Origin of the sequence: Chitinophaga sp. Cy-1792, assembly GCF_011752935.1 — a bacterium.
In the GTDB taxonomy this organism is placed as follows: domain Bacteria; phylum Bacteroidota; class Bacteroidia; order Chitinophagales; family Chitinophagaceae; genus Chitinophaga.
This window is the reverse complement of sequence record NZ_VWWO01000001.1, coordinates 2479872-2537542: the sequence shown is the minus strand read 5'-3', so window position 1 is coordinate 2537542 and position 57671 is coordinate 2479872. Positions and strand designations below refer to the sequence as shown.

General features: G+C 44.7%; 40 protein-coding genes (2 of these 40 cut by a window edge). 20 read left to right on the top strand and 20 right to left on the bottom strand.

Annotated elements, in window-relative coordinates; all coding sequences use genetic code 11:
• On the top strand, positions 1 to 634 hold the 3' portion of the coding sequence (locus F3J22_RS10350; protein ID WP_167016797.1) for a DUF4435 domain-containing protein. Its footprint begins 275 nt before the window's first position; the window shows 634 of its 909 coding nt (coding positions 276-909); the start codon falls outside the window, past its left edge; its stop codon occupies positions 632 to 634.
• 291 nt (positions 635 to 925) lie between these two features.
• Here F3J22_RS10350 and F3J22_RS10345 read toward each other — a convergent pair whose 3' ends face one another.
• A complete protein-coding gene (locus F3J22_RS10345) occupies positions 926 to 1474 on the bottom strand; it encodes a restriction endonuclease subunit S (protein ID WP_167016795.1) in 549 nt (182 codons plus the stop codon).
• A 2-nt stretch (positions 1475 to 1476) separates the two neighbouring features.
• Entirely contained in the window at positions 1477 to 3387 is a 1911-nt protein-coding gene (locus F3J22_RS10340) for a class I SAM-dependent DNA methyltransferase (protein WP_167016793.1), read from the bottom strand.
• A 1054-nt stretch (positions 3388 to 4441) separates the two neighbouring features.
• Between F3J22_RS10340 and F3J22_RS10335 the strand changes: the two genes are divergently transcribed.
• Complete coding sequence (locus tag F3J22_RS10335; RefSeq protein WP_167016791.1) at positions 4442 to 4945, top strand: hypothetical protein; 504 nt, start codon at positions 4442 to 4444, stop codon at positions 4943 to 4945.
• A gap of 508 nt (positions 4946 to 5453) precedes the next feature.
• Entirely contained in the window at positions 5454 to 6977 is a 1524-nt protein-coding gene (locus F3J22_RS10330; protein ID WP_167016789.1) for a TROVE domain-containing protein, read from the top strand.
• A 1109-nt stretch (positions 6978 to 8086) separates the two neighbouring features.
• Here the strand turns inward: F3J22_RS10330 and F3J22_RS10325 are convergent.
• Positions 8087 to 9505 carry a hypothetical protein gene (locus F3J22_RS10325; protein ID WP_205195173.1) on the bottom strand — a complete coding sequence of 473 codons (1419 nt, stop codon included), beginning with the start codon at positions 9503 to 9505 and terminating at the stop codon, positions 8087 to 8089.
• Positions 9506 to 9899: 394 nt separating this feature from the next.
• Between F3J22_RS10325 and F3J22_RS10320 the strand changes: the two genes are divergently transcribed.
• Together F3J22_RS10320 and F3J22_RS10315 are read left to right on the top strand one after the other, a co-directional pair.
• Positions 9900 to 10142 carry a hypothetical protein gene (locus F3J22_RS10320; protein ID WP_167016787.1) on the top strand — a complete coding sequence of 81 codons (243 nt, stop codon included), beginning with the start codon at positions 9900 to 9902 and terminating at the stop codon, positions 10140 to 10142.
• A 541-nt stretch (positions 10143 to 10683) separates the two neighbouring features.
• On the top strand, positions 10684 to 11145 hold the full coding sequence (locus tag F3J22_RS10315) for a carboxypeptidase-like regulatory domain-containing protein (protein WP_167016785.1): 462 nt from the start codon (positions 10684 to 10686) through the stop codon (positions 11143 to 11145).
• Positions 11146 to 11269: 124 nt separating this feature from the next.
• Here F3J22_RS10315 and F3J22_RS10310 read toward each other — a convergent pair whose 3' ends face one another.
• A complete protein-coding gene (locus F3J22_RS10310) occupies positions 11270 to 12532 on the bottom strand; it encodes a M12 family metallopeptidase (protein WP_167016783.1) in 1263 nt (420 codons plus the stop codon).
• A gap of 506 nt (positions 12533 to 13038) precedes the next feature.
• Between F3J22_RS10310 and F3J22_RS10305 the strand changes: the two genes are divergently transcribed.
• Together F3J22_RS10305 and F3J22_RS10300 are read left to right on the top strand one after the other, a co-directional pair.
• Positions 13039 to 13842 (top strand): helix-turn-helix domain-containing protein, encoded by an 804-nt coding sequence (locus F3J22_RS10305; RefSeq protein ID WP_167016781.1) that lies wholly within the window; start codon positions 13039 to 13041, stop codon positions 13840 to 13842.
• Between the two features lie 73 nt (positions 13843 to 13915).
• Positions 13916 to 14782 carry an NmrA family NAD(P)-binding protein gene (locus F3J22_RS10300; RefSeq protein WP_167016779.1) on the top strand — a complete coding sequence of 289 codons (867 nt, stop codon included), beginning with the start codon at positions 13916 to 13918 and terminating at the stop codon, positions 14780 to 14782.
• 58 nt (positions 14783 to 14840) lie between these two features.
• On the opposite strand, the gene F3J22_RS10295 is transcribed toward F3J22_RS10300, so the two are convergent.
• From F3J22_RS10295 to F3J22_RS10285, 3 genes are read right to left on the bottom strand one after another with little or no spacing between them, the layout of a single operon-like run.
• Complete coding sequence (locus F3J22_RS10295) at positions 14841 to 15866, bottom strand: hypothetical protein (RefSeq protein ID WP_167016777.1); 1026 nt, start codon at positions 15864 to 15866, stop codon at positions 14841 to 14843.
• Between the two features lie 31 nt (positions 15867 to 15897).
• Positions 15898 to 17007 carry a hypothetical protein gene (locus F3J22_RS10290; protein WP_167016775.1) on the bottom strand — a complete coding sequence of 370 codons (1110 nt, stop codon included), beginning with the start codon at positions 17005 to 17007 and terminating at the stop codon, positions 15898 to 15900.
• Between the two features lie 8 nt (positions 17008 to 17015).
• Positions 17016 to 17729 carry a hypothetical protein gene (locus F3J22_RS10285; protein WP_167016773.1) on the bottom strand — a complete coding sequence of 238 codons (714 nt, stop codon included), beginning with the start codon at positions 17727 to 17729 and terminating at the stop codon, positions 17016 to 17018.
• Between the two features lie 509 nt (positions 17730 to 18238).
• Here F3J22_RS10285 and F3J22_RS10280 point away from each other — a divergent pair.
• Positions 18239 to 18637: a hypothetical protein gene (locus F3J22_RS10280; protein ID WP_167016771.1), complete on the top strand. Its 399-nt coding sequence runs from the start codon at positions 18239 to 18241 to the stop codon at positions 18635 to 18637.
• Between the two features lie 66 nt (positions 18638 to 18703).
• On the opposite strand, the gene F3J22_RS10275 is transcribed toward F3J22_RS10280, so the two are convergent.
• A complete protein-coding gene (locus F3J22_RS10275) occupies positions 18704 to 19156 on the bottom strand; it encodes a hypothetical protein (protein ID WP_167016769.1) in 453 nt (150 codons plus the stop codon).
• Between the two features lie 34 nt (positions 19157 to 19190).
• Entirely contained in the window at positions 19191 to 23261 is a 4071-nt protein-coding gene (locus tag F3J22_RS10270) for a hybrid sensor histidine kinase/response regulator transcription factor (RefSeq protein ID WP_167016767.1), read from the bottom strand.
• A gap of 195 nt (positions 23262 to 23456) precedes the next feature.
• Here F3J22_RS10270 and F3J22_RS10265 point away from each other — a divergent pair, with 195 nt between their 5' ends.
• The 5 genes from F3J22_RS10265 (at position 23457) to F3J22_RS10245 (ending at position 33639) form a co-directional block, all read left to right on the top strand.
• On the top strand, positions 23457 to 26465 hold the full coding sequence (locus F3J22_RS10265) for a TonB-dependent receptor (protein ID WP_167016765.1): 3009 nt from the start codon (positions 23457 to 23459) through the stop codon (positions 26463 to 26465).
• 20 nt (positions 26466 to 26485) lie between these two features.
• On the top strand, positions 26486 to 27946 hold the full coding sequence (locus F3J22_RS10260) for a RagB/SusD family nutrient uptake outer membrane protein (protein ID WP_167016763.1): 1461 nt from the start codon (positions 26486 to 26488) through the stop codon (positions 27944 to 27946).
• A 48-nt stretch (positions 27947 to 27994) separates the two neighbouring features.
• Complete coding sequence (locus tag F3J22_RS10255) at positions 27995 to 30070, top strand: DNRLRE domain-containing protein (protein ID WP_167016761.1); 2076 nt, start codon at positions 27995 to 27997, stop codon at positions 30068 to 30070.
• Between the two features lie 101 nt (positions 30071 to 30171).
• A complete protein-coding gene (locus F3J22_RS10250; protein WP_167016759.1) occupies positions 30172 to 32244 on the top strand; it encodes a glycoside hydrolase family 2 protein in 2073 nt (690 codons plus the stop codon).
• Positions 32245 to 32283: 39 nt separating this feature from the next.
• Positions 32284 to 33639 (top strand): DNRLRE domain-containing protein, encoded by a 1356-nt coding sequence (locus F3J22_RS10245; protein WP_240155095.1) that lies wholly within the window; start codon positions 32284 to 32286, stop codon positions 33637 to 33639.
• 63 nt (positions 33640 to 33702) lie between these two features.
• On the opposite strand, the gene F3J22_RS10240 is transcribed toward F3J22_RS10245, so the two are convergent.
• From F3J22_RS10240 to F3J22_RS10225, 4 genes are all read right to left on the bottom strand, one after another.
• Positions 33703 to 37158 (bottom strand): hypothetical protein, encoded by a 3456-nt coding sequence (locus F3J22_RS10240; protein ID WP_167016755.1) that lies wholly within the window; start codon positions 37156 to 37158, stop codon positions 33703 to 33705.
• A gap of 309 nt (positions 37159 to 37467) precedes the next feature.
• Positions 37468 to 38325 carry a helix-turn-helix transcriptional regulator gene (locus F3J22_RS10235; RefSeq protein ID WP_167016753.1) on the bottom strand — a complete coding sequence of 286 codons (858 nt, stop codon included), beginning with the start codon at positions 38323 to 38325 and terminating at the stop codon, positions 37468 to 37470.
• A gap of 118 nt (positions 38326 to 38443) precedes the next feature.
• The gene (locus F3J22_RS10230; RefSeq protein WP_167016751.1) at positions 38444 to 38917 is read right to left on the bottom strand and encodes a DUF4822 domain-containing protein; all 474 of its coding nucleotides are present in this window, start codon (positions 38915 to 38917) and stop codon (positions 38444 to 38446) included.
• Between the two features lie 109 nt (positions 38918 to 39026).
• Positions 39027 to 40250, bottom strand: a complete 1224-nt coding sequence (locus F3J22_RS10225; protein ID WP_240155033.1) for an amidohydrolase — start codon at positions 40248 to 40250, stop codon at positions 39027 to 39029.
• Positions 40251 to 40445: 195 nt separating this feature from the next.
• Here F3J22_RS10225 and F3J22_RS10220 point away from each other — a divergent pair, with 195 nt between their 5' ends.
• On the top strand, positions 40446 to 41777 hold the full coding sequence (locus F3J22_RS10220) for an amidohydrolase family protein (RefSeq protein ID WP_167016747.1): 1332 nt from the start codon (positions 40446 to 40448) through the stop codon (positions 41775 to 41777).
• Between the two features lie 109 nt (positions 41778 to 41886).
• Here the strand turns inward: F3J22_RS10220 and F3J22_RS10215 are convergent, their stop codons facing one another.
• The 7 genes from F3J22_RS10215 to F3J22_RS10185 all read right to left on the bottom strand — a co-directional run bounded on the left by F3J22_RS10215 (position 41887) and on the right by F3J22_RS10185 (position 49056).
• Positions 41887 to 43116 carry a glycoside hydrolase family 27 protein gene (locus F3J22_RS10215; RefSeq protein ID WP_240155032.1) on the bottom strand — a complete coding sequence of 410 codons (1230 nt, stop codon included), beginning with the start codon at positions 43114 to 43116 and terminating at the stop codon, positions 41887 to 41889.
• Between the two features lie 180 nt (positions 43117 to 43296).
• Positions 43297 to 44055 (bottom strand): GLPGLI family protein, encoded by a 759-nt coding sequence (locus F3J22_RS10210; protein ID WP_167016745.1) that lies wholly within the window; start codon positions 44053 to 44055, stop codon positions 43297 to 43299.
• Between the two features lie 10 nt (positions 44056 to 44065).
• The gene (locus F3J22_RS10205; protein ID WP_167016743.1) at positions 44066 to 46831 is read right to left on the bottom strand and encodes an outer membrane beta-barrel protein; all 2766 of its coding nucleotides are present in this window, start codon (positions 46829 to 46831) and stop codon (positions 44066 to 44068) included.
• 35 nt (positions 46832 to 46866) lie between these two features.
• Positions 46867 to 47190 carry a hypothetical protein gene (locus F3J22_RS10200; protein WP_167016741.1) on the bottom strand — a complete coding sequence of 108 codons (324 nt, stop codon included), beginning with the start codon at positions 47188 to 47190 and terminating at the stop codon, positions 46867 to 46869.
• Complete coding sequence (locus F3J22_RS10195; protein ID WP_167016738.1) at positions 47187 to 47729, bottom strand: RNA polymerase sigma factor; 543 nt, start codon at positions 47727 to 47729, stop codon at positions 47187 to 47189. Before F3J22_RS10195 ends, F3J22_RS10200 begins: the two co-directional genes overlap by 4 nt.
• A gap of 1 nt (position 47730) precedes the next feature.
• Positions 47731 to 48072 carry a DUF6249 domain-containing protein gene (locus tag F3J22_RS10190; protein ID WP_167016736.1) on the bottom strand — a complete coding sequence of 114 codons (342 nt, stop codon included), beginning with the start codon at positions 48070 to 48072 and terminating at the stop codon, positions 47731 to 47733.
• 267 nt (positions 48073 to 48339) lie between these two features.
• On the bottom strand, positions 48340 to 49056 hold the full coding sequence (locus F3J22_RS10185; protein ID WP_167016734.1) for a M17 family peptidase N-terminal domain-containing protein: 717 nt from the start codon (positions 49054 to 49056) through the stop codon (positions 48340 to 48342).
• Between the two features lie 107 nt (positions 49057 to 49163).
• Between F3J22_RS10185 and F3J22_RS10180 the strand changes: the two genes are divergently transcribed.
• The 6 genes from F3J22_RS10180 to F3J22_RS10155 all read left to right on the top strand — a co-directional run.
• Complete coding sequence (locus tag F3J22_RS10180; protein ID WP_167016732.1) at positions 49164 to 49763, top strand: RNA polymerase sigma factor; 600 nt, start codon at positions 49164 to 49166, stop codon at positions 49761 to 49763.
• A gap of 68 nt (positions 49764 to 49831) precedes the next feature.
• Positions 49832 to 50971, top strand: coding sequence for a FecR domain-containing protein (locus F3J22_RS10175; protein ID WP_167016730.1), 1140 nt, complete (start codon positions 49832 to 49834; stop codon positions 50969 to 50971).
• A 168-nt stretch (positions 50972 to 51139) separates the two neighbouring features.
• Positions 51140 to 54649: a SusC/RagA family TonB-linked outer membrane protein gene (locus tag F3J22_RS10170; protein WP_167016728.1), complete on the top strand. Its 3510-nt coding sequence runs from the start codon at positions 51140 to 51142 to the stop codon at positions 54647 to 54649.
• An 11-nt stretch (positions 54650 to 54660) separates the two neighbouring features.
• Positions 54661 to 56052 (top strand): RagB/SusD family nutrient uptake outer membrane protein, encoded by a 1392-nt coding sequence (locus F3J22_RS10165; protein WP_167016726.1) that lies wholly within the window; start codon positions 54661 to 54663, stop codon positions 56050 to 56052.
• A gap of 1 nt (position 56053) precedes the next feature.
• Positions 56054 to 57202: a TlpA disulfide reductase family protein gene (locus F3J22_RS10160; protein ID WP_167016724.1), complete on the top strand. Its 1149-nt coding sequence runs from the start codon at positions 56054 to 56056 to the stop codon at positions 57200 to 57202.
• 1 nt (position 57203) lies between these two features.
• Positions 57204 to 57671, top strand: partial view of a TlpA disulfide reductase family protein gene (locus F3J22_RS10155; RefSeq protein ID WP_167016722.1) — the beginning only. Its footprint extends 1332 nt past the window's final position; the window shows 468 of its 1800 coding nt (coding positions 1-468); it begins with the start codon at positions 57204 to 57206; its stop codon lies off the right edge, out of view.

Sequence of the window (57671 nt, the reverse complement as noted above, 5' to 3'; positions counted from 1 at the left end):
GGATTTCGATGATCGGTTGAATAATGATGATATTTATGAAACACCTACCTATTCAATAGAGAACCTATATTGTTATCCTGAGGTAATGGGAGAGGTACTCAAAAATGAATTTGCACTTTCAGAGGTGGATGAAGGGTATCAAAATATTCTAAAACATTATGTGAAAATGCTTACAGAGGCAACAGCGGCTCAATCCCTATTTAATGCATGGTATTATTGTTTAAAAGAAAAGAAGAGAAACGAAAATCTGAATACAACTGGAGTCGCACTAGATGATACTTTTAAGAAGGGGTATATCTTTGTTGATTTATTAGAGATTGTCCGTAAATATGATCTTGGTAGAATTCGAACTGATTTTAAAACAGCAATTGATTGCGACGAAAAGAGAATTAATGAAATTGATGCGTATTTCAATTCAACGGACATGGTAAGCTGCTTGAGGGGGAAATATTTAATAGAATTCTTTCATAAGTTCCTTGTCTTGGTTAGTAAAGATTCAGTAACAGATCAAAAGCTTAGTAAAGCAGGTCTAGTCTGCCATGTAAATCTTAAAACAATTATTTCAATGTATTCGCAGTATGCACATACTCCAGCCTGCTTGATAAACTATTTAGGGAAAATTCCATCAGAATAATTGGTGGAGTTAATCGACACACCATTGACACAAATACCTCACAACTAATTCCCCCACAACTAGATAAGAATCCAGTTCTGGGCACTAGAAAACGATAAAACCCGTTCTAAGAGCGGGTTTTATCGTTTTTAAACAGATTAATATTTTATATATAGCCTGTTAAATGTGTTACGGATAAAGGTTTGTAAGGTTCGATACAATCTTGATATATTACATGATGCTTTTTTATTAGTAAAGACCTCTAGGCAACTTGGTGAAAAACGGTCGAAAGAAATTCAGACCGTTTCTTTTTTAAATACTTCCAGATCCATTATTGGCAAGGTAATCAGTTCCCGTATATTTAGTATATTTAGCATATTTTTCAAGCATCTCTTCTTCTTTTTTACGCATGTAGTTTTCCATAAATACATAGTCAGGGGTCCCCTGGGAGGTAACGGGTAACAAAACTTTTTCCTTCTTTATCCGCAAATCATTTATCTCTCTATTAAAGCTATACTTATCACTAATTCTCGAAAGTACAGTCGCTAAGAATAAGTAGACATACTTATTGAAATTGTTATTTCCCAGTTTGGTAACGTGGTCACTAGCTATTACTCTAAAGGGCTGATAGAAAGTTGAACCTACGCTTCCACTATTTGCAATTGTAAGGCAATTTTCAAAAGTTCTTGTGTTTTGTGTATTCCCAATAAACCCATCTATTCCATTATTTAACGCAGTGGATGAGGCATAAGGAATTCTCCCTTCTATGTGGTCATCTTTTTTGAGACGTTTCCCTCTTTGAATTATTTCAAAGATCTCAGTCAGAGAAAATTCCCTCCATTCCAAATTAACAAGATCCATTACTAAGATTGTTTTTCATTATCAAACAAATAACCTCTTCCCTGCATAATCATGCTAAACTCAAAAGTGAGATAGTCACCCATTGTTTTTTCAAAGTCAGCTTCTGTAGGTATTTCGTCATTAAAATAATAAAACGAATGCAACCATTCATCTTCCGCCTCAATAGTCGTTCTTACACAAAAACGACTTTCGGCTTCTATACGGTCAAACCACACATCCAATAAATGTTGCTTTTTATCTTTTGCCTCTACGGTTTCAACAAGTCCTCGGTGTTTTTGCACCTCAAAGCCATCTTTTTCAAAGTTAATAAACTTAACTACTTTACTTTTATCATGCGGTACACCTGCCGTAAAAATTGCTATACAAGGATTGGTCCCGACACCATAAAAAGTATTTTTGTTAAGTGTGATCACTCCTTCCAGTGTGTGATACTTTAATATATTAGCTTTACTCGTTTGCTCTTCTTTGGTTTTGCCGGTCATGGAGGATTGAGGAACAATTACAATCACTTTTCCATCTTCCGTAATAGAGTTAATCAAATGTTCAGTAAAATTAATTTCATAAAGATTGGGATTATTTTTGCTCCCCATTGAATAAGGAGGGTTCATCATACCTACTGTGCAACCTCTTTCCTGTAACTGTGCTGGATTCTGTTTCAAAAAATCTTCCTGCTCTAAGTTACTTTTTCCATCGCCCCGCAATATCATATTTGTAGTCGCAATGGTAAACATATATGGCTGCAACTCTAAACCATGCAATTGGTTTTTTCTTATCTTCCGCTGAAGGTCTGGTTTATCTGTTTTCTGCAACATGTCATGCATGGCCGCTATCAAAAATCCAGCAGTGCCACAGCAAGGGTCAAGTATAGTATCAGTAGGTTTTAAATCTGCCAAATCGCAAAACAATTCAGTGATGTGCTTAGGTGTTAAAACAATTCCTAGGGATTGTCCATCGCCACCGGAATAAGACATAAATTCGCCATAAAACCGGCCTAAATAATCTTCGGCAGAATGTATATACTTGATGTTTTTATAAATATTTTCGTATAGAAATTCAGTATAATGTTTTAATGGCGTTTTTTGAAGCGTTTCGTTTATTTCATTGATAGCCTTCGTGTCTTTAATAACTAAAAACTGGCTTAGCAGTTTGTCTTTTTTTACTTGTGGAGACACATTTGCTCTTTGAAGATTTTTCTCAATAGCTCCACATATTTTTTCACCATCCGTATTGGTTTCGTCTCCAGTAAGACTTTCTATACTGAAGCCCTTATGTTCCATCTCTCTTAAAGCCAAAAGAATACCCGATACAATAAGAGGCTTGTCTTTATCCTGAATACTACCGTAGTTTCTCAAATCCTCATGCAGGACTTTAGCATCTTTTAGTATTTCTTCGGTTGTTTTTTCATCGGGTGTCTGCTCTTTCAATACATTCTTTGTGTAATATTCTTCAATATTGCTTTCGTTAAAAAGCAGAAAGGTTTCCACATCTTCTAATTCCTTATAACCACCTCTCTCATCAATAAAAACTGGGGTAATCCTATGCCGTTTTTCATTTCCCGAAACCCCAAACACAATAATCTTTTTGTACGAAGTTTTTTGAGCCAAATGTTTGCCGTAAAATAAAGCTCCATTAACGGCAAAACTCTTTATACTCGATACATCCATACCGATTATGTTCTTTTCATTTCTGTTTATATGCTTCGATACATCCGCCTTGTTTTCTATAAGCAATAAAAAATCTTTCACCACACCACAGTATTCAGGAAACCCAACTTTTCCAGTCCCAGCCTTAGAAGCAGACTTTAAAGCCTCATTAATCTCTTTGATATTACTACCTTGAGGGTGCAAACTAATATTAGCTTCCTTTAAGAGTTCATATACCCAAAAATCGGTTAGTACTTCCTTTTTTGCCATTTACTTCTATCGGTATTACTTGTATTACTTAAATTTTTTCGATACAGTTTTTAAAGCTTCATCAGCTAACTTTTCATCTTTCAACACAATTATAACCTATCTGTTAATTAAAAACTTTATAATTCCTCCTTGCCCGCATATAAAATTTCAGCTAATAAGGAAATCTACTCCTTCGGTAGCTGTCTGTCGCTCCGCTCTATTTACCAATGACAGAAGTGTCCACATCCAATTACTAAGCTAACTGTCGCAAAAATATATCTTGCGTGGCCCCCTTATACATTCATCCAGTTTTGGCGTCATATATAAAATAATATCTTGATAGATATTAGCAAATATAGTAAATAATAAGCATCAATATATATAATGAAGGTAACCTTCAGGTTTGAAAATAATAAATTGGTTTTTATGGAGCATTATGAAATTTCAAATTCAACGAGAGGGTGTGAAGGAGTAATTCTGTAAATAAAGTTACTATCTTATCCAATCCAAAAGTCAATAACATTCATTGGCCCAGGACATTGCTTTCTTGCGATCCATTCGATTAATTTTTTCTATTCATAATTGAGCTCTTTCAATAGTAATTAAATATTCTATAAAAAAGGTTCGAAATGTGTCAGCCGCCCCAGTCTAACCGGACTAAAATGATCATAAACCACTTTTTTTGCAAATTGATAGATTTTCTCCAAAGCAGAGGAGAAAGGTTCAAGATGTTTTACCGAAAAAACCTTGATAACTATACATTAATATCCGAACATAACTACTTAAATATCAATACTATGCGGTTCGATATCATTCCAGTTCCGGGCACTAGGAAAGATCCTGTAAGCATAGCTTACAGGATCTTTTGTTTGTGATTGTCTTATTTTGTCCGGTTTTTTCTCCAAAGCTACTGTCTACCGGCATTTTGGCAGTATGTCAACACAGCATCTGTGTTGCTAAAAAATTCTTTCTTCCGCTTTTTTCCGCTTTCGTTCGATCTTAAAAATTGGCTCAAACCCTTACTGACACGGCATGTTATTAGTGCCAATGGTTGTACTTTCAAAATCATTGGCGCATGAATTTCCTGAAACGCAAGAACACGACCGGCGACAAAACGTACTACTATTACGACTTTGGCCGTGGTAAGGGGCAACGTCCGGCCACTGGCATCCTCGTATATATGAAGCCGAAAGATCAGACACAAAAGAACAATAATAAACAGGCATTGGCTTTATTGGAGGTAAAGAAAAGTCAGGCTATTATCGAACAGCAATCGATAAGCACAGCGTTTATACCTGCACATAAGTTTAAAGATAACTTTCTTTACTATTACGAGGATTATGTAAACACCAACAAGCGTGATGGCAATCGTCATCTGGAAAGTAGTATGAAGCCGCCCACCCTTCATTTATCCCGTAGCGCCCAGCAATTCACTGTGGAGGCCGAAGTAACGTGTTTGAAAAAAATACTGTGGTTGAGTACAGCAGTAGGGCACATCAAAAATTTGAAATATTTGGTAGTGCAGTGCAGGAGCGGATGGAGATTTTTTCTGTACACCAGAAGGGCAAGCCGGCGCTAAGCAGAAAAAAGCTATTCATTCATCTAAAAAGTAATGCTTATGGTATTATGATTTGAGTTGCCATTATAGTGAATAGCATATTCATCTGCTGAATGGGATAAGACTTAAAGGAAATGTCTTACATCACATTATATGTGGTAACCACCCTTACGCTGCTCACTTTAAATTACCTTTTCCATTACCTGGGAAATTATAATTTAACGAATATTTTTTTACATTCGCTATCCAATTACACCTTATACCCGACCAGCAGAATTGCCGCCTTTAAGAAGTGATTATCCTATGCAGCCAGGGTTTGTAAGCTAAAAGTCCCTTGTGGAATAGTTGAATTGGTAAAACACTGTAGAAATTACCCTAACGCGTCTTTTTGCCTGGTTACTTTGTCAACATGCAATCTGCGTCGAAATAAATAATTAAAAAAAATAAAGTTTTTTGACCTACGCAAAAAGACTGCGTAGATACACTCGCATCTTTGTAAGGTCAATCACACACAATAAACCCAAAGGATATGAAATTCAATTTTCTTAAACGCGGCACACAGTTAACAACTAACCATGAAGGATATACGGCGTACAAGCTGACCCCGGAAATGGAGCTGTACACCAGCGTGGTAACGGCTTCATTGAGCGATCAGTTCTATGAAAAAGGAGCAGAAAAACTGAATCGTATCCGTGGTCTGATGGCTAAAACCGATCCTGTATTCGTAGCAAAGCTGGCGGTATACGCCCGTGAAAAAATGTATATGCGCAGCATCCCCATGGTTTTGGCAGTAGAACTGGCCAAAAAACACAGTGGTGATGCCCTTGTTAGCCAGACAGTAGGCAGAGTGGTACAACGTGCAGATGAAATTACCGAGTTGCTGGCCTACTACACCATGGCCAACGAACGTAAAGAGACGAAAAAACTGCATAAGCTGAGTAAGCAAGTGCAGAAAGGATTGACCACAGCCTTCAACCGTTTCGATGAATATCAGTTCGCGAAATATGACCGAAAAACAGCCATCACCTTGCGGGATGCCCTGTTCCTCGTACATCCTAAAGCGAAAAATGAAGCACAACAGGAACTGTTCAATAAAATAGCCAAAAAGGAACTGGCTACACCATTTACCTGGGAAACGCAGCTTTCCGCTGCGGGACAGGTAAAGTATGCCAACGAGGAAGAAAAGAAAAAAGCATTCCGCGATACCTGGGAAGCATTGATAGATAGTCAGGATCTGGGCTATATGGCCTTGATGCGTAACCTGCGCAACATGCTGGAAGCAGAGATCAGCTACGAGCATATAAAAGATGTATGCGACCTGCTGTCTTACCCTGAAGCTGTCAGAAAATCAAAACAGTTGCCTTTCCGGTTTCTGGCTGCTTACCGCGAACTGCGGGAAGTACGTCACGGAATGACAGGGAAAGTGATGGAAGCGCTGGAAGCGGCTTTACATGCCAGCATTGCCAACCTGAAAGGGTTCAATGCCAATACCAGGGTAGTCATCGCCTGCGACGTATCTGGCTCCATGCAAAGGTCTGTTTCTGCCAAAAGCAAAATACTGTCGTACGATATCGGGCTGATGCTGGGAATGATGTTGCAGTCCAAATGCGACAACGTGATGAGCGGTATGTTCGGCGATACGTGGAAAGTGGTGAACCTCCCGGGAAAGAATATCCTTGCCAACATAGACGCTTTCTATAAAAGAGAAGGCGAAGTGGGATACAGCACCAACGCACACCTGGTATTGGAAGATCTGGTAAAAAGAAAATATCAGGCAGATAAAATAATGTTCTTCACGGATTGCCAGATGTGGAGCACAAAACATAATACACACATCAATGCCATGAAACAGAACTGGACAGCATATAAACAATTGTTCCCTGCTGCAAAGCTCTACCTGTTCGACCTGGCGGGATTGGGTCATACTCCCCTGAGTATTGAGGAGAATGATGTGCACCTGATCTCCGGATGGAGTGACAAAGTGTTTGAAGTGATGGAGGCAATTGATAAAGGACAAGATGCATTGGAACATATATCCGCCATTCAATTATAGTCATTCTGTTTGTTTTCCCTGAAAAGCATTTATTTGATAAAGTGGTACTGCATCAAAAAAGACTCATTGCGCTTTTTGCCTTGCCGCTTTATCAAATTATTCACAGGTGCCGTAGTTACAGGCTACTTCGATGGGATTCGGAGATGAGGTTCGATTCCTCACTCACCATTGGTGAGGGCGGGAGGTGACGCGCCGGATGAGAAAACCCTGCAACGTTAATTGCCCTGTGATTCGTATATTCATTGATGTTATACCTAAAATTCTTTGACAACTGGTGCCGTAGTAATGAGTTACTTCGATTTATGGGTCGCAGGTTCGATCCCTGCTGCTGGGAAACCAGTGTAGCTCAGTTGGTAGAGCGTTCAACGTTTATAGGCTTATTACGCTTTTGCCCGGTTGTCATTTATCAGATCTTTAGTTTCGGAAAAAAATATATACTTTTGCAAAGCGGTTGGTGCCGTTGTTAGTGGGTTACTTCGGGGATTTAGGCGGTTGTGGGTTCGAGTCCTGCCATCAAAAACAGATGTAGCTCAACTGGATAGAGCACTAAACTATGAAAATAGTCCTCACTAGGTTTTTTGCCCAACCGCTTTATTAAATTTTTCACAGGTCTCGCAAATTGCGGGTTACTTCTACCCGGCAGTCGTTAATGGGGTTCAAGTCTACACCCTTTCTCTGATAATTCCAATGGCATTAAGTCTACACATTTTCACCCGTAATGGTTGATTGCCTTGCAATTCGTTTATCCATTGATGTTATACTTAGAATTCTTTTGGCAATCAGTGTCGTAGTCTTGAGTTACTTCATACATGGGTAGCAGATGTTATCCTGCCTCCGGTCCACCTGTGCGCTGAGAGATAGCATTTCGCACGCAAAAGCACTCAATACGTTTTTTGCCTGATTGTTCTATTAAGCCATTCACAGGTGCCGTTACTATGGGCTACTTCGATTGATCCGGTAAATACATACACATTCTACTTTTTACAAGCCCCCACCGCGCTTCACGCGGTGGGGGCTTGCGCTAATAAAGCGGTAAGGTTTCTTCCCAATAATTTTTTTCAGGCAACTCAAGTCTATAGTTAATTCAGCGGATTATTGCCGCCTTCCTATCAATGAAACTGGGATTCAAATACCTGGAAACGGTTGTCAAGCGCAGCTTTCAGTTTATCTTTCGTTGATTGGTCTTTGATAAAGCTATAGTTGATACTATTGTATACCATTGTTTTGATATCCTTATAGCTGATAGATTTATACCGGGATGCCAGCAGCACGTATTGTTCGGTAAGGCTGGTCCTTAATATTCCAGGGTCATCGGAGCTGATAACAACAGGCACCTGATGGTTGAGATAGAGTGTAATTGGGTGGCGGTCGTCTTTCACATGGAGGATGAATTCGTTGCTAGTCAGGTTTATCTCCACAGGAATTTTATGAATGCTCATGTAGTGCAGCAGTTCATATGGTTTGTTTTCATAGGCAATATCCACACCGTGGCCAATTCTTTTGGCGCCGGCAGTAAATACCGCCTCATTGATGTGCCAGGTGAGGTCTTCCGGCCTTACGAGTCCGATGGTAAGTTCACCTGCATGCATTGCGTATTTTACTGCAGGAAATCGGTTATGGCAATATTTGAACATCAGCATTTGCAGATGATAATCGCGCATAGAAACCTCTCCGTTTTCCGGGGAGAGGATATTAACACCGGTTACGAGTTTGCATTCAGGATCGGCAGCGGTAGCAAAAGCCACGATGAGGTTTTTGAAGAATTCCACCGGTTGCTGGTTCCTGTTAGCAGCGGTTTGATAGCGCATGGTAAATTGATCATCATCGATATTCCATTTCTGATGATTGGCCAGCAATATTTCATCATAGAATTTCTTACCGCAGGCGGTGATATCTTTGGACATTAATACCGGGAAAAGAGAGTCTATCAGATGCCAGGAGCTACTGTCATCTTTCTGTTGCTGCAGGCTGATAAAGCGTTTATTGAGATCATTTGCTTCTGGTATAACTACCGGGCAGGGAATGCTGCCAAACATGCATTCTATATAGCTAACGTTTTCCCTGATGGCCCGAAATTTCATCTCTTTCATACCTTCTTCATAGGTAGGTGTTACAGCAATTCCAAAAGCGGCAAAGCTGTCAAAAAAGAGTTTATCTGAAGCCGTGCTGTTATCATAATCTTTTGCGGACCATTTCTGGAACAGTTTCTCTTTATAATCCTCCAGTTGTCCTTTGGATTTAAGTGCAGAAAACTGGTACCAGTCGTCCGTATTAGCTTTGTTCTCTGCTACATCAAGTGTTTTTATATTGATGTAATAATCTTTGTCGATTACATAGTTGATATACGTTTCGGCATAAACGGCGCCGCTGTAATGATGGTGCAGATCTCCACCTTTGGGCATTCCATTGATAAAAGCGGTTAACAGGACATTATTGTTCCTTACCTTATTAAAATAGGATTCAGCTTTCTGGGCCCATACTGCTATGCAGCAAAGCATGATGACAGACAAAAGTGTTATGCGTTTCATTGGATGCGTTAAGGGGTTGAGATTAACTTTAAAGTTTGGAAGATACATAATGTTTGATAAGGCAAAAAATGAGATTATGCTGCAGTTATACACATAACAATTATTTATATATTTAAAAAAAAGAATAGCACTGTTGCTTTTCACATTTTCTAACAGTAACGCATAAAGTAAGATTGATTTTTTAAAAAAACAGAACTACCGTATATACCCCTTAACACATGAAACATAGCAATAATTCTGACGTAGGAGCAGGTCAGCCGTTATTAATATACCTTTGCTATTCTCCTGTTAATCGCCTTGTTGGCTACCTGCCTATAACTTGCCAGATAAAATATTCACATACGAATTATTTTCTTATATTAGCATTCCTAACAAACTCCAAAAATCACATATTATGGAAAGAACAAAAGAACAAGACCAAACATTAGCTAATTCTTTAGGGATTAGTTATGACGAGTTACAGCAGACCGATTATAAACTTATGGTACTTGTGGATGATAGTAATAATGCTGGAGAGATACCCCTTGAAGTAATTGTCAGATTTGGTAAAACATCACCTAAACAAATCCTGGCTAAGATTAAAGGCCTTAATGAGAATAATGAAATAAGCCTTTCCCCGGGAGAAGCAGGTGAATAGTTCCTTACCCGATATTTTGCCAGCATCTTACAATAAGAATGCTGGCAAAATATCAAAACTTCTATTTCTTTATTTCTCTGAAATCTGATTCCCTCTGCCACTGAATGATAATTTCGGATAAAAAACTGATCATCACCGGATTAATGGATGATAACACATAGATGGTATTTCATCAGTAATTATTTATTACTTTCTTTAAGTTTGTTAATTGCCCATATCTGTTCTTTTGCCCCTTCATTACTTAAGTTGGAGGAAAAACAGAAAGCTTCAGCAGGAGCTGTAGTATACCAAAATCTGCATTTAATCAAGATAATAACTGTATTGTAAAAGTTATACCCAAATGAATGTAACCAGGACTATTGCCAGCATTCCTATACGGCAGCTTACCTCTTATGATAATGTGCAGGTCAGCACCCGGCCACCTTCTTCCAGGTAGCAACTGCAGACTTACCGCAATTGTTCCTCCCCTCTCATCACGAGCCTGCGGCCTTTAAATATGATTATACACATGAATATATACCTATAAAATAATGATCTTAAAATGAAGAAATTAATTATCACTTTTATCGTAAGCATTGTTTCTGCTTATAGTCTCTATGCGCAGCATAAAACAATCAAAGGCCGGGTGATTGATAAAGATTTTCAGCCTGTGCCATCTGTATCAATCAGGATTAATGATGAATCTGAAGCTGGCAAAACAGATTTAAATGGTTTTTTCCAGATAGAAATACCTGATTCCGTGAATAAACTAATTTTTAGGTTTGTTGGAATGGAACCAACAAACATTGTGCTTGCAGATAATTGTGATGAAGCAGAGGTTATAATGCTATTAAGCGGTCATTATGATTTTATGACACTCAAAAAGGTAGACAAACTTCGAATGAAAAGATTTAAGAAGCTACCGGAATCACATAAAGAAGCATTTGCGAAAGGTATATTCAAAACAGATAAAGCTTGTTTTACGCAAACGTTTATTCCTTACTATATGGGGAAACAAAATTAAAGTACGTAACAAAAAAATCCCGGGAATCTTAAAGACCCCCGGGATTTTTTTAAAATCTGTCATCTTATTTCAGGACGACTCAATCCTCCTAAAACATTGGAGACTTTCATTCTCCTGCAAAAATTTATCTGTATCCTATTCCTGGTTGTAGCGAAGCCTCCTCACTATAAGAACCATCAATAGGGTTCATACTGCCATCATAACTTAAATGCCAGGAAGTAGAAACAACGTTGTATGTATTACTTCCAGGCTCGAGTGTGATGGAGTATGTCTTGGAAGTAGTCGTCGGCACACGTTGCCTGAACTCTGTTCTGTAAAACGTATAATTAATCACTACTCTGTTAGTTAAAGAAACAGGCTGCGTATAATTTGCATCGGAGAAGAATTTAATCTGATAATCCTCTTCACGGATATCGTTCCACATATCTGATGGATCAGATATAAAGTTGATGTCTTTGGTAAAATAGGCGTAGACCGGTTTATACATGTAATTGGCGGTTTCGATATCACCGCTTGACAAACCGTCCCGCTGGCCAGTAAACTGAGACCCATCCAGTTTTGTCATCGCAGGGGCTGCTGAGGTTGAGAAATCGGTGGAAGAATACAACATTATTGACCCAAAATCAAAACTACCAAGCTGATATCCTCTTTTTCCTATTTCTGTATAAATTTTAAATTGATAGAGTGCTTCGGCAGTCTGGGGTATTATATTGCTAGTATATACTTTGATGAATTTATCCCTGTCTGTACGACATTGTTCATGGAAAAACCCGATATTATGACCAATTTCGTGAATAACGTTACCGGTACCAAAACCCGCTTCAAGATTAATAATCTGTTGTCCTCCATTCATCCCTATACTGGTAGAATATAATCCGGAATTAACTGCTCCTAATACAAATCTCACATAATTGGCCTGTGTGGTTCTGGGGGTAAATTTAAGTGCTGTCAGGGATGCCCAATGACTAATTGCAGTACTGATCTGTTGTTGCTGCATTGTATTGAAACTCGGATCAACGACATAAAAAACTTCCGCATTGGGCCATAGCGTGAATAGATCAGTCTGAAACGTTCTTGCATTTGAAACGTTTTCATATCGTGCGATCAATGAATCTTTTTGCTTGCTATCCAGCACAATATCTCCCATCCAGATATATTTGTCACCTATCTTTCGCAGGTAACAACTATCATTTCCCAACTTTATACCGACAGATTCACCTACCATACCAGGATAAGCCAATTCAACATTATACTTATTTGAAACAGCTGAAGGTTCCATAGGTTTGTTCGGAACTGATTCTTTTTTACAGGAAAATGTAAAGATTGCAAGCAATACAGAAAACAAATAGGCTCCTATGTACTTTGTACATATTTTTTTGGAATACATAATTCAGAATTAAAATTTGGATTAAACAATAGGGTGAGGAATTCAATTAATTTATTTTAATAACAAACAACTTATTATTAACAATCGTATTCATAATTAAAGTTGAATAATGCTACCTTTCACAGTGACAGGGTTAATATGCAAAACAAATATAATCTCTTTTTTTAGAAAATACTTTTCTCCGGAGAATTAAATTTTACTAGATAAACTTCAATACACATGATATGATTTCCCGTCATATTATTGACGCTGGAATATGTTCAAATTATTAACGTTAGAATTTACCGCCGGCCTGCCAATTTTCTATAACCAGCCACTCAATAGTTGACCCCAGAACACTTATAATGAAAATACATTTCACACAAAACTAAGACACGATAACAGGTCAGTATTTCTTCCGACTTATTCTTTTATTATGCCGGATACATGTACCTTTGTTAAAACATTGAAATACCCCCCGAAATCTTTTACCGGTATAGCAATTTATTACGCCAAATGCCTGAGAAATGAAGTATACACAAATACAGCCTGTTAAGAAGTTGCAGCCATACATACGGTATTTTGGTTTGCTGGAAAGTGAAGGTTCCTGTAAACAGACAACAACCTTTAAGATAATTGCAGATGCCAATCCTGGCCTTATATTCCAGGAAAAATCCAACAGTTTCAGCGATATTAATAACGAAAAGTTACCACAACTCTATCTGCATGGCCTGACAAGTTCTAACTCACAAAAAACAGTCACCGGGGATTATTGTAACCTGGTCGTATGTTTACAGACCAACGCCATAAAATCAATTTTCGGGATGGATGCGGATGAATTAACAGATAGCTATGTTCAATTAAATGATATAGTTAAAAATAATTTAGCGTTACAATTGCTGGAGGAGAAACGTTTAAACAAAAGAATTACTATTATCTCCGATTTCCTCTCCCGATTGATTTTAAAAAATAAGTACCGTGAGAATGCACAAGCATCCTATGCAGTAACAAATTTGAATATCAACAACGACGATGGCTTACATAGAATTCAGTCAGAGCTGAACATGACAGAACGCACGCTGCAACGGATGTTTAAAACGAATATAGGTATACCTCCCAAACTATATTTCCGCATTTGCCGTTTCCAGGCTGCGTTGGATCATGTTCGTAGTCAGGAATTTACATCTCTTACCCAAATAGCCCATCAGCATTCCTATGCGGATCAGGCACATTTTATCCGGGATTTTAGAATGTTTACCGGCACTACACCAAAACAGTTTTTGCAACAGGCAAATGAACAGGTACTAAACTTCCCGGAATGGGTGTCTTAAAAAATGTCGGGTTTGTTCAATTTCTCTTTTCATTGTTAAAATAATTTTGAGCCATCATTCAAAATTATTCTAAATGGAAAACAACAAAATCACCGTTTTCGGTGCATCCGGCAATATCGGTTCATTACTGATTCACCTGTTATCTAAAGCTCAAATTGAAACAATCGCCGTAACCAGGGACTTCAAAAACGCTACAGACCTGCCTTTTGTACAATGGGTACAGGCAGACATCTCCCATAAAGAAAGTTTGTATGCCACCATGGAAAACAGCAAGGCTGCTTTTTTATTGTCCGGAAACAGTCCCACTGTTGTCGAAGATCAAATAAATGTGATTGATGTGGCAAAGGAACTGGCAATTAAACATATCGTAAAGCTTTCCTCAGGAGCGGCTGACCCCAGTTCCACACTTTATATACCCCGTATTCACGGACAGATAGAGCATTATTTGATAACATCAGGCATTCATTATACGATGCTACGCCCCAACGGAATTATGCAGAATTGGTTAGGTGAAATAGCCAATGCGGTACGTGAGGAACGGAAATTTAATGAAGCTACCGGTGATGGGAAGAGAGCACATGTAGACAGAAGAGATATTGCAGACGTAGCTTTTGCATGTCTGGCCGGGCCTGAAACCCACTTTGACAAAACATATCTGCTTACCAGTGACAAGGCAGTAAATTATTATGATGTTGCGATCGCCATCAGTAATGCTATCAATGAAAAAGTAACTTACTGTCCTATCTCTCCCGAACAGGCAAAACAAGATATGGAAGAGAAGAACATGCCGGCAGCACTCATCGAAACTTTCCTGGCTTATGACCGTGCGCAGCGCAATGGAGAAACTGAAATCGTTACCAATTGTGTAAGTACAATACTTGGCCGTCCGGCACGGACTTTAACGGATTTCGCAACAGCATATGCAACTTGCTTCAAATAAAAAAAGGATGTTTCAAAAGTATTTTGAAACATCCTCTTTTCTTATAAAATAATAGCTGTTACAATTTCATGGAAAGCAGGAAGCCAATCGTGAAATTAGCGTCCCAGTCGAATACAAACGTATCACAGTTGGTAACATCTTTGATAGCTTTGTAAATATTCAGACCGCTTTTGATTTTTACTTTATCAGATTTATACTGACCTGGTTCATTCAGCACGGTATAGCGCTCTTCGCCATCACGTACTTCTTTTGCCAGTTCGAAAGGCACACCACCAATGATGAAGCAGATCTCACGTTTGGCAGCAGGAATTTTCTCTGCCAGCGCTTTAATGGATGCATAAACAGCATCATCCTTCATGTCTTTCTCATAGTATTTGGCACCAGGACCTTCCAGGGATTTGATGGTATTACCTTCCATCCAGGAGATTTTCGTATTACCGGAACCGATATCCACTACAAATGAATTTTCATTGTAGGTAGGAGGCAATACAGATTTCAGGGCGTATTTACCTTCCTGCTCGGCAGTCACCAGGTTGACGATATAGCCCATTTTCTTCAATTCGGAAGAAATAGTGGCAGTTTTAGGTTCTTTTTGTGCACCGGAACTGATCACAAAGTGAACGTTGCGGGATTTTACACCTTTGTCAAACATAGCGCCGATATAGTCTTTCAGACCCTGGCGGATATCTGCGGTGGTAGCCATTCCTTCATACACGAAAGATTTACCGAAATCTTTAGAAACTATTTCCCAGCGTTTTTCTTTGTCGTAGTTAATTACAAAAGAGTTGAAGCCGGAAGCGCCTACTTCTACTACTCCTTTCATTTCACCATCTACTGGTTTTTCCGGGGTATAGTTGAAGCTGCGTTTTTCAGCAGTTTTACCGGCAGCAGACTTCGCCTTTTTGCTGTCTTTACCCGCTGCAGGCGCAGTTGCATGTTCTTCCGTTTTTGGATCTTCAGACTTGCCGGTTGCGCCCAGCTTTCCGCTTTCAGATGCCCAGTAACCAATAGCGATGATAGGTATAGCGATGATAAACACTTTAATTGGCCAGCGCAATTTGGCCCAGGTCGATTTTTCTTCCATTTGTGTATTGTTCTTTTGGGTTGTTTACAAATTAGTCAAGTATAGAGAAGCCTTTATCTACTTTCTCTTCTGGTTTCAGCTCATAATAGGAGTCGGCCACTTTGCTGACATTCAGCATTTTCAGGTTACGATCATCTACTTTACGGATGAACTCTTCCAGTTCGCCCTGTGAAGGAGCTCCTCCTACGGTGATATTGTTGTTCTGATCCAGGAAATCAAGGTTGGACCTGATAGAGGCAATATTCTGGCTGATAGCGCCCGTAGCGGCATTCATCGCTTCCTGGAATACCCAGCCATCTTTGATATTGAATACTTCTGCCAGTCCTTCTGTTGCGTTTTTCATTTTCTGGGTAGCTTCCAGTTTTTTCGCAATAATGGAAATACTGCTATCCAGTGTGCTAACATAGATGCGTGCAGCGCTTTCGTTATCTTTCAATACTTCCAGTACTTTTGCAAACTGATTGGCATACTGGGCATAGCTTCTGGCATTCTGTTCTTCCGCCTCACCTTCTTTTCCCAGCAGGAAGGCTTTGGTACGGGTTTCTTTCGCATCACGGGCCAGGGCATTAGATTTCTCCATGTTATTATTTGCTGCTTCCGCTTTGCTTTTCTCTTCCAGGCTGCCAGCTTCCTGTGTGAAACGTTTGGCCAGGCCGTATTTCTCTTCTGCCGTTTTCTGAGAAGATTCACCGCTCTGGATCATATCGATGCGTACACCATCCACGTTAGCGATTTTATCTTTTACTCTTTTGAGCGTATCTCTTGCGTCCTTGGACAGCAACTGCAAGGATTCTATCGGGTTATTGCGGATAATTGCTTTTTCACTTTTAAATAGCAGCACTGTTCCTAGGCGGTGTAATACTGCGATAATCCTGGGAGCCAGCATCAGCAATACGATCAGGATGATGCTGAAGATGACCAGCAGGATGCTTTTCTGTGCATACTCCAGTAAAACCGGCAGATATCTAAAGAATGCGAATGCGCCTCCCAGCACCAATGCCCAGAAAAAAATATTGGCCATTGTTTTCTTTGCTTCAGGGGTCTGCATTTGAGCGGGCAGATGGTCGCCCAGTACCTGGAAGATAGGGAGTTGATTTTTTAACTCGGCAGGAATGTTAACCTGCTGCTGTTGTTGTACCATAGGGATGATTAAATTATATTGCTTTCAATAAGATCAAGGGCCTTGCGGATATCGGCGACAACTTCCGCTACAGCAGTGTTGCCAATCACAATTTTGTTGTCTATATCACGAAGTTGTGGTTCATATTTACTGTTGATTTCTCTCAGGTCTTTTTGCTTATTATCTAACTGTTGGCGCAGCTCATTCAATTTTCGTTCCAATTCCTGGATTTCAGTAGTCAGGCTCTCCTTTTCCTTTATCTGCTGCTGTTCTACGGATTGTTTCTGTTGCTGTTTCTGTACAGTTTCGCGGGAGATAGTTTCCTGCAATTCGTCCGCATAGCGTTTACCCGTAGTCGTTAGCTTCTCTTTGGAGAGTGTTTTATCTGCATATTTCAGGGAAGTATAAGCCGCCTTAAGCGTATTGGCATCTACTGCACCCATTTCTGCGGCTGCATTCCATACTTCGAAGAAGTCCACTCCCGGCTCGTTCAACTTCTCCAGCATCTCCAAAACCTTGACTTTCATTTGTTTTACATCCGTTGCCGGCGTTGCGGTGATGGGCAGCGGCGGAGGTGTCTGTGGAAATGCGGCAGACGTTTTTACTTCAGGTGCTACAGGCACAGGTACTGGCCCTGGTGTGGCTGTTGGAGCCGGATCCGACGCTACAGGTTCATCTTCAAAAATCAGTTTTTTCAGACTTTTGAGAATGCCGAATGAGTTTTTTTCTTTCTCCTCGTTCATGACTACAGTTTATATAGGAAGCTAAAAATAGCAAATTTATTTGTCTGGCAGGTTGTAGTATTGTTATTTATCATGATAACTTTAACTACCGCCAGCGGCTATACGAAATAATGAAAAAAAGAAATTGGGTGTCTGCTATGTTAAATGCCGGGGTATTATCGCTGTACATTTTTCTTAAAACATGAATAGTTAATGTCCGGATCTCCCGTACAATATAATTAAATTATAATATATAAATAATTAAAATTTCATTTATTAAGCAAGCACAACCGCACTCATTTTGGCAGGAATTGTTTTAGTATTTTCACATTTCACGACGCAAATTTACCTCACCTGTCATCAACAAAACGGTTATATCTACCATCCAGCACGGGTTTCATTAAAAACACAGCACTCCTCCCCTATTCACATGGTTAAGTTTTTTAATGCTAACCATTTGGCTGTTAACTGATTTGATTATAACTTTGCGGCGCGAATATTAAAAAAGAAATAGAAAATAGTACATAGAAATGTGGGATCGATTTTACTTTAGAGTTATTGGCCTATTTGTTTTACTGAATGGCATCTTATTTTTATTAAAGGATTGGTTGCTGGACAATGGGTTTCATCACAACGTATTACTTGGCGGAAACATAGCACTGGCCGCCCTTTCAGCCTTCACCTACAATTTGAGCCGCAAAGGCGTAGAAGCAGAAAGCAACAGCGTATTTATGCTCCGTGTTTATGGCGCCATGCTCACCAGAATGTTCCTCTGCCTGGCAGGTATCACCATCTATGCAGTGGTCAACAGGGCTAACACCAGCAAGTACACCATTTTCTCGCTGATGTTCTTCTATGCAGTATATGCAATTATGGAGAATGTTAGCTTGCAGAAAGTTACCAGACAAGGAAATAAAAGTAAAGCCTAAGCTGAAAAGACATTTGAAAACAGCCTGTCTCTGATAGAGACAGGCTGTTTTGTTTTCAGAAAGACCTTAATCGTTTACCCACTCTTCCATACTCCTATGTCTGCCGAGATCTACAGCCGCAAACTCATCATAGGCATCCCCTCTTTCAACTTCCAATTTCTGCAGAACCACATTTATCTGCCCATGTACTACATCAAACATCGACAGTATTCGCTTTTTATCTTCCCAACAAATCACCATCTGCCCGCCCTCACCACCAAAATAATCCGCTTCCAGATAGGCCATAACTTGTTCCCCAATGGTTTCCAGCACCTTTGCTTCTATTTTTTCATTAAGATAAGTGAAGTTACCAACCCTCGGGGAATCTACCTCCTGGCCTATTTCATCACATAATGCTTCAGTCATTGGTATCAATGCAACCCCCTGCCTTAAATCTACTCTGATGGCTTCTTTAAACCTTGCCACCATGATATCCGCGACTGGCTGTTTACAAACAAATGCATGCAGTACATATCCCATACCCGATAAATTTAAAAAGTATAAATTATTAAAGTCACTCCCCCTTCTTCCACTCCCGTGGCGACTTCCCAAAATGTTTCTTAAACTCCTTGCTGAAATACTTCGGATCACTATACCCCACCTTATACGCAACCTCACTGATATTATAAATTCCTTCACCCAAATAACTGACTGCCTTCTTCATACGTATGGCCTTGATGAAATCGTTGACAGTAACGCCCGTGAGCATATTCAGCTTCTTATATAATACCGGCCGGCTCATCGCCAGCTTACGCGAAATAATATCTACACCAAACCCCGGCTCCTCCATATTCTCTTCGATGATCTCTATGACTTTCATGAGAAACGGGTCCTGGATTACATCCGGCGCCTCTTCAAACGCAGGTACCACCACTCCCGTATCCGATACCAGCTGCTTTGCCAGCCGCGCATGAATCTTCTCCCGTAAACTTAACAGATTGCTGATATGTAATACCAGCATATGTATGCTGTAAGGTTTGGTCAGATATACATCTGCTCCCTTCTGCAAACCGCTTAACTGCTGCGCAGAAGTAGACATCGCCGTTAACAATATCACCGGAATATGATCTGTTCTTTCGTCCGTTTTAAGCCTGTTACACAAGGTATAACCGTCCATACCCGGCATCATTACATCACTGACTATTATATCCGGAATTGTATCTACCGCTACTTCCCACCCATCATTGCCATTGCTGCTGGTGATCACATTGTAACTTTTCTCCAGCACCTCCCTGTTGAACTGGAGTATCTCTGCATTATCTTCAATCAGTAACACGGTATATTTCTTCTCTCCTACCGGCAAAGCTCCAGCAACCATATCTGTGGCTGGTTCCAGCGACGCCACGCCTGGCATCGGAAAACTTATTTTATCGATGGTTTCAACAAATGCCTGCTGCTTCACCACCTGATCAACAGGTCGGTACCCCTTCCGCAAAGTAACGGTAAATACGGTCGTATTACCTTTCTCCGTGCGGGTGCTGTTTACCGAAATAGTACCTCCATGCAATTCAATAATGCTTTTCGCCAGCGCCAGCCCAATGCCATAGCCTTTATTATCACTTCCCTGATCATCTTCCTGGAAATAATTGGTAAATAATTTAGGTAGATTTTCAGGAGATACCCCACGACCTGTATCCTGTATAGACACAACTACCACATCTTTCTGATCCGTTATGGTGGCGGAAATACTGCCACCGGAAGGCGTAAATTTATAGGCATTGTAAAACAGGTTGTAAAATACCTTCTCCAGCTGTTCCCTGTCAAAAGGAATGACTACCGGCGACGGACATACGAATTCATGTTGTATATTCATCGACAAAGCCCTGTCTTCAAAAGTATAGAAGATCTCCCGCACACAGGCCACAATATCCTGTTCCGTTACCTGCAATGCCAGGTTGCCGGATTCCGCCTTCCTGAAGTCCATCAGCTCTGTAATAAGGTGCAGCAGGCTTTCTGAGTTCTTGCGTATGATCTGCAACTGACGCGTATTTTCATAATCTTCTTTGTTTATCAGCAATAATTTTTCAGCAGGACCAATGATCAACGATAACCTGGAACGCATTTCATGCGATATATTGGTGAAGAAGTCCAGTTTCAGGCGGGTCAGCTCCTTATCCTTTCTTATCAGGGAACGCAAAACAAAAAAGCGAATCACAAAAAAGCCAATGGCTATCAGCAGCAGCGTATACAGGATATAAGCCAGCCAGGTTTTCCAGATAGGTGGCAACACAGTGATATGCAGCCGCACAGGCGGCCCCCATATACCGTCATTATTGGAACCTTTCGCCAGAAAATCATATTCTCCCGCCGGCAGGTTCATGTAGGTTGCAGACGGTGTGGTGGAATAGTTCCATTCCTTGTCGAACCCATCTAACGTATACGCATATACATTTTTATCGGACTGCACATAATTCAGTGTCGCAAATTCGAGGGTGAATACATTTTGCTGCGCAGTGAAACGTATATGTTCCGTCTGACTGATTTCCTTACGTAGCAGCTTATCCGGCGTATTTACGGCAATTGTCTGATCGAATAATTTAAGTCCGGTCAGGAAAGTCTTTGGTGCATACAGATTTTCCTTTATTTCTTCCGGATGAAAGAAAGTGATACCATTATAGCCACCAAACATCAGCCTGCCATCGCTGGTAATGCAACTGGAGTTGATGTTGAATATATTGCCCGCCAGTCCGTCGCTCTTATTATAGTTTTTAAAAACCATGCGGCCTGCATCCAGCTTGCATAAACCGTTGCCGGTACTGATCCACAGATTATTGTGTCCGGCTGCACGAATGGCGGTTATATTATCATCGGGAAGGCCGCTTTCTTTTGTGTAGACTTCAAACTTTTTGTTGCTGCCGTTGGGCATATATCGTGCGAGTCCGCCAAAAGCACAGCCGATCCAGATATTACCAGCGGCATCTTCCTGGATACAATTAATATTATTCCTTGGCAGACTATCTTTTACGGTAAATCTTAATACGTTTTGTGTGCCATGCGGCAGCAGAAAAAGTGCCACAGAGGTACCTACCCAGATATCACCGTTGCTGGCCTGCAGCATGGCTTTTATGGAGTTTTTGCCCACTATTCCGGTAAGATGATTGTCGGGGAGTTTACTCAAGGTGCGTCCGGTTCTTTTAAATGCGAGCAAACCTGTCTGCATACCAATCCAGCAGATGCCGTCCCTGCTTTCCAGCATAGACAGCACTTCCGAACTACGCACTACCGGGTCATTATCTTTATAAAAAAATCTGGTAAAATTTTTTGTGGCTGGATTAAATACATTTAAACCTCCACCATGGGTGCCTACCCAGAAATTACCATCGGTATCTTTATAAATCATCTTTACAAGATCAGAACCCAGCGAGTTGCTATCGGCAGCGTTATGCCTGAAAACAGTTGCCTGCTGCGTGGCACTGTTGAGGTAATTCAGTCCGCCGCCTTCTGTGCCTACCCATAGGTTATGTACGGCATCTTCCGCAATGGCGCTGACTACATTATTATTGATACCCTGCGGATAACTACCGGTCCTGTATATATGAAAAGGGGTATTGTTGACCGCTACACTGTTAACGCCGCCCCAGTAGGTGCCAATCCAGGCAGTACCATGATGGTCCAGGAAGATGCTGTACACGGAGTTATGACTGAGCGACTGCACCTGTTCAGGGTCGGAATGGTAATTGAGAAAACGCTCCTCCCCCGGGCTGAAGATACTGATGCCGCCCTGCGTTCCGATCCATAGCCGGCCCAGGGAATCTATGGTAATATCTCTTATATTATTATTAATAAGACCATTCCCTCCACCAGATTCATACCGCCTGAAAGACTGCTTCAGCGGATCGAAATAATTCAGTCCGCCCTGCTGGGTACCTATCCACAACCGGTTTTCATTGTCACCAATGATAACGGTGACATAATTATCACTCAGGCTTTCCTTATTCTGGCTGCTATGCCGGTAAGAGCGGAAAACTGCCTGCCCTTTGTTAAATGTCATGCGGGTGAGGCCCAGGGAAGACCCGATCCAGTAGGCGCCGGTATAGTCCTGGTAGATGGTGCGGAGGTTATTGTTTTCTGCGAGGCCGGCCACCGAATCAGGCACCGGCACCAGCTGAAAGCTGCCAGACTGACCGTTTGTTTGTTTAAACAACCCTTCAGACGACCATATCCAGAGATTTCCCTGCCGGTCTTCATATATACAGGAGATACTTAAGTTATTCTTTCCCGGTTTATCCGTGAGCGTTACCAGGTCGAGCTGGTCGGTGACGGGGTTATATTTATTCAGGCCGTTACGGGTGCCTACCCATAATTGATGGCGGGAATCTGCCAGCAGGTGAGTAAAATAGTTTTCCGGAACATCGATGTATTTACTCAGCGGACTTTTATAATGCATAAAACGCCGGGTATCGTAGCGGTCAAGGCCGTTTTGTGTACCGAACCACATAAACCCGTTATTGTCCCGGGCGATGCAAAGCACAGCGCCAGGGTCGAGCCCTTCTTCAGAAGTGAGGTGATTAAACAGCAATTCCTGGCCATTCATGCGCAGGCATGCCAGTAATAGCAGTAACAGGAAAGTAGATTTTGGCATCATTACATCAAACATTCATTATTAAATCAGTGCTCAGCTGGCTCCTTTTTTGGCGATCTTCATTGTTCACGCAGGACAAAAAAACCTGCTTTTCTAGCGGAATTTACAATTTTCCCCCATTTTTTTTCTGATTTTACCCGATCCGCTCCCCCGCCGGAAGATATCTTGCCACTACTATAAATTCCAAAATCTAACGTTATGTCTCAACGACTATTGCTATTTATTCTCCTGCTATTTCCACTGGGCATGTGGGCACAAACCAAAAAGATTACCGGAACGGTAAAGGATGATACAGGCGTTCCTATACCTGGTATCAGTGTGCAGGTCAAGGGAAAAACAACCGGCGCCATGACCAACGCATCAGGATATTTCGAAATAGATGCCCAGCCGGCAGAAACACTTACTTTCTCTGCTATTAATTATAACAGACAGGAAATTCCGCTGAATAATGTCAGTCTGCCCCTGATCATTACCATGGCTTCCCGGGTTAACACCATCAATGATGTGGTGGTAGTCGGTTATGGCACCCAGAAAAAGCGCGACCTCACCGGGTCGATATCTTCTGTATCTACCCGCGACTTTAAGGAGCAGCCTGTGGTGAATGTGCAGCAGATCCTGCAGGGCCGTGCTGCCGGCGTTCAGGTGGTATCTAATGCCGGCGCTCCCGGCGGCGAGGTTTCCGTGAGGATCAGGGGGAATAACTCCATTAAAGGTGACAACAACCCGTTATATGTCATCGATGGTTATGTAGGCGCCGACCCGTCTACCGTAAACCCTAATGACATCGAAACGATGGACATCCTCAAAGACGCCTCTTCTACCGCAATCTATGGTAGTCGTGGCGCCAACGGTGTCATCGTGATTACCACTAAAAGGGGAAAAGCCGGTAAAACCAGCATCGACTTCATGAGCCAGTTTTCCAGCGCCCAGGTGCTGAAGAAGCTCGACCTGCTCAATGCAGCTGATTTTGCCACCACTGCAAACGCCAACGCCGCTGCCAACGGTACTACCCCTATCTATACCGACGCCCAGATCGCCAATTTTAAATCCAACGGCGGCACCAACTGGCAGGACCAGATATTCAGAACAGCACCTGCACAGGAATATCAGCTGAGTATCTCCGGAGGAAACGATAAAACACGCTTCTATACCAGCGGTAATTTCCTCAATCAACAGGGTATCATCATTAATTCTTCTTTAAAAAGATATGCATTAAGGGCAGCCGTAACATCTCAACTATATAAAAAATTACAGCTACATGTAAATGCCTATGCTGTCAGAAATGAAACCATGAATACCGGTATTACAGGTAGAGATGCTCCCATTACACAGGCCATCGCCTGGGCGCCCACTGTGCCGGTAAGAGATTCCAACGGCGCCTATACGCTCAACGACCCGGTAGGTTCCATTTCCTTCAACCCGGTAGCACTGGCTACTGACCAGCGCAGGGTTACCTATAATTCTACCTTCGCTACCATCGCCGGACTCAAATACGAATTCGTGCCCGGCCTTACCTTTGATATGACCGGCGCCGTTAACTACGGCAACGTACAAACGATGAATTATACCGGTGCTTCCATTTCTTCCGCAAGAACCGCCAATGCTGGCCGTGGCTCTACGGAAAACATCGGTATACAAAGCACCAACAACCTGACCTACAGCCACCTTTTTAATAATGCCCACCAGCTGACAGTTACCGGCGTAATGGAATATCAGTACTTCACTGCAAATGGATTCAATGCCAATGGCAACAGTCTGACCTACCCGGGTATGGAATACTACAACCTCGCCCTGGCGCAGACCTATGGCGTAGGTACTAACTATACTGATTACAAGCTGCTGTCGTACCTGGGAAGGGTCAACTATGATTACAAAGGCCGTTACTATTTCACCGCAGGTGTACGTCGTGATGGTTCTTCCAAATTCCAGAACGGCAACCAGTACAGCACTTTCCCTTCTGTGGGCGCCGCATGGAAGCTGTCAGAAATGGATTTCATGAAAAGTGTTCACTTCCTCAATAACTTAAAAATCAGAACAGGGTACGGTGTAACCGGTAACCAGGCCATCAACCCTTACCAGACACTCACTACCTATACCAATGTATCTACCACTATCATACCGGGAAGTGTAACACCAGGCATCGTTTTGGGCAACCCGGGCAATCCCGGCCTGAAATGGGAAACCACCCGCCAGTGGGACCTTGGCATAGATGCAGATATGTTTGACAATCGCCTTTCCCTTACCGCCGACTATTATAACAAGAATACCAGCAACCTGCTGCTGTCCGTACCTATCCCTAACTATATGGGTGGCGGCAGTGTGTTGTCCAACGTTGGAAAGGTGAATAACAGGGGTATAGAGCTGGCCGTTTCCGGCGATATCATCCGTAACGGCAGTGTAACCTGGAACAGTGCGTTTAATATCTCTTTCCTCCGCAACAGAGTAGTGTCGTTATATTCCGATAAGAGCATTCCTTCCGGCACCAATATAGGCTCCGGATTATCGCCACAGCCGGAGTTCATGATTATTCCGGGTCAGCCACTGGGCACCTACTGGGGACTCACGTATCAGGGCACCTGGAAACCTGACGAAGCCGCCGCCGCTGCTGCCTATGGCAACGTACCGGGAGATTCGAAATACCTGGACCTCGACGGCAACAAAATCATCGATGGCAGTGATTACCATATCATCGGACATGGCCTGCCTAAATATTCCTGGGGCTTCAACAATACCATCAACTGGAAAGGATTTACGCTGAACATTTTTGTGCAGTCGTTAGGTGGCTACGATAAACTGGACTACACCTATGCTGCCGGCATTACTGCTAACTCAGATATGCGCCAGGCAACCATTGCAGACATCAAAAACAGGTATATCCCTAAGCAGAACGAGACTTCCGACATTCCGGCCTTCAGCAAAACCAACAAGAACTACACCGTTACTACCCGCTTCCTGGAAGATGGCACCTTTATCCGTTTCAAGAATATCAGTCTGAGCTACGAGCTGCCACCGTCTATGGTTAAACAGGCCAGAATTACCGTGTACCTGCGTGCAGCCAACTTCATCACGATCACCAAATACAAGGGCTTCGATCCTGAAACCAACAGTGTGGCTACCGGCGCAGGAAGTGACGTCAACCAGAGTATTGACTATGGCTCTTATCCAAATGCCAAAACTATTACTGCAGGCGTAAAAATCGGATTATAACATCTCCCAAAAACAACAACATGAAAAAGATATTCTCTATCATATTACTCGCATCGCTGACTACCGCATGCAATAAGGAACTAAACGAAAATCCAAATGGCCAGCTGGTGGGCGATGCGGCACTCAGTACCATTGAAGGCTTACAAACGGCGCTGACAGGCGCTTATCAGCCACTGAAAAACGGTTATACATCAGGCTTTGCGTCCGCCGCACTGGATGCGGTGCTGATGGGCTCCGACGATCTTACCACACATCCTGCCAGCAACAAACAGGAGCTGAGAGAGATGGACCAGTTTGCCGTCAACTCTACCAACAGCAGGATAAACGTTATCTGGCTGGGATGTTATAAGTCTATACAAAACGCCAACAACATCATCGAAAATTATGGAAAAGTGGGTACTACTGCCAATATTAAACAAATCGGCGGTGAGGCCTATTTCCTGCGGGCCTTCTCCTACTTCTGGCTGGTGCGCCTCTGGGGCAATATTCCGCTGATCACTACTTCTAAATACAGCGCTGATCTTTTATCTATACAAAAAAGCGCGCCAGCGGCTATTTATGCCTTAATTGAATCTGATTTAAAAAATGCAGAAACGCTGATGGGCAGTAGCAAACCAGCGGCAGGCAGGGCCAGTGCAGGCACCGCCAAAGCATTGCTGGCAGAAGTGTATCTTACAGAAGCAGGCTATCCTTTAAAAGATGCCTCCAAATATGCACTGGCAGCGGCTAAAGCTAAAGAGGTCATCGACAACAAAGCGACCTATGGTTTTGACCTGGTACCGGATTTTGCTACGCTGTGGACAGGCACTACCAGCAGCAACAGTACACCGGAAGATGTGTTCACCTTACAATTCTGCAACAGCTGCGGCAACCCAAGTACGCTGTATGGTAAATCCGCCATGCCTGGCGATGAATCCGGCTGGGATGATTATTTCTGTGAAGTAACTTTCTTTAATAACTTCCCTGCGGGCAAAAGAAAAGATGCCACTTTCTATACCGTTTTCAAAACCAGCGCCGGTAATATCAACTGGCAGAATGGTCAGACCAAACACCCTTACTATAACAAATTTCGCGTAAACACGCCTACTCCCGGCTATCTTACTTCTGCTACAGATCTTTCTGTGAAGATGTTGCGTTATGCACAGGTATTGCTGACCTACGCAGAAGCACAGGCACGTAGTACAGGTACGCCTTCGGCAGATGCCTACGCGGCTGTTAACAGCATCCGTAGCCGTGCAGGACTGACAGACCTTACGCCGGGTTTATCAGGGACTGCTTTTGCAGATGCAGTAGTAGCAGAACGAGGCTGGGAGTTTGCAGGAGAATATACCCGCTGGTTCGACCTGCAACGCCTCGAACTCGTTGAATCCGCCAACAACAACAAAGCAACAGATGATTTAAAACCACTCAACGCCATCACGAAAGACAGGTACTGGCTGCCAGTTCCTTACTCCGACAAACAAATCAACAGCGGACTTTAAAATCGATCTATGATTCCACACCCTTCTCTAACCATTTAAATAGCAATCATGAGAAAAACACTATCGATTATTACAGTGGCTTGTGTTTGTCTGGCTGCCTGCGCCAAACAGGAGCCACTGCAAAAGCTGACGCAAAGCAAATCAGCAGTCACGGGTGCCGGTGGCACTGTTTATTATGTTGATCCCGCCGGCAGCGATACCAGCGCCGGTACCAGTACTACAGCGGCCTGGCAGTCTATTGCAAAAGTTAACTCCATGACTTTTTCTCCCGGCGACCAGATCCTGTTTAAAAGCGGTGGTGTATGGAACGACACCCTGCATCCCAAAGGTTCCGGCATCGCCGGCGCTCCCATCGTGATAGACAAGTATGGGGGCAGCACCTTACCTATCATCAATGGCGGCGGTGCGCAGAACGGTTCCATCACCGTACTGCTGGATAAAGTTTCTTATTGGACAGTGAACAATCTCGAGATCACCAATACGGTGCCCACCGGTGTCACCTATGCCGTTACCGGTATCAGAGTCAACGGGGGCGCCGTTTCTACCGATCCATTCAATTCCAACATTACCATCAGTAACTGTTACGTTCATAACGTTAACGCAGCTACGGTAAATCAGACCAATTACGCCAAAGGTTCCGGAGGTATTATCATCAACGGTATGCTCAGCGATGTATTGGTACAAAGCTGCCATATCGCCAACTGCTCCGTGGAAGGCTTACGTACCACAGGCGCTACTGATATGGCCAGCAGGTTAAAAAATATCATCTTCGATAATAATCTTATAGAGAATATTTATGGAGATGGTATCGTGATGTCGTCGGTGAGTGGTGGCAGCAAGGTTACCAACAACACCGTGTACAAAGCCTGCATGACGATGGACGCCAACTTCGCCGGCATCTGGACCATTGCCAGCACCGGCACCCTCGTTGCACACAATGAAGTGTATGGCATGACCGGCGGCGGCGCCAACGATGGTGAAGCTTTTGACGCCGATGGCTATACCACCGCTACCGTTACTGATGGCGATATTTTTGAGTACAACTATACCCACGACAACAACGGCGGATTCATGCTGTTTATGGGTTATTCCAAAAATATCACCGTACGTTACAACGTGAGTATAAACGATATCGGCACACTGGGATCGCAGACAAAAAAGCTTTTCTGGTTTGAAAAATCCGGTAATAACAACAGGCAGATCTACAACAATGTTTTCGTAATAAAGAACCCTGCCAATAGTCTGCTGGCGGTTTACAACGGTTCAGGAGCTGCTACTGCCAATTTCTCCAACAACATTATTTACACGACGTCTACGATTGGTAATTTTTCCAATGTTGCGATGACCAACACCATGCAGTTCAACAATAACTGCCTGTACCCTTCCGGTGTTTTCTCCGGCGCCAGCTATGGTACGGCGGTACTCAGCAACAACTTCTACGACAATCCATTATTCACAAATCCTGCTACAGGAAATGGTTTCAGCGTAGCTTCAGGATATAATGTAGCAGATACTTCCCGTTGCCGTAATGCCGGCATACTGATCAGCAGTAACGGTGGCGTGGATTTCGCAGGCAATACTTTACCTGCCGGCAACCCTGATGTGGGTGCATTTCAACATGCTGTAATCGTACAGGCAGGCAGTTCACTGGGAGATTCGTATGTGCGTGACGGTAGTTATGCCAACGCCAATTACGGCACCGATTCCTTCCTGGTCGTAAAAGCCGACGCTACTTCATATGCACGTAAGTCGTACCTGAAGTTCAGTTTCACGCCGGTGACTACACGTAATGTAAGTAAGGCTATCCTCAGCATTTATTGCGCAGGTACTACGATTACCAACACGGTAAATGTATATGGCACTACCACCAATTCGTGGCTGGAAAATACACTTACCTGGAACAATGCACCGATGGACACCACCCTGCAAGGTCAGGTAAGCATTACCGCTGCCGGCACCTACAACATCGATGTGACCAAAGCTGTCAATGCAGCGTTGCTGAGTGGCAGCAAAACGGTATCGTTGCTATTGATGAATACCGGCGCCAATAACTCTAACGGCTATATGACATTTAATAGTAAAGAAGCCAGTAACAATCAGCCTGTTCTTCAGCTTCAGTATTAATAAAGAAGATTTTTTCAGATGTCTGCCCGTAGCTAGTGCGGGCAGACATTTCCACCACATCCAGACACCAGATCAGGATATATTCAGCTCTGCAAAATACAATGAAAAGGAAATCGTTTATCGCGCTCATCGCTTGTTTAACTACATTCATCAGTAATGCCTTTGCCGGCACAATACGTTCCTACGAGAATCTGGATGCGGGCTGGAATTTTCATTTTTCCTACGATTGCCGGAAAAAACCGGTGCTGCAGCAGGTAACGCTGCCGCATACCTGGAATGCCACAGATGTGTTCAGCGGACAGCTGCAATACTATCGTGGTGCGGGCATCTATAACCGCAGTCTGGCTTATAATCCCGCCTGGAAAGACAAAAGAGTATTCCTCTATTTTGAAGGCGCCAACTCAGTAGCTGATGTACTTGTCAACAATAAATTCGTTACCGAACATAAAGGCGGCTATACGGCCTTCTGTACTGAAATTACTTCCTACCTGATCCCCGGCTCCGACAACGCCTTAACGGTACAGGTGAGCAATGCCCCCAGCATGGAGGTATTGCCCTTATCCGGCGACTTCAACGTATTTGGAGGCCTGCACCGCTCCGTATGGCTGATCGTTACCAATAAAAACTGCATCACGCCGCTGGACTATGCTTCTCCTGGTGTATACATTACCCCTGCAACTGTTTCCACTACACAAGCTACCGTGGATGTACAAACGAAATTATCGCTCCCGCTCAGTGGACACAAGCTGGAAGCCCGCACTGTTATCAGAGATGCAGCCAACAAAACAGTGGCCAGCATGCAAACCCTGATCAACAATGGAGATTCAGCGGTACAACAACAATTTAAAATAGACAATCCGCACCTTTGGAACGGCAGGCAAGATCCTTATCTGTACCAGGTAAGTGTGCAGTTATACCAGGATGATCAGCTGGCAGATGAAATGGTGCAACCACTGGGACTGCGTACCTTTAAAGTAGATGCCAGCACAGGATTTATACTTAATGGAAAACACCTCGACCTCCATGGATTCGGCATGCATGAAGATGTAAAAGACCGGGGCTCCGCCTTACTGCCATCGGACCATAAAGGGGAAATGGCCCTGATCATGGAATCCGGCGCCAACGCCATGCGCCTCACACATTATCCGCATGGAAATTATTTTTACCAGCTGGCAGATACCAGCGGTATTATTGTATGGACGGAAATTCCGCTGGTAGGCCCTGGAGGTTATACCGGCACCGGTTTCATCAACTCACCGGCGCTGAAAGCACATGCACGCCAGCTGCTGACAGAAATGATCCGTCAGCAGTACAATCACCCTTCTATCCTGTTCTGGGGGCTTTTCAATGAGCTAAAGCTGAATTACGACGACCCACGACCGTTCTTAACAGATTTACAGGCACTCGCCAAAAAAGAAGATCCTTCCAGGATCATTACCTGCGCCACCTTCCTCGATACCGACTATTTCAATACCGTGAGTGATGTTATCGCCTGGAACAAATACTATGGCTGGTATGGTGGTTCTTTCAGCGATATTGGCACCTGGGCAGATGATATGCACCGCCAGTTTCCAACAAAGCCGATAGCTGTCAGCGAATACGGCGCCGGCGCCAATATATTGCAGCACCAGGAAACGATGAAAGCCCCTTCCGCCGATGGCAATTTCCATCCGGAAGAATGGCAGACCGCCTACCATGAAGCCAACTGGGCTGCGCTCAATGCAAGACCTTTTGTATGGGGAAAATTCGTGTGGGCACTGGCCGACTTCAGCTCCGCCATCAGAACAGAAGGCAATGTGGATGGACTCAACGATAAAGGCCTTGTTACCTACGATCATAAAATAAAGAAAGATGCGTTCTATTTTTATAAAGCGAACTGGTCGAAGGAACCAATGTTATACCTGGCAGAAAAACGTGCCAACGAACGCACAATGGCCAGCACTACCGTTAAAGCATATACGAATCTTACTAAAGCCACATTATATGTAAATGGAAAAAATATCGGCACCGTATCCCGGGATTCCATTGGACGCGTTATCTGGCCGCAGGTAGCATTGCAGGCAGGAAAGAATACCCTACTGGTGAAAGCTGCCGGCAACGGCGCCACCCTGGAAGATGGCTGCACATGGATACTGAATACCCCGGCAACAATCAATCATTCTTCCACCAAATAATATCTCTGAATCCACTAAAACCTAAACGTTGTGAAAAAAATGAAAATCTTATTGTTTTCCGCTGTTGCCGTTACGGCAGCACTGGCGTTTTCAGGCTGTGAGAAAAAAAATAGCGGCCTTCAACCCATCAACGGTAAGCTGGCAACCGGCGTCACCACCGATTCCTCTACAGGCATAGCGGTGAATTATCCTGCAACAGAAGACGCGTATGTGAGAAACGGCACCTACGCTACTACCAACTATGGCACGGCTACCGGGCTGGTTGTGAAGTCGGACGCCACTTCCTATAGCCGTAAAGCCTACGTAAAATTCGATCTTTCGGGGGTTACCGGATCTGCTATCAGCAGCGCCACGCTGAAACTCTATGCCAGCAGCGTAAATACCTCCCCTTCCCGCACAATTAACGTGTACGCCACTACGACAACCTCCTGGGCGGAAGGTACCATCAACTGGAACAACGCTCCCATGGACACTACCCTTCTTGGTAAACTCACCGTAAGCGGGGTGGGCTGGTATTCTATGGATGTCACCAGCCTGGTAAACAGTAAACTCTCCGGCACCGACCGCAAAGTATCACTGCTGCTGATCAACAACGGTGCCTTCGATGCTACCGGCGACATGTCCTTCTCTTCCAGGGAAGCAGGCAGCACCTACGCGCCGGCATTGTCTATCGTACAAACAGCCAGCGACTCCACTGACGTGCAGCGCATTCTGGCCAACTATAACCTCGTATGGAATGATGAATTCAATGGCACCACCATGGATACCAGCAAATGGAGCTACCGCGCCAACGGCACGGTGAGAAACTACGCTACTGTTGATGGCGCCAGAACCGTTGCCATAGACGGCAATGGCCATATGGTTATCCGTGTAACGCAGGAAGGTAGCACCTATTATGTCGGGCAGGTATCTACAGACGGCCGCTTCAGCTCCCAGTACGGTTACTATGAGTGCCGGGCTAAAATGAACCAGTACATCGGGCCACATGTGGCGTTCTGGCTGCAATCGCCTACCATGGGCAATACGCCGTACAACAACCCCGCTGTTAACGGAGCAGAAGTGGATATCTTCGAATACCACCGCCTCACACCTAAACAGATCTGGCAGACCATTCATATCAACGGTTATGGTACTGCACATCAGTCGTCAGGGGTTCAGGTACCAGTTTCATCTATCGATACCGGTTATCATACCTTCGGTTTACTGTGGACAGATTCTTCCTACAAATTCTATATCGATGGCTACAAAACATGGGAAACCACGTTTGGCCTTTCTAAACGCACGGAATATATAATTTTGAGTACAGAGCTCACGGGCTTTGGCGGCACACCTTCATTAGGTTCCTATCCTGATAGTGTGGTATATGATTATGTGCGGGTATATCAGCCAAAATAATTTTTATATAGTTTATAGAGATGCCCGAAGCAGTCTTTTGCTTCGGGCATCTTCGTTTAATCATTACATCGTTATATCATTCGGCGCATCACAGCTGCCGAAACCTGTCCAGCCCGGGTAATGTGCGGTTACCCTGTTGGCCCTGTAACGCTTCATGATAGTGCTTATGCGAGGAACGGTAAATCCACCGTTATTGAGTGGAAGATTGATCGTCTGCGTTTCATTTTTATCTGCATAAAAAGAAAGCAGCACTATTCCGGGAACGACTGCGCTGCCATCTTTTGCGACAACATGCCCGCGTAACATATCTTCCTGTTTCACCAATTCGAACTGGTCAAATTTAGTAGCACGGCCGGAGCCAACATTGATCTGCGCACCTCCCAGCAATACCGGATGTGCAGGCGCTTCCGGCGGAATACCATAACCAATCAACCCGATACGGGTATCCGTAGATACAAAGCGCTCGCCATACTGTTTCCAGACATCCGCGAAGCGCGGATCACCAAACATCGACTCTACCATCAGCTGCACCTTCCTGGTTTCACCGGGGTTAAGCTTCAGCGACATTGTTTCCAGGTATAAACGGTAGTATTTGGAGAATACACCACGTATCTGTGGTACTACGTAGATATCTGCTTTTTGCTTAAACGGATTATGCAGGGAAATGGCTGTAATCTCTCTTTTTGCAGGAGAAGAAGAAGCAGAAATATACCGGGTATAGTTCGACTGCGCACTGTTATTGCTGTCTGTAACTTCCACGATATTCGGATTCACGGAAGTATCGATGTACAGCGGGGTTCTCACGATAATACATTTGTGACCATCATTCGGCGGGATCCAGTCGAAAGAGAATTCCACAAATGGAGACGATGTTTCCGGTGGCACATCATGTACATCGCTACCCAGGTAGATTTCAGGCGCCCCACCTACCGTATAGTCTTTCACGTAAAAATCCACTTTTACATTTCTGCAGGTAACGGGGCCACGGTTGCGGTAGCGGGCGATGATGGTATTTAGATGGCCCACCCAGGGTACGTTCGTCCAATGCGACGGATCTGCCATGGAACGGGCGTTGCGTACTTCAATATCAGGGCTCTGCCAGTTGTCGCCGCCGGGCCATGGGCGGATATACAGATCCGGGCGGCCATTGGTGCCGTATTGTATCCTGATCGTTGCGGTATTGCCGGTCATGGACACTACGCTCATCCTGAAATCAGCAATGGCCATGCTGGAAGTATCTGTCTCTTTGTAGTCCTGCCCTACGGTGAAGAAAGAATTCTCGCCTTCTGCATCTTTCGACAGGCGCATGATCTGCGGCCTGGCGATGGGATAGGTAAATGATTGGGAGATCATATCCGTACCGAGCACGACGGCATTATTCGCGTCATTGGGTGCGGTGTTGGCCAGCTGCTGATCGCCGATCTGGCTCACCTGTCCCTGGCGGTATTCGAAGTAATAATTCCAGCCATCGGCTATACGAATTTCCACCGCAGTAAACTGTCCTGCCGGCGGTGTTCCGAGCTCGCTGGCCTGTAATACAATGGTTTGGTCCAGCGGTACCGTAGAACGTGAGAAATCGAAGGAACGCACCCATTCCGGCCTTACCCAGCCTGTTTCCATCTTCTGTCCCACAGACATATGTGGCAGCTCACCTTCCCGGCTCATCAGGTCGAAGTTGGTGATATCTTTTGCCTGTATGGACGGGCTATACAGATCATTGGCATTGGTATAAAGATCGGGGTAGCCCAGGTTGTGTCCCAGTTCATGCGATAATGTTTCATAAATGGTGCGGGTATCGCGGGTAGGGTTCCAGTCGTCCGGCATACCCAGTACGCGCATGTTTGCGCTGCCGCCAGGTACAGAGAAGGAGCCTCCCCATGCCTGTGGCCAGAAGAAGTTATCTGCTGAATTGGCTCCTTCAGAACGAATGACCATGATGAGTGTCTGTACATTTCTGAAGTCTACCAATGCATGGCCGCCGCCATCTGTCAGCGCTGCTGCAGCAGATATGCAGGCCTGTGCAAACGCCACGTTATCCTTCGGAGTAAAGGAGTTGTTAGGCCATGGTGAAGGCATCATGCTGAAGTTATCCGTCCAGCTGCTGCTCAGGTGAATGCTCAGTACCTGGTTACCTGCAAGGCCCAGTGTGAAAGCATTATGCGACACTTCTTCGTAGTAGGCTTTTGCACTGCGTACCTTTCCATCAGGGTCAGGAGCGGTACCTACAGCGCCATTGCGCCAGTTATTGGTAATAGTGGTAAATGCAGCACCGGTAGGATATTGCGCGGAGCTGGTGTCTACAGTGAGGATGCAAATAGAGCGGGTGCCTGATTGCGGGATCACATCTACGTTTTGCGGCGATGCAGGGCCGCCGCCCCAGGTATATCCGGTAACAAAATCAATTAACTCTCCCGTCATATGATGGCCGGGACTCTTATCTGTCAAAGTCCAGGTATCGGTAATCTCATAGGAGGTTTCACCTACCAGGCTATTACTTACTTTGTCGGTAATGGAAATTTTATATATGCCCGGCTTGTAACCCACCAGCAGCATGATTTCATTCGGTTTGGACAAATCATCTTTAGAAAAAGAGATAGTGCCACCAGCTACTTCATCGGAGACCTTTACATTCACCGTGTCCAGCGTCAATCCTGATGTACCGAAATCTATCTGTACACGCTGGAAGGTACCGATGAAAGGTTTTGTATTGTCCATGGTGAGCGTAACAGGCAATAGCGGCGCCCTGTTCAGCAGGTCGTACCATAACAGTCGCTTAATATCAGCCACTACCAGCAGGTTTTTCAAACTCCATGCCGCAACAGGCCTACCACCTGCTGTGCTGGAAAGGATCACCAGTTTGGTACCGGTATGAATGTTCACCGTGCTGACATAGCCTATCAGACTACGTTCTGTAAACAGCAGCTGCTCCTGTGTTTTATCTGACCAGGAAAGGTACAGCGGGGCGCTCAGGCCGGAAGCCAGTACCTTCCTCATTTTCGTAGCCAGGCTAAACACGATGATCTGTCCTAATTTACTATCTGAAACATAGGCATTCTTGCCGGCATCATCCACCACCAAACCCACTGGCACCTGGAATCCGGTTGATATAACCGTTGATGTTTTCGCAGTAAGATCATATGCCACAAAATCCCTGGCAAGCTGATCTACATAATATAAAATTCTGCCATGAAGGGCCAGCTGCATCGGCTGCCCGTGGCCTTTCAGTACAGGTTTCGCAGCAGATTGATCTGCTGCAGCCAGGCTGCATTCATAGATGATAAAGGTATGATGAACAGTGTCCGTGTCTGCCACGAATATCCGTGCACCATCAGCGGTAGCGGTGATGCCACCGACTTCCTGATAACCTTTACCAATTGCTTTGACAGTACCAGTATGCAGGTCTTGCGTAAATAAACCAGTACCTTCCGTGAATAAGAGTAAGGAAGTGGCAGGGCTGCCGGCAGAGATGACGACGCCACCTCTCAATTGCTCATTGAATGTCTGTGTTAACTTAGCCATGATTGAAATTTTTGGGGTAATAAAAAGTAGGACCCATGGCAGGGCCTGTGTTAAAATTTGGGGTATAATTAAATTGTTTATGCTATTGCTACACTAACCAATTGGGGTATCGACACTACTAAGTTAGGAATCTTAAATAATCTCCAAAAATATTTCATCCGGCAACGGCTGTGCTGACAGCCATTTTACCGGATATCATGCCCGAAAAAAGACTTCAAACAAGCCACAGTAGTCACTAAAAAGTAGAATTACGCAATTTGGGGACAATAGTACGGTAGGATGTATACGGCTGTGTTATATCCGCATCATTCACCCTTCTCTGAACTGTGTAGGTGTAATACCAGCCTGTGCTTTAAAGAAATTAGAGAAATAGGCATGATCTACAAATCCGAGTTCGAAAGCAATTTCTTTTATAGAGAGATCAGTAGTTTGCAGCAAACGTTTGGCTTCCAGCAGTACGCGTTGTTGTATCAGTGTAGTGGCGGATACGTGGAGATTGTTCTTACAGAGGATATTCAGGTAGTTGGCAGAGATATGTAATTTGGCAGCATAGAAGCCCACCCCTTTTTCCTGCTTGTAGCATTTATCAATCAGCAGTTTGAAATTTGCCAGTCGCGGGTTAGATTGAAATACTTTCAGGTCTGTAAAAACATGTTCCGCTTCCTTACTGATGATAGCCGCTATCACGGCTGCTCTGGCGCTGATTATTTCCTGTACGGGACTGGCTGAATTCAGTTCAGCTCTGATCGCATCAAATTCATACTTCAGCAATTTAAAACATTCATTGCTCAATGAGATCACCGGATGGTTCATATAATTCGAGAACGAGAACCGGAAGAATGGTGCAAAGCGTTCGAAGAAACTTTGCTGTATCATCAGCTGATAGCCGGTTGTTTTGGGTTTGATGCTCCAGGTATGTACCTGGCCGGGAAACAGTACATGCACCTGTTTGTTGCCGATGGGGTAATCGTGGAAGTCGATACTATGTATGCCTTTAGCTGTTTCGAAGAGGTTGATGATAAAAAAATCATGCTTATGCGGCCTGTCGATATGCCGTTCGCCATGTAATTCGTTGAAGAGGAACTCAGGACTGCCGGCCAGCTGGCCTTTCCTGAATTCATGTAACCCCAGCACGGGAATGTATCCGGTATCATCAAAACGCTTCATAGCAACAAATTAAGTTGGGAGTTCTATTATCTAAAATAGGAAAATTTATCACAAATAAAAATGGATTGACAATGATAATAATCAAAGCCAACCCATTTTCTCACAAGCAATTAATTTTTTACTTCTTAGGTTCAGCGTGTGTTGTAGGTGTGTGTACAATATCGAAGTACACTGCTTTGTTGCTGGCATCAGGATAGATACGATAGGTAAATTCCTGTTTGGTCAGCACGGTGATATCCACCACGCGGGTGAACAGCACTTTTCCATCCGCATCCTTCGCAACAACGGTGCGTGTTTTGCCATCCGCAGGTACAGACCAGTCCCCATGCATTTTCGGAGAATCATCCAGGTTGTACATGGTGAAGGTACCATCGGCCTTGAAGTAGGCAAAGCCTACAAAATTAGATACGTTGGCATCAGACAAGGCAACATTTTCGCCTTTATTATTTTTTGCGTTGGTGGTTTCCCAGGAAACACTGGCAAGGGTTTCAGCCGGGGTCAGTTGTTTTGGTCCGTTGTCTTTGTCCTTGCTACAGCTAAAGAAAAAGACGCTACATACAGCCAGCAGTAATGCTGTGGTTACATTCTTCATATAATGAAATTTTTAAGCATAACAAAGGTATCTGCCCGCTATAACTTCCATTTGCGCTATTCATTCCAAAGCTTGGAATATTTATAACGGGCCATTACCATGCTTCCAATCAGGAGAAAACAATATTCCCTTTATGCACAACAGACATAACAGGTGAAACCCTTGATACAGCTTCTGCAGAGCAGGATGCTTCCAGGAACACCAGGTCGGCATCATCGCCCGCCTTCGGCCATTGCTGGTTACCTTTATCATCCAGCGGCAATACATACCTGGTGGCATACGCCAGTGTTCTTGACAATGCAAACTCGGAGCTATAGCCATACAGACTGGCAATGAGCCGGGCTTTCTGCAGCATGTCGCCGGGCCCGAAGGTGATCCAGTGGTCAATGATATTATCGTTACCTACCAGTACTTCCACCCCATGTTTTCTCAGGGTAGGTATTGGCATAACGGTTTTACCAAAAGGTACGGAGGATACGATACCTACGCCGGCTTCTCCCAGCCGTGCTGCGATGCGTTCCGTTTCTATCTGGGAAAGGTGCCCCAGTGTAAAAGCGTGGCTCACAAAGGTTTTACCACGAAGCACCGGGTTTTCGTTGGCTTTATTGATAAGATATTCGATTGTTTTTACGCCACTGTCGCCAATTTCATGCAGGTGAATATCGATGCCCTTGTTATGGTCTATCGCCAGCTGTGTGATCAGGTCCATCGGTTTTTCTATGCTGCCATCGAGGGAATAAGGGTCTACTCCGCCGATGAAATCGATGTTCATTTTCACCACTTCTTTCAGCAGCGGGGCGGTGTTGGTATAAAACACGCCATGCTGCGGGAAGGCTACCAGCTCAGCTCCTACCGTTTTCTTCCTGTTTTGCAGGGCAATTTCCAGGTGCTTTAGGGAGTCGAAGCCGGAGGTAGGGTCGATGTTAAAGTGAGAACGTATATAGGTGGTACCTTTCGATTGTAAAAAGTCGATCAGCTGTTCGGAGCGTTTCACGGAGGTTTTCAGCCATTCCGGGATCATTTTCTGCTCGTAGGCGATCTGGTCCTTTACGGTCCTGCGCTTTTCAGAAACCGCCTGCCATGGCAATCCCCAGAGATTTTTGTCGAGGTGGGCATGCATATCCTTAAAGGCGGGGAGCATGAGTCGTCCTTTGGCGTCAATGGCGTCTCTGCCAGGATCATTGGGGCTGATAGCTTTGATCTTACCACCGGCTATTTCTATACAAAACAGCGCGGTTTTCGTTTTCACGACTTCTTCACCATCATACTCAAATCCTGTTTCCAGCAATACATTTTTGAATGTATAGCTGCTGTCGTTTGCTATGTTTTCCATTAGTTCCATTTTTTATTCCGGATTACTACAGCAAAGTACGTGGTTAATATCCCGGGAACTTTGTGGTATCTATTCCGATACTTGAAAGATTTATAAATCCTCTGGCATTAGTTATAAATCTTTCAAGCTATGTCATGAATCCTACACGCTCCCCGGGAGCAGGAAAGTTACTTTTGTAAAAAAATGATGGGGACTATGAAGAAAACGGAAATATCCCGCAAGGATTTTTTAAAGATGTCTGGACTGGGTCTGGCAGGCATAGCATTTACCTCCGGCCTGCTGGGATCGGCCACAGCGCTGGCTGCTGAGGCATCCCATGGCAGCAAGGGCTACCTGCTAAAAAACGTACGACTGGAAACTGGCTTTGTTTATGAGGAAGGGGAGGTTGTACACACAAAAACAGAGTTATACTGTGTATCCATCAAAGATGGAAAAATCACCGGTATCTCTGCAAATAAACCTAATGATACCCAGGCGATAGACGCAAAAGGATGGCTCATGCTCCCTGCCTTCAGAGACATGCACATCCATCTGGATAAAACATTCTACGGCGGCCAGTGGCAGGCAACAAGAAGACCACAGGGCGGCGTAAAAGGCATGATAGCACTGGAACAGCAGATCCTGCCGGAAATGCTCAAAACATCTACCCTGCACGCAGAAAAGCTGATAGAACTACTACAGTCCAAAGGCTCCAACTACGCCAGAAGTCATGTCAACATTGAACCTACTTCAAAACTGCAATCACTCCTGCACCTGCAAAAAGCGCTGGAAAATAAAAAGGCCACCTTCGGCGCGGAGCTGGTAGCCTTCCCGCAGCACGGCGTCTACTACACCGATTCCGTACCCTACCTGAAAGAAGCCGCTAAAATGGGTATTGACTATATCGGTGGCCTCGACCCTTACAGCATCGACGGCGCCATCGAGAAAACGATGGACTTCACCGTACAACTCGCGCTGGACAACAACAAGGGCATCGACATACATCTGCATGAACAAGGGGAATCAGGGGTAAAAACCATCGAATACCTGATCAAAAAGGTAAACGAAAATCCGGCTTTGAGAAACAAAACCTTTGTCAGCCACGCTTTTGCACTGGCAAGAGTAGATAAGGCAAAACAGGAATCACTGGCAGAGGCGCTGAGTGCTGCCGGCGTGGGCATCGTTTCCACTATTCCATTCGGCGGGCTTATTATGCCTATACCTACGCTGTACAAATACAATGTAAACGTTATGACGGGCAACGACAGTATCATCGACCACTGGAGCACATTCGGCTCCGGCAGCGTATTGGAAAAAGCCAATACCATGGCGCAGCTATACGGCTACTCGTCTGAGTTCCTGTTGTCCAGGAGCCTGAAACTGGCCACCGGCAACATCTTACCACTCGACGACAAAGGCAATCAGCAATGGCCTAAAGCCGGCGATACCGCCGATATGGTGCTGATAGATGCCAGCTGCTCCGCAGAGGCAGTATCCAGGATATCTCCTGTAAAATCATTGATAAATAAAGGGCAGATCGTTTACTAGTAATTATCTGAAATATTTTATGGGGCGATAGCCCCCGCGCGCGCAGCGCGGAACAAACCAACCGATACCAAAGGTGTCGGTTGGCTGATACCGCTGGTAAATCTTTTTATTAACTCTTTGTAAAAACATTAAACGGCACACTGCTACCACTCACTTTCAGCACCACCACACCATGCGCCGGCAACTCATACACCAGCTTCTTATTGCGGGAACCCTTGGTATCTTTATGTTTCCACAGGTCGCGCACAACAAAAGGCTTATCAGGGTTTAAGCCTACCGCAGCGATGTTCAGTTCTGCGGTTACCGGTGCATTGCTGGTATTCAGCAAGGCTACACCTACTGCTCCGCTCATCACGCTGACCAGTGGCTTCGCCCATACCTGCACACCCAATGTATCGCTGAATTTCCTGGCCTGATAACACAGTGGGTCCTGGTTCAGGGCTATCACTTCCTTGTTGGTAATGATAGATAATGTTTCTTTAGATATTTTCCGGAGATCATTACCAAGTAACAAAGGCGAATTGAGGATACACCACATGGAGAAATGACTTTTATCTTCCTCAAAGCTCATTCCACGGCCTACCTGCAGCATGTCCATGTCATTGAAGTGCCCCGGAGAGCAATACTTCCAAAGATCTGCATTGAGGTTTATAATGCGCAATATAGAGGCAAAGTCATTGTTGATATCGCCGGAGATACGCCAGGAATCCCCTACCAGCGGCGCCCATTTGCCCGGAAACTGCCAGCGGCATATATTGAATACCACCTCCGGTTTAATGCGCTTAATCCAGTCCGAAATCTGCGTGTATCGCAATTGTTCATCCAAACCAAGATCTTTACCGCCACACCAGTCTACTTTCAGGAAGTCATACCCCCATGTTTTGAGTAAGGTGGTCAGGTCTTTTTCATCGTGGCCATAAAGTCCGGAGCCGGAGCCGATGGTATCGGCATCCCAGATGGAAGCACAGGTATTCACCCCGGCCTCTGCATAGATGCCCGCTTTCAGGCCCTTGCTGTGTATATAGTCCGACAGCTGCTTCATCCCACCGGGAAACCGCTGGCGGTTATGCAGCAGCTCTCCTTTTTCATTCCTGCCACCAAAGAAACCATCGTCCACATTGATATAATTGTAGCCGGCATCTTTCAAACCACTGCGCACCATGGCATCGGCTTCTTCCCTGATTATTTTTTCGTTGATATTGACGCGGAAATTATTCCAGCTGGCCCAACCCATAATAGGCGTCTGTGGTTTGGCCGGCGACTCCTGGGCCATCGAAAACTGCGACATGCACAGCATACTGACAGCCACCAGGGCTTTCTTCATGTTCCTGTTTATCATTGATACTAATTTACTGTTTACGTCTTTCGGGAACAGTAAATTTAATTATGATAATCTATAATTACAATTTATTTGCAACCGACACCTTCGGTATCGGTTGGTTTGTTCCGCGCTGCGCGCGGTAGACTACCGCCAGTTAAATCTGGCTGAGACATCCTTAAAAATGATTACAAAACGTTGTTATAGCGCCGCTTTCCTCGCAACCAGCGGCGCTATCGGGCCCCATCCCTTTGTCATATCCCTCACTTTATCTGCAAACTGCTGCTGCGTAATGGCTTTTTTAGGTGTATAGGAAATATCCTGGCCACTGGAATACACTTCCTTTGCAAACCAGGTCACATGCTCATCAGGCAATGCCAGCCCCAGTATCATTCCCGGCAATCCACAAAACGACTCCGGGCCACCAGCAGTCGGAATCTCTGTTGTATAGAAAGCCACTACATATACTGAATCCATGATCAACGCATTCGCCCTCCTGCATTGAAACCCGGCAATATTCCGCACCTCGCTGGTAATCTTCCAGGCTATCCTGCGGATACTATCCGCCACCACAAAGGAATTGCTGCATACATGCTTCTCCGCTGCCATCATCTGACTATTTAAATCAGTAAATACCACATTATCACCACCCACCATGATAAACCATTCGTCTGTGGAAACCGCGGTTGTATTATCTCCCGGAGCGCCCTGGTAAAGCGTCTGGCCATTCTTAAACACCAGCGTAAACTGATTCACCCGGAAAGCAGGATTGCTACTCTTATAAGCCTCCACCTTCTCCTTTGTGAGCCCTCCTTTATCGCTCATCTCATTCATCAGACTATAGGCATTCACCTTTCTTTCAAACAGTATTTTACCTTCGGTGAGTATAACGGGCGACTGCGCCCATCCCATTACCGTCAACAATTGCAGACAAATAAATACTTTAAGGAAACTTCTCATAACGTAGATATTATTTTGATGAAGGATTACCATTTTGCACCGCTGTCCGCTGAATGAAGTTCCAGGTAACGGACAATAGAAAGAAACGCTGCACCGTAGTATAACTGTTCTGCACCATGGAACTGCCGCCCACAAAGCGATTGAAACCTTTGTTCCGGTTTAGCAGGTCATTGCCGGAAACCTTCACCAGCAATGCATCCTCTTTCAGGAACTTTTTACCGATCCACGCATTACACAAGAGCACGTTCAGGTTATCACTGAAAATGTTAGTTCGCTGCCGGATATAATATTTTACTTCTGTATGCAGCTGGAGTTTGCCGGGCAGGAAAACAGTCAGCGCCGGAGAGATAGTCCCCGTCCAGTAATTCACAGGCGCCTGCTGTTGCAGGGAAGAAGCACTGGTATTCCAGGCGGCATTCAGCGCCAGACTAACATCATACCTGTCTTTCAGGTACTGGTTTGCGTATATCTCTGCGTTGTAATTATGGTAATGCAGGATATTCCGTACACCATTGCTGAAATTCACGCCTCGTTCTCCATTCACTCCAAGGTTGATACCAGCATTGGCATTGAACCGGTCCATTTTTTTGCCAAGGCCCAGGTATCCCCAGTAGCGGTTATTTCCACCAACATTCATATATGAATAAATATTTTTTCCGGAGAGATCTGTTATTGTATTAGTCGTAATCTGATTGCCGGAAAAGGAATAATTAAAATTGCTGAAGAGATACTTTCCGCTCAAAGGCTGATAGGTGTTATATCTTATGCCCATCACATTCGTATAATAAGGGTCCAGCGCAGGGTTACCCACGTATACATTCAGCGGGTCTGTATTATTCAGCACTGGTTGCACCTGGTTAATAGCAGGCATTTTCGTGGTGCCGTTATAGTACACGCCGATAGATTGCTGCATCCTGAAAACATAGGTCAGATCAGCTGAAGGGTACCAGTTAACAAAGGAACGCTGATTGCTATTGCCCGTATAATGATTGGTCTGGGTCCAGTTGGTGAGGCCTGCATCCGTACCGAAATTAAAATGCACTTTATTACTGTTTACAGAAAAAGCAATACCCCCCTGGTTTATTAGCTGACTAAAGGCGTAACTATTGCTGAAGGCGCTGTCCGGTTGATTATAAAACCCTTCAGCAGATTTGTTATATGCGTTCATATCTGCATTACTGGCATTAACGGACAGCCCGTAATTCCACACCATTACCACCCGCCTTGATAACGGTTCCGTATATACGATTTTACCATCCAGGTACAGCGATTTTGAAACGGCCGTCTTACGTTGGTCCAATAACGCTGTGCTGTCCCGCTTATCCACACCATAATAAAAATCGCTCTGTGCTTTTACAATGCCTGCCGAATTTTCATTGATATAATTTTCATGAAGAAACAAGGCCAGTTTTCTGCCTTTCTTTTTCATACTTCGTTCTATCATTACCATAGTATTGATATTACCAAGATCGCTGCTATTACTGAGTTGCCGCCTACCGGTATTTAAAAGACTGCTATCTCCATCATATGTTTTAACATGGTATTGATTATCCGTTGTTTTATGATTCAATATACCACTAACATTAACTTTTATACGGGTAGATGAATCTGCTTTTATTTCATACTCACCCAGTAGTTTATTTTTGAAGATATTATTTTTGAATGCCTGATTTGTGCTGCTGTATATAATGCTGCCGGGGAGATTATTCTGCGCTATTGTATTACTTTCTCCGTCGATCATCAAATTCCCCACCTTGTAATTCAGGTTGATGGCCTGTTTATCTTCGCTCCATCTGTCATTGAAGTGAAAGCCTCCTGTTTGTGCCAATGGAATACCCTGCCCTTCATAGTTGCCGCTCCAGGAGTCGAGTTCATTGTCTTTTGTCACCGACTCATCCCGCTGTACGCTCAATTTTTCATTATCCTGCCAGCCAAGCCCGATGCGGCCCGTATTTCCCAATGTTCCATACACGGAAACCTTCTGTTTACCGCGGAAAAAATTAATCATGGCCTGTTCTTCAAAATACCCCTGCAATCCGCCACCGACAGATATCTTACCAAACATCCCCCTTTTGCTGTTTTCTTTTAATTGCAGATTGATGGTTTTCTCCTGCTTCCCGTCATTGATACCTGTTGCTACCGCCATATCAGATTTTTTCTCATATACCTGTACCTTGTCAATCATGTCTGCGCGGAGGTTTCGGGTTACCAATGTGGGATCATCTCCAAAAAATTCTTCTCCATCTACCAACACTTTCTTTACAGCTGCTCCCTGTGCAGTAATGTTCCCGTCTTTATCGACCTGTAATCCCGGCAGTCTGGCCAGCAGCTCTTCCACGGAGGCATTGGGTTGCAGGCGAAAGCTGTCGGCGACAAACTCGGTGGTATCACCTTTGATGATGATGGCGCCCAGCTCTTTTCTGACCACCACTTCCTGTAACAGGTGTGCTTTTGTGGTCATGGCGATTTTGCCCAGGTCTATTTGTTGTTGTGCAGTTTGCAGATATACAAATTCCGTATAGTCGGCATAGTTAGCATATGAAATCAACACTATATATTTTCCGGTATCTATTTTATTTATCTGGAAACGCCCGTCATTACCTGTTCTCACGGCTTGGACCAACATAGAATCTCTGGCCTTTATCAATATCACAGCCGTATTGATCATTACTTCCTGTCGCGTACCATCTGTTACGATTCCTTGTATACTGTTTTGTGCTATCACATGAAGGGTCAGGCCCAACATTATGGACATGAGGGTAGCTACTCTTTTCATAGTCAGTTGTTGGGGAGATGAATAAGCAGGATTAATCAGCTATGCTTTTCAGCAGCATTCAGCATCTTCGCTGTCAGGGCATTAAATGCGACAATCATTATGGGTATCATAAAAACGACTAATGCGACAGGCAAAACTATCGACAGTCCAGTCATTCTGGGAGGTGCTACCAGCAAGAATAACAGCAGGGCAATGGCACCAAAAACAAGTATCATGATCAGCGGCTCATCGAAAGATACGAAACGCTTCTTCCTGGCTGGTATGGCAGGAATGCCATTCAGCACAACATGATTGAAATTGGCGGAAGGAACAGGTAGAATGCTGTCGTCCAGGAATTGTTTTATAGCGTCGTCTTTCATAAATCTTTTCTTATTACCTCATTATTGGAAATATAGTCAGCTACTTTTTTGCGGCCCCGGTGCAACAACACTTTGATATTAGCGGCCGACTGCCCGGTGATTTCGCGTATCTCTGTTATCTCTTTTTCCAGCAGATAAAACAGGTTCATTACCAGGTATTCATTTGCCGACAGGCAAATCATTGCATTTTTTAATGCCAGTCCTCTTTCATTGGGGAATACATTTGCATTTTCTTCTACGGGTGCCTGGTCTTTCACTTCTTCTTCTATCGTACGTATACGTTGTTGTTTACTCATAAAACGTATCGCTTCAAAGTAGATTATTTTATAGAGCCAGGTAGAAAAAGCCGCTTCATGTCTGAACTTTCCGATGTTAAGAAAAACTTTGATAAATGCATTCTGAATAATATCTTCTGCATCAGCAGTATTATTTATGTATTTCAGTGCCACAGAAAATGCCAGATCTCTATGCTTTTCCAGCAGGTGATTCAAAGCATTTCTATCTCCGGCTATGGCAAGTTGCAGGATATTTGCCGGCATCTTACTTCAGCTTTCTTTGCAGGATGAAATAGTACAACATCATCCCGATGCCTGTACAACCAAGCAAACAGAATGGACAAAGGAGGAAGAACGATGGCAAAAAGCTTCCGCTTAAAATATATGCCAGCACCAATCCAAACGTCAGGGAGAGTAAGACAATTCCTTTACTCAATGCCGAATACTTTTGGTTTTCCAGGTAATTGCTCTCAAACACATAATCACCTCTTCTGATTAGCTCTAAACGTTCCTTATGCCGGGCCCGGATGTAATAAATCACCGCCGCCATTACCAGCACTACAAAAATCAGTATCGCCCAACTAAAGATCAATTGTCTTTCGTACATAATATCCAGTTTATATAAGGGTACTATAATTTAGAACCTTGTGCATAAAGAAAGGTTACAACTATTTCATCTTTTTCAGAAAATAGTTAAAAGCCATTGATTACCAAGATAATAAATCGAAGCTGCATGCCCAGGGAATTTCTACACCTGGATTAACATCACTTCATCAACCGGCATAGCAACCACTGTGGCATAGGGCTTGCTGGCGGCTACCGGATATACGGTTCCGTTATACTGTACTACATCTGTTTTAATCATCTTTACATCTTAGTTGCTACATGAAGTAATAGCCCCTTTAATGCCTTCGCCGGCGGTTTCGAAGAATGCCGGCCCTGCCAGGAGGGTCGCTTTTACGATAGGCTGTACCGGCGCGAGACGCTGTTGTTGCAGATAAAGCTGCGTACGATATGCGTTAATAATACCTTTTGTAATATTAGCGGCGGTTTCCGCGGTAGGTGAGTCGATGCCGGCATCTTTGATATCACTGGCAAAGGCAAAGCTTTTAACACCCAGTCTGACTGCCTCGCGCAATGCCACGGCACCAACGTTTGTCATAATATCAGCGTTGAAGCTATTTCGGTTACCTAACCCAATCAATAGTAACCGTGGGGATTTCAGTGTGCCTGTAGGCGGTACGATCAGTAAGGTTTCCAGGTAATGGCCGGCAAACTTACCACTGCGGCGGATTTCAGTAATCTGTCCTTTCAGTGCCTGATCCAGGTGTACCATACCATTCAGTTGCGCCGGCAATGCGGGTGGATTAAAAATATCACCTTCGGTATACTCAAACACACAGGCTACCTGCAAGGGCGTTTCTGCGGTGGCGGGGCCTTGCACCAATCCTTCTATAGCCATGCCGTCTATAGTTCCCCATACCCTGGAAGTACCAACAGCTGTAGTTTGCTGCGCATAGGCGGTAGCCTGCAGCAGCATAAAAACAGACAATAATACAGTCAGTATCTTACTAGAAATTGTCGTTTTCATATTTAATATTCAATAATTTAATTATATCAAAAGAATATAGAGAGAAGATAATTCATTTGCTTGCAATTCTTCCTTTTTTATATTTTTACCGTGCTAACAAAATGTGAATGACAAACTATGCTGCCACCGATGACGCTATGTTGCTGGGCTTGATGAAAGCCGGGGACCATGAGGCATTTACTGCCATCTATAATAAGTATTGGTACCCGTTGATGCAACACGTCATGAAAGCAGTCAGAGTATATTCGGAAGCAGAAGATATTGTGCAGGAGTTATTTGTTTCCATCTGGAAAAACCGGGACCGGCTGGAAATACAACATGCACTATCCACCTATCTCTTCAACAGCGCGCGCTATATGGCCATTCGGAATATAGAGCGGAATATAACCCGATCCAACTACCTGCAACGCTTGTCTGATCAGATAGACAACGGCGGCGTGCCTTCTCCTGAAACCCTTCTCCACATGCGCAACCTGGAAGAAAAAATTGAACTGGCCATCCTGGACCTGCCGGATAAAATGAGGGAAATCTTTAACCTCAGCCGCAAAGAGCAGCTGTCTTACAGGGAAATAGCCACCCAACTGGGCATCAGCGAAGAAACCGTCAGGAAACAGATCAGCAATGCCCTTGCCAGGCTACGTAGCCAGGTAGGCTATGCTCCTGCAGGCCTCATCCTGTTCCTGGCGCTCATTCCGCAGGTACACTAAATTTTTTTTCTTTTTATCTACCACTACTGCCTCCGTCCTGTCACTAACTTAACAGGAAAGGATTAACTATGAACAGAAACGAGGCACAGTCACTACTGCAGAAATACCTGGAAAACCGCTGCACGCCTGAAGAACAGGCCGCAGTGGAGCAATGGTACAATACCTTGCTGACGGACTACGACTGGAAACTCGAAGGCGAAGAGCTGGTGGATGCACAGCAGAACCTTAAACAGAAAATAGACCGTGAAATAGGATGGCAACAACCCGTCGTCCCGTTATACCGCCGTGCATGGCTACGTTATGCAGCTGCAATACTATTACTGGCGGGCATCTCTACCTGGTTATTCTTTCCAAAACAACATACTGGCAGCCATCCCGGTACACTGGCACCAATAGCCGATATACAGCCAGGCACCAATAAAGCTACGCTTACCCTTGCCAATGGCAAAACACTACTGTTAAGCCAGCAAAGGAATGATAGCGTAGCCATGCAAGGTAACACCCGCATCAGCCAGCGAAGCGGTGGCCTCCTCGTATATAATGCCGGCAGCAATATGCAGGCAACAGCCGAATACAATACACTTACCACACCTAAAGGCGGACAATACCAGCTGATGCTCCCTGATGGTTCCAGAGTATGGCTCAATGCCATGTCGACGGTACGCTTCCCTACCCGTTTCTCCGGTAAGGAACGCCGCATCATCATCACCGGCGAAGCCTTCTTCGACATCGCGCCGGATAAAAATCAGCCATTTATTGTATCTGCCAATAATACTGACATCACCGTATTAGGCACAATATTCAACGTCAGCGCCTATCCGGATGATAACACACTGAAAACAACGCTCCTGCAAGGGAAAGTAAGCGTCAGCAGCAGCAACACCGTTATCCTGTCCCCAGGCCAGCAGGCCGTCAGCAACCCCGCCAACGGAAAACAAACGATAAAAATCATTGCCAACGCCGACACCGAACAAGCCACCGCATGGATGAACGGCTATTTCCAGTTTAAACAAGCTAGTGTAAAAGAAGTCATGCAACAGGTATCCAGATGGTACGACGTAGAAATAAGCTACGAAGGCCCATTGCCGGATAAAAAGTTCAGCGGGGAAATTTCCAGGTCATCAAAATTATCAGAAGTATTAGCCGGACTCGCTATCAGCGGAATCAACACCAAAACGCAAGGTAACAAAGTCATTATCATCCCCTGACAGGGAATATCAAATACCAACTATTATGCAATATCAGCCAAAATGCCCTGGCAAGGCCTAAAATCAGCCATCCGTAAAAAACCGGAAGTATTGGAAGTACTTCCGGTTATCAGCGGGTATGTAACAAAAAACTTGCGTGAATTTTATTTCTCTACCCAAATCAAATGTATGAATTTATCAGTTATGCCGGCCAATACCGGTATCAACATCGTACACGGTAGTTTCCCGCTTTCGCGGAGATGCCTGACCAAAATTATCCGGCTTATGAAACGAATAGTATTGCTATTACTGCTGTCACTACAGCTGAACGCCGCCAGCAGTCAACAGGTGAGCCTGGACTTAAACAATGCGCCCGTAGAACAGTTCTTCCGGGAAGTAAAAAAACAAACCAGTTATGTATTCTTCTACGACGAAACCATTACCAGGCAAGTACAAACGGTTTCTGTAAAAATACATAACGCTACGCTGGAGAGCGCGCTGGAAACCTGTTTCAAAAACCAGCCCATCACCTGGAAAATCGTTAACAAAAATATCTTCCTGCGGCTCAAACCAGCTAACGACAATAGCTTCCAGGAACAAACCACTTTTTCTGTCCGCGGACAGGTTACCGACACCAAACACGCGCCTATTCCCTTTGCCACGGTGAAGCTCAGCCCTGTCAACAGGGGCAACGTTACAGACGGGCAGGGTGGGTTTAATATCAGTGGCGTCGCTCCCGGAAAATACACACTGGAGATCACATCCGTGGGATTTCTTCCATTGACCTTTTCCCTGGAAATCAGTAACAGGGATGTTACTTTAGGGGCTATCCAATTACAGCCGGAAATCTCGAAGCTCAATGAGGTGGCCGTTGTAAACACCGGCTACCAGCGCCTCCCGCGGGAGCGCGCCGCCGGCTCCTTTGGCGTGGTCAACACCGCCACACTGGAAAAAAGGAATAACTATAGTCTTACCAGTTACCTGCAAGGCCAGGTGCCCGGCTTACTCGTCAATACCAACGGCACGATGACTATACGCGGCCAGAGTACGTTCCTCGCCGACCGAAATCCTTTGCTGGTCATCGATGGATTTCCTGTAGAAAGAGACATCAACACCATCAATCCCAACGACGTGGAAAGTATCACCATCCTCAAAGATGCTTCTGCCGCTTCGATCTGGGGCGTTCGTGCAGCCAACGGCGTTATCGTTATACAAACCAAGCGTGGCGCAGCTTCCAGGAAATCGATGGACATCAGCTTTTCTACCGCACTGGCCTATACGAAAAAACCAGACCTGAGCAACCTACCTTTTGCATCTACCAAAGATTTCATCGACTTTGAAAAATATAAAGTAGATCATAAACTGACCACGCTCTTCGGCAAACCACGAAATGCGATCAGCCCTATTGCTGATGCTTACCTGAACAACCCTGCCAATGCGGCGGCCATCGCCGATTCGCTGGGCAGATATAACGCCAGGCAGGAATACAGCGACCTCTTCATGCAAAATACTTTAAGGCAGCAGTATAACTTATCTATAGCCGCCAAAGGAGAGAAAAGCAGTACCCGCGGATCTTTCAGCTATGACAACGTGCCCACCTATATGAAAAAAACAGGCAACGAACGCTTCTCCGCCGACCTGTTCCAGTCCAATGCACTGACAAAACAGCTGCACCTGGATATGGGCCTGAATTTCGTCATGATCAACAATACGAACAACGGCGTTTCCCTCGATGACCTCAACAACCTGTTGCCCTATCAGCAGTTACAGGATGCCAATGGCAATTATATACCACAGCCAAGAACTTTCTATCAGGCAGATAAAGATGCACTGTACAAGTCCGGCTATCCCTACAACTGGAATTACAACCTCTTACAGGAGTTCCGGAATAACAACAACACCACGCAAAACAGGAATATTACGGCAGTAGCGGCACTTACCTATATGCTGCCAAAAGGATTTTCCCTGCATAGCTCCTATCAGTACGAAAACTATAGCAGCACCAATACCATCCTGGAAAATGAAGAGAGCTACGATGTACGTAACCAGGTTAATTTTTCTACCTATATAAAAAACGGACAAATCATCAGTGGCCTGCCAAAAGGTAGTATCTACAGCCTGGCAGAAACCCACTTGCAAACACATACATTCCGCAACCAGGTAAAATTTGATGATTATATCGTCAATCATAATCATAGTCTGACCGCTATCGCCGGCCTCGAAATCCGGGAAGTCAGCGGGAAGTCTTCCGGACAAACCAAATACGGCTACGATCCGGAAACGCTGCAATTTGCCAATCTTAATTACGTGAATGGCTACACGAATATATTAGGAACAACCTCTTATATCCGCGATGCCACCGTATTTACAGACACTAAAAACAGGTTCGTTTCCCTGTTCTCCAATGCAGGATATACCTACCTCGATAGGTACTCCATCAATGCAAGCGCCAGACTGGATAAAACAAATCTTTTCGGCAGCAGCAATAAATACAGGGATGTATGGTTATGGTCGTCCGGTATCAGCTGGCAGGTAAATAAGGAATCATTCATGGACAACAGTCCCTTTTCTTCCCTGATACTACGCGCCACCTATGGCATCAATGGCAACGTAGACCGTAGCACCAGTCCTTTCCTGATCGCCAAAGTAGATAAAGATGCACAAACAAATCTCAACTATGGCTATATCTCCAATCCTGCCAATCCTTTGCTACGCTGGGAAAAAACAGCTGTGAAAAATATCGGAATAGACTATGCACTGGCCAATAACCGCCTCAAGGGAAGCGTAGAATATTACGAGCGCAATAGCACCGACCTGCTGGGCAATGCCACTGTAAATGGCACCTATGGCTTCAACAGCGCCTATGTCAACTATGCCTCCATGCGCAATAGCGGTGTAGACGTAGCCATCACCGGACTGATTATCAACAAGGCGCTATCTTTCAGTACTACGCTGAACTATAGCTACAACAGCAATAAAGTGATCAGTGTCGATTTCCCTAATCCTACTGTTGGCGCCTACACCGATGGAACAGCACAGGCAGGCAAGCCACTGAATTATCTCTATAGCTACCGCTGGGCCGGACTCAGCGCCACCGGCACTCCACAGGTCTACGACGAAAAAGGTAACAAAACCGACTATACGAAAGAGATGACCAGTACGGCAGCACTGGTGTATCAGGGCACCACTGTTCCTCCTCACTATGGTGGACTCTTCCTCAACTTCGGCTACCAGGCATTTACACTTACCGCCGGATTTACCTATAAGTTTGGTCATAAATTCCGCGAGCCACAACTACAGTATACGAAGCTGTTTGAATCAGCCAGCGAAGTACAGAAAGACTGGGCCAGCCGCTGGCAGAAACCCGGCGATGAGCTGATTACCAACGTAGCCGCCATGCCTTCCAGCCAGACAGGATTATCCGTGTACGACAACTACATACGCTATGCAGATATACACGTGGCTACGGCCTCGAATATACGCTTCAGTGAATTACTGCTGAATTACAACCTGCCGGATGCCTTCTCCCGGAAGCTGCGCGCACAGCGGATTACCTTATCCGGACAGGCACGCAACCTGGGCGTGTACCTCTTCAATAAGGAAAAAATAGACCCGGAATATGCAGCTGACCTCAGCAGAAGTCTGCTGTTACTGACACCGCCACCGGAATTTACCTTCAGCATAAAAGCTAACTTCTAAACACTGCAACGATGAGAAAGATATTCCTCTATATATGCTGCGGCGCCATGGTTGTTACAGCCAGCTCCTGCAAAAAGTACCTCGACCTGAAACCTAAAGGGTCTTTCATTCCGGAAAAAACCACCGACTACCGGCTGCTGCTGGATGAAACAAGTCCTAAAGGAAAATCCAACGGCTTTTTCTATACCTATGGTATGGATATTATGCTGGATGATGATATGGCTGTAAATCCCTTTTCACAGACCTATTACAACACCAATGCCATGAATGCGTGGCAATTTGCGGAAAACATCTACCTGGAAAATGAATCCGATGCAGACTGGGAAGCAATGTACAACCAGATTTATACCGCCAATCTTGTTACTACACAGGTGATGAGCGCCAGCGGGGGCAGTGATGCCGACAGGCGCCAGCTGATGGCAGAAGCCAGGGTACACAGGGCTTACGCGTATTTTATGCTGGTGAACCTTTATGCAAAGCAATACGGTCCTGCTGCTGCTACGGACCCGGGCGTGCCTATCCGCCGTGGCCTTGATTTTGAAGAAAAGCTGCCGCGTGCAAGTGTACAGGATGTTTATGATTATATCAAAGCAGACCTGGTCAACGCCATTCCCGATTTACCTGCTGCTCCCGTATTGGGCCTTACCAACAGGCCTGTAAAAAGTAGTGCCTATACCCTGCTGGCAAAAGTATCGCTGTTCCGCAATGATGCTGCCGCAGCGCTGTCCTACGCGGATTCCAGCCTTAAAATCTACAGCACGCTGATAGATTACAACACGCTTACGCCTAATCCATCTTTCCCGGACGTACTAAGCTATCCGCAGAATTTCAAAAATCCGGAGATGCTACTGGAAAAAACCGGTACGATGATCAGCCCGATCGTATATGCCACCAATGATTTGCTGGCCTTATACGACAGCAATAACGACCTCCGTTTCAGCACGTATTTCTTCAATGACAAAAGTTTCGGGCTGGGCTTCGGTTACTTCAGCAATGAGTGGTCTGGAAGGTCAGCCACCAAAGGTCCTTCTGTTCCGGAAACCTGGCTGATACATGCAGAAGCTAATGCAAGGCTGGGCAATACTGCAGCAGCTATCCAGGATATCAACACGTTACGCGCTGCACGATATAAAAAAGGAAGTACTTACCAGCTGAGTGCCGCCAATGCTGCAGTAGCGCTGAGTATCGTAAAAACAGAGCGCAGAAGGGAAATGGCTTTCCGCGGTAGCCGCTGGTTTGATATAAGAAGATATAATGTGTTCGATAACGACAATATCACCGTAACGCATACACTCCCCAACGGTACCGTATACACGCTGGCGCCCAACAGCAACAGAACTGCATTGGCCATCGGGAGGAAATACATTGCCATGAATCCTGAAATCACACAAAACCCACGATAACATGCTTATTACTATTTTAAAAAATACCCGTACCATATTCCTGACAACTATGCTGGCAGCGTCGCTGCTGGCGTTCCGTAGTCAGCCGAAACAACCGGAGTTCACCATCAACGGCATTATACCCAACGCAGACAATATCGCTGTATCCCTCGTAAGAGACCCATACGGCGACGCGGAGACGCTGGTGATAGACACCATCCACCAGGGGAATTTCCGCCTGAAATGCACCGTAAAAGAAATAATGAACGTATCCCTGGTATATAGCCAGGGAAGAACCAGGTTTACCTACCCGGTGATACTGGAGCCGGGAAAAGTAACCTTCAGGCTCCTGCCTACAGGACTGTCGCAGGTAACCGGTGCCAAATACAACAACTGGATACTTGGCTACCAACGGGATAGCAGCTACGTGCAAACAGACAGGGAGGTATTTAAAATGCGGCAGCCGGATGCCCCTAAAAATGCAGATGCCGAATGGCAGGGTATACAAAAGTTCATGGAACGATTCGACATCCGCAGTAAGTATCTCGTGAAGATACTCCACAACGGAAAAGATAAATCTGCTGCCGTGATAGCCGCCGTGATGCTGGAACTGGAGCCCGACCGCGAAGCCACCATGAAAGTAGTAGACGCCGCTGCCCCGCAACTGGGCGACAGCAGCTTTATCGTCCGCCAGGCAAGGCGCATGAACAAAGCACAGGCAGAAATGATCGCACGCAGACAGGGAAAAATGATCGGTGAACCATTCATTGATTTTACACTACCTGACGTCAATGGCAGGCATGTTCGTTTAGCCGACGCCGTGAATGCCAATAAATATACCCTGTTACAGTTCTGGGCTTCCTGGTGCGTGCCTTGCAGAGCTGAAATCCCGGAGCTGAAATCGCTCTACCAAAGCTTTCATTCCAAAGGACTGGAAATAGTGTCTTTCTCTATGGACAATAACAAAGTAGCCTGGCAGAAAGCATCTGAAAAAGAAGCACTCAACTGGCCCAATGTCTCCGACCTCCTGGCAGATAAGAGCCCGGTGATTAAAAGCTATCCTGTAAACGGTATTCCTGCCAATGTCATCATCGACCAGCAGGGAAAAATTGTAGCCAGCAATTTAACAGGAAAGGATTTGGAAGAGAAAATAAAAGCTTTATTCAGGTAAGATGAAGAAATATTTCGTTTATGCTATCCTGTTGTTATCCACGCAGCAGGCCCTGGCACAACATCATACACCTATTACACCGGGACAACCTGCAGCGGGCCGCGATACCACCTTTTCGGTGGACCTCAGCGGCTCCGCCCTTGCAGGGCATTCCGGGTTATATACAATCGTATCCGCAGAAGCAAAACAAATGCACCTCTCTACAGATACCTTGTTATTAACTGCTGGTAAAAAGAAAAACATATACCTCTTTTCTCTCCGGCTCCCGGATGATGCCGTAGTGCTTACCGCCAGTATATACGACGGTAAATCTACAGACGACAACAACGGTCACGGCTATATTTTTCCGGTGATGTCAGTAGGAAAAGCGAAGCCTTATGCCTGGTACCGGATGTCGCAGTTAATGCTGGGTGCCGGCGGTGGAAAGAAAGATATCACAGCAGCGGTACGTTACATGCAGCAGGAAATT

Coding starts and splice junctions, on each gene's coding strand:
- F3J22_RS10285 (WP_167016773.1), bottom strand. CDS start 17,729: ATGAACGAGGAGAAAGAAAAAAACTCATTCGGCATTCTCAAAAGTCTG.
- F3J22_RS10325 (WP_205195173.1), bottom strand. CDS start 9,505: ATGAAACGCATAACACTTTTGTCTGTCATCATGCTTTGCTGCATAGCA.
- F3J22_RS10345 (WP_167016795.1), bottom strand. CDS start 1,474: ATGGATCTTGTTAATTTGGAATGGAGGGAATTTTCTCTGACTGAGATC.
- F3J22_RS10200 (WP_167016741.1), bottom strand. CDS start 47,190: ATGAAAGACGACGCTATAAAACAATTCCTGGACGACAGCATTCTACCT.
- F3J22_RS10245 (WP_240155095.1), top strand. CDS start 32,284: ATGAAAATCTTATTGTTTTCCGCTGTTGCCGTTACGGCAGCACTGGCG.
- F3J22_RS10330 (WP_167016789.1), top strand. CDS start 5,454: ATGAAATTCAATTTTCTTAAACGCGGCACACAGTTAACAACTAACCAT.
- F3J22_RS10310 (WP_167016783.1), bottom strand. CDS start 12,532: ATGTATTCCAAAAAAATATGTACAAAGTACATAGGAGCCTATTTGTTT.
- F3J22_RS10250 (WP_167016759.1), top strand. CDS start 30,172: ATGAAAAGGAAATCGTTTATCGCGCTCATCGCTTGTTTAACTACATTC.
- F3J22_RS10195 (WP_167016738.1), bottom strand. CDS start 47,729: ATGCCGGCAAATATCCTGCAACTTGCCATAGCCGGAGATAGAAATGCT.
- F3J22_RS10185 (WP_167016734.1), bottom strand. CDS start 49,056: ATGAAAACGACAATTTCTAGTAAGATACTGACTGTATTATTGTCTGTT.
- F3J22_RS10240 (WP_167016755.1), bottom strand. CDS start 37,158: ATGGCTAAGTTAACACAGACATTCAATGAGCAATTGAGAGGTGGCGTC.
- F3J22_RS10165 (WP_167016726.1), top strand. CDS start 54,661: ATGAGAAAGATATTCCTCTATATATGCTGCGGCGCCATGGTTGTTACA.
- F3J22_RS10170 (WP_167016728.1), top strand. CDS start 51,140: ATGAATTTATCAGTTATGCCGGCCAATACCGGTATCAACATCGTACAC.
- F3J22_RS10260 (WP_167016763.1), top strand. CDS start 26,486: ATGAAAAAGATATTCTCTATCATATTACTCGCATCGCTGACTACCGCA.
- F3J22_RS10305 (WP_167016781.1), top strand. CDS start 13,039: ATGAAGTATACACAAATACAGCCTGTTAAGAAGTTGCAGCCATACATA.
- F3J22_RS10280 (WP_167016771.1), top strand. CDS start 18,239: ATGTGGGATCGATTTTACTTTAGAGTTATTGGCCTATTTGTTTTACTG.
- F3J22_RS10315 (WP_167016785.1), top strand. CDS start 10,684: ATGAAGAAATTAATTATCACTTTTATCGTAAGCATTGTTTCTGCTTAT.
- F3J22_RS10220 (WP_167016747.1), top strand. CDS start 40,446: ATGAAGAAAACGGAAATATCCCGCAAGGATTTTTTAAAGATGTCTGGA.
- F3J22_RS10235 (WP_167016753.1), bottom strand. CDS start 38,325: ATGAAGCGTTTTGATGATACCGGATACATTCCCGTGCTGGGGTTACAT.
- F3J22_RS10340 (WP_167016793.1), bottom strand. CDS start 3,387: ATGGCAAAAAAGGAAGTACTAACCGATTTTTGGGTATATGAACTCTTA.
- F3J22_RS10230 (WP_167016751.1), bottom strand. CDS start 38,917: ATGAAGAATGTAACCACAGCATTACTGCTGGCTGTATGTAGCGTCTTT.
- F3J22_RS10205 (WP_167016743.1), bottom strand. CDS start 46,831: ATGAAAAGAGTAGCTACCCTCATGTCCATAATGTTGGGCCTGACCCTT.
- F3J22_RS10215 (WP_240155032.1), bottom strand. CDS start 43,116: ATGATAAACAGGAACATGAAGAAAGCCCTGGTGGCTGTCAGTATGCTG.
- F3J22_RS10210 (WP_167016745.1), bottom strand. CDS start 44,055: ATGAGAAGTTTCCTTAAAGTATTTATTTGTCTGCAATTGTTGACGGTA.
- F3J22_RS10225 (WP_240155033.1), bottom strand. CDS start 40,250: ATGGAAAACATAGCAAACGACAGCAGCTATACATTCAAAAATGTATTG.
- F3J22_RS10180 (WP_167016732.1), top strand. CDS start 49,164: ATGACAAACTATGCTGCCACCGATGACGCTATGTTGCTGGGCTTGATG.
- F3J22_RS10335 (WP_167016791.1), top strand. CDS start 4,442: ATGAATTTCCTGAAACGCAAGAACACGACCGGCGACAAAACGTACTAC.
- F3J22_RS10290 (WP_167016775.1), bottom strand. CDS start 17,007: ATGGTACAACAACAGCAGCAGGTTAACATTCCTGCCGAGTTAAAAAAT.
- F3J22_RS10265 (WP_167016765.1), top strand. CDS start 23,457: ATGTCTCAACGACTATTGCTATTTATTCTCCTGCTATTTCCACTGGGC.
- F3J22_RS10160 (WP_167016724.1), top strand. CDS start 56,054: ATGCTTATTACTATTTTAAAAAATACCCGTACCATATTCCTGACAACT.
- F3J22_RS10300 (WP_167016779.1), top strand. CDS start 13,916: ATGGAAAACAACAAAATCACCGTTTTCGGTGCATCCGGCAATATCGGT.
- F3J22_RS10190 (WP_167016736.1), bottom strand. CDS start 48,072: ATGTACGAAAGACAATTGATCTTTAGTTGGGCGATACTGATTTTTGTA.
- F3J22_RS10275 (WP_167016769.1), bottom strand. CDS start 19,156: ATGGGATATGTACTGCATGCATTTGTTTGTAAACAGCCAGTCGCGGAT.
- F3J22_RS10270 (WP_167016767.1), bottom strand. CDS start 23,261: ATGATGCCAAAATCTACTTTCCTGTTACTGCTATTACTGGCATGCCTG.
- F3J22_RS10255 (WP_167016761.1), top strand. CDS start 27,995: ATGAGAAAAACACTATCGATTATTACAGTGGCTTGTGTTTGTCTGGCT.
- F3J22_RS10320 (WP_167016787.1), top strand. CDS start 9,900: ATGGAAAGAACAAAAGAACAAGACCAAACATTAGCTAATTCTTTAGGG.
- F3J22_RS10175 (WP_167016730.1), top strand. CDS start 49,832: ATGAACAGAAACGAGGCACAGTCACTACTGCAGAAATACCTGGAAAAC.
- F3J22_RS10295 (WP_167016777.1), bottom strand. CDS start 15,866: ATGGAAGAAAAATCGACCTGGGCCAAATTGCGCTGGCCAATTAAAGTG.